Raw genomic sequence first — 56,532 nt, forward strand, 5'->3', positions numbered from 1 at the left:
CGCGATGATCTTGATCAGCGCAAACCAGAATTCCATCTCGCCGAACAGCTTCACCGTGACCAGGTTCAGGCTCAGCAGCAGCAACACGCACAGCACCGCGGGAATCCACGGCGCCAGGTCGGGAAACCAGAACTGCGTATAGGCGGCGATCGCGATCACGTCGGCGATCGCGGTGATGATCCAGCAGAACCAGTACGTCCAGCCGCAGAAGAAACCGGCCCACGGCCCCAGCAGGTCGGTGGAGAAGTCGATGAACGACTTGTACTCCAGGTTGGACAGCAGCAGCTCGCCCATCGCCCGCATCACGAAGAACAGCATCACGCCGATGATCAGGTAGACCAGCAGGATCGACGGCCCGGCCAGGCTGATCGTCTTGCCCGAGCCCATGAACAGACCGGTGCCGATCGCGCCGCCGATGGCGATCAGCTGCAGGTGCCGGTTGGAAAGGCTGCGCCGAAGATGGTCCGGGTGTTCCAGCGATGCGGTCATGCGGCGCGCCTTGGCGTTGGGAAGCCGCCAACATACAGAAAAGCGGGCGCGGCGGCCATGCGGTGTGCTTTCGTCACAAGGTGCGCGGGCGCACGTTACAAGTCCCTGGCGACCTTGTCCCTGACCTCAATGACATCGTGGACCGTGAGCACGTACTTCGAGGCACCCATGTTGCAGTAGTGACCCGGGGGGCCGAGTTCGCCACGAACCACCACGTAAGCCGAACCCCAGGGACCGCCGGGGCCCCTGGCCGGCAACTCCGCCTTGCGGAGATCCCCGCTCAGGCACCAGTTCTCGTTTGTGCCTTCGGGCGTAAACGAGGAAGACTCGAAATTGTAGAAGTACGTGCCGCGATAGATCTGGTCAGGGCGTGGCTTGACGCAGCTGCTGACGAGCAAGAGAAGCGCGATGCCCAATGTGGGGCGTAGGAAGAGTTTCATCGTGCGCTCTGACGAGGTTGTAGAAACCCATGCACCCAAGGCCATCCAGAATCTCCCAGGAAAATGTCAGCCCTCGAGCGCCACGCAAATTTTCTCCCACCGACTGGACAGCTTGCGGGTGATGAAAAAGGTGGCGGCGAACAGAAGAGGCGGCAACACAAGCCACCAGTAATGTTCCAGGAAGCGAATCACGGCGAGCACCGGCCTCCCAGCCGGATGGCCGAGTCGATCCAGTTGGGGTGCCACGAACATGGCATACATCTCGGCCAGGAAGAAAAGAGCAAACAGCAGGAAAGAAAAAATGCCGTACGACAAGCAGGCAACGACGACCACGAACAGGAAGCGACGCGGCATCAGGCGACCGCCCCGGTACGCAACCATGGCGGGCCACCAGACCGTCGCCCACGACATGAGGAAGTAAGTGAGCCCGACCGCAACGATCATCGCGGCCATATGAGGCGGGAAGCCAAGAATGTCTGTCATTGAAGGCTGGCGCCTGGTAGGCCACGCATGAGGGCATGTGCCATCGGATGGTCAGCCTTCAACATTGCCTGGTCAAGCGGCCCCATGCTTCGATCCAACAAGGGTTGCCGGATACAAGCGGCGCGACGACGTCGTCGAATCAGGACCACACCTTGACATCGCGCCGACGCGACCTCAGCCCGCTTGCACCCGCCGCGCATACCCCACCGGCGAACACCCCACCAGCGCCTTGAAGTCGCGGATGAAGTGGGCCTGGTCGAAGTAGCCCAAGTCCAGCGCCAGTTGCGTCCAGTCCATCGGCTTGCCCGCGTCGACGCGTTCGAGTGCTTCGTGCATGCGGTAGCGGTTGATCACCCACTTCGGGCCGATGCCCACGTACTGGTTGAACAGGCGTTGCAGGGTGCGCGGCGTGATGCTCCAGCGGGTCGCCAGGTCGTCGAGGGTGCGCAGGCTGCGGTCGATGGCGATGGCGTCCACCATCTCGCCCACGCGCAGCGCCTGCGCATCGGGTGGCGGCAGACGGGTGACCAGGAAGTCGCTGGCCAGCGACACCATGTGTTCGTCGTCCGGCGATGCCTGGATGATCGTGGCCAGTTCGGCGGCGACGGTGCCGAACACCTGTTCCGGCGCGATGGAGCGATTGCGCAGCACGGATACCGGTTGCCGCAGGAAGCCGTGGAAACCGCCGGGGCGGAACTTCACCCCGAACACGCCGCCGCAGCCTTCCAGCACGGTGCTGAAGCGGCCGGTGTGGATGCCATGGATGCGGTTGCCGGCAGCGTCGCATGCCAGGTGCACGTTCGGGTGCGGCAGCGTTTCGCGCAGCTGCGGCGGGCCGCCCTGCAGATCCCAGCGCACGATCCAGTAATGCTGCACCACGCCGGCCAGCGCCGGCGGTGGCGCGATGCGGGCGTGGTGGAACAGGCCCGTCGACGGCGCGCCTGGCGCCGGACGCAACACGCCACGGGCCTTGCCGACGCCGCCGTTCATCCGCGTCGTCCGCAAGGGGTGGCACGCGCCTGTCGCGTTTTTACAATCATCGCGTCCCCAACCGTGTTTTCATTGTCGGCATGACATCACGCGGGAGTCTCCCATGAAAGCCATCCCACGGCTCCTGCTCGTCATCGCCGTTTCGCTGCCTGCGGCAGCGCTTGCACAAGCCCCCACGGAGTCCACCACCATGCACGCCACCGGCCATTTCGACGTCAAGGTTTCCCCGCAGACGCCCGACAATCCCCAGGCCAAAGCTTCGGGCCTGGCGCGACTGTCGCTGGACAAGCAGTTCCACGGCGATCTGGACGCCACCAGCCAGGGCGAGATGCTGGCCGCCGGCGACGGCAGCACGTCCGGCGCCTACGTGGCGCTGGAGACAGTCAGCGGCAAGCTGCACGGCCGCAGCGGCAGTTTCGCGCTGGTGCACCGCGCCCTGATGGTCGCTGGCACGCCGCGGGAATGGACCGTGGTGGTGGTGCCCGGCTCCGGCACCGGCGAACTGGCGGGCCTCGACGGCGCCATGACGATCACCATCGTCGACGGTCGGCACGACTACGACTTCAGCTACACCTTGCCCACGCACTGAGCCACGCCGCCGCCGCGACAATCAGGGCGTCGCGCTCAACGCGCGCATGCAGACCACGGCGATGACGGCCAGCACGGCGGCGATCGCTGCCGCCCACCCGCTCCATGCCTGCAGCCGGCGCCGGAACCGGTCCTGACGCTGCGCATCGCCGCGGAACATCTTCTGTTCGATCGACCGCCCCAGCAGCAGCACGGTCAGCAGCACCACGATCACCGCCACAACGTGCATCGACTCTCTCCCGCGTCGCCCGCCGGCTCGACTACTCTATGCCTCGATGACGCCCACCGACTACACGCCGACCACGGCCCGCAACGCCTTCGACGCCACCACCTCCGCGCTCGGTCGTGCCGGAAGGGAGGCGGTCGTGACCATGCTGGCGATGCTGGCCACCCTGGGCTGCGCCATGGCGATCGATGCCGAGCCCGGCCCCGCGGTGCTGGCCGTGGTGTTGTGCCTGTCGTTCGCGCGCAGCCATCTGGATCGCGACCTGCGCGGCCGACTGGAAGCGGCGGTGGCACTGCCGATCGTCGGCCTGCTGGCGACTGCGGTGGGCATGTTGCTGCTGCATGCGCCGTGGCTGGGCGCCCTCGTCTTCGTGGCCGGCATGTTCGTGTCGATCTGGCTGCGCCGGTTTGGCCCGATGACGCGCCGCGCCGGCTCGCTGATCGCGCTGCCGTTCGTGGTGATCCTGACCACGCCGCATGTACCGAGCCAGCGACTGGGACCGCTGATGGCGGCACTGGTGCCGATCGTCGTGGCGCTGCTGGCGCTGGTCTGGGTGGCGGCCTTCCACGCGCTGGCGCGGCGGCTGCGCGTGCTGCCGCCCGCGCAGGCAGCGACCACCACCGGAATCGCCGTTGCGCCCGCGCACGAGAGCTCGCTGCGGCCGATCGCGAGCACGCGCATGGCCATCCAGATGGCCGTGGCGCTGGCGCTGTCGTTCGTCGTCGGCTACACCTTCTTCGCGCAGCGCTGGGCGTGGATCGTGCTGACCGCCTTCATCGTCAACAGCGGCAACCGCGGACGGCTGGATGTGGCGTACAAGAGCGTGCTGCGCGTGCTCGGCGCCGCGTTCGGCACAATGCTGGCGCTGGGCTTCAGCGTGCACCTGGGCAGCCACGATGGCGCCACCGTCGCGCTGATCCTCGCCGCGGTGTTCTTCGGCATCTGGCTGCGTCCGCTCGGCTACGCCTGGTGGGCGCTGTTCGTCACCCTGGCGCTGGCCTTGCTGCAGGGTTTCGAAGGCCGCTCGGCCAGCCATGACCTGGGGCTGCGCCTGCAGGAGATCGTGATCGGCGCGTTGATCGGCGTGGCCGCCGCCTGGCTGGTCTACCCGGTGCGTTCGCGCAACGTGCTGCGCCGGCGCATCGCCGATGCACTGGCCATGCTCGGCGATGCCTTCGATCCGGCCACGCCGGCGCGGACGCGAGGCGACGTGCTGGCGGCGTGGACGCAGGTCGCACAGATCGCCCCGGCGTTCAGGGCCAGCCGATGGGCCATGCGCCGAGGCGAGGCGGCGAAGCCCGCAGACTGGATCGATGCCCTGCACGCCTGCATCGACCCGGCCATCGCCCTGCTGGAACAAGGCGCAGCGCCGCCGGTCGAGGTGCGCCGAAGCATCGGCGCGGCGCGCAAGGCGCTGCGCGAACCCGATCAGTTGCTGCCTGCGTTGCGGCAATTGCGCGACTGCCTGGACCAGGCCGCGCGCAGCCGACCGGAGCACGCCGACACGGCCTGATGCCGCCTTTCGCCCGGCTTCCCCTGGCCGGCCGATCGGGCGCATCATGCCGCCACCTGCCACTGCCGGTGCCCGCCATGAATCGGATCGTCCGTGTCTTCATGTTCGCGCTCAGCCTTGCCCTGCCCCTGCTTGCGCTCGCCGGCGACGATATCGCCGGTTCGAAGGATCACCCCCTGCTCACCCGCTATCCGGGTTCGTACATCAGCGAATACAGCAAGGCCTACAACGCCACCGAGTTCAAGGTCGGCAAGGGCGACAACGCCACCACGCAAACCGTGGAAGGCGACACCACCAGCCTGCGCTATTTCTACGGCAGTCCCGAGACCCAGGCCAGCCCGCTGCAGATCATCCGCAACTACCAGAACGCGATCAGGCAGATCGGTGGCGAGGTGGTCTACGAACGCCTGCCCAGCGAGGGCGATGGCGGCGAGACCACGCTGAAGGTGCACACCGGCGGCAAGGACGTGTGGGTCAAGCTGGTGCCGGACATCTACGGCGCGCCCACCCAGGATTACCTGCTGGTGGTCGCCGAAGTGGCGGCGATGGCGCAGGCGGTGACCGCCAACCAGCTGCGCGACGAACTCGACAAGAACGGCTTCATCACCCTGCACGTGAACTTCGACACCGGCAAGGCAGTGCTGAAACCCGACGACCTGGCCACCATGCAGCAGGTCGCGATGATGATGAAGGCTTCGCCCGCGCTGAAGCTCCGTGTGGAAGGCCATACCGACAACGTGGGCGACGCCGCCTCCAACAAGGCGCTGTCCGAAGCCCGCGCGAACAGCGTGATGGACGCCATCGTGCAGGCCGGCGTGCCAGCCGAGCGACTCGGCGCCGCCGGCTTCGGCCAGGAGCGCCCCGTCGCCGACAACCGCAGCGAGGAAGGACGGGCGAAAAACCGCCGCGTGGAACTGGTCAAGGCGGACTGATCAGGGGGACAAGATCGCCGGGCCTGAACCGGCCCGGCGATCCCTGGCCGCCGCGAGTCCCCGGCGGCCGCACCGGCTCACCGCTGCGGTGCGCACTCCTCGTCGACCTGGCGCACCTCGCACTCGATTTCCCAGTCGCTGCCGTGCACGTCGAGGAAGCGCCGGGTCAGCGCCAGCGCCTGCTCCATCGAATCGGCCTGCAGCAGCGCGTAGCCGCCGATCACTTCCTTGGTTTCGGCGAACGGACCGTCCGTGGTGGTCTGCCGGCCCTGCGACAGGCGCACGCGCACGCCTTCCGCCGTGGGCCGCAGGCCTGCCGTATCCAGCAGGCTGCCGGCCGCGGTCATTTCCGCCATCAGCTTGCCCATGTCGGCCATCAGCTGCTCGCTGGGCCGCTGCCCGCTGTTCTCGTTGATCCGGATCATCGAAAGGAATCGCATCGTCATCTCCTGTGGGAAGGCTGCGGTCGCGCGGCAAACCGCGCTCCTGGCATGGCGACGAACGAAGCGCGGCCGGATCGACAGGACGGCCATGCCCCCGCGGCATCAGCCGCCGCAGGGCGAGGTTGCGGCGACGCCGAAGCCTGTGTGGAATTCGACCAGCAGCCCGAGATCCTCCCGCGTCGGTGCCAGAAAGGACGGCCCCAGCAAGCCGCGATAGCCGGCCAGCGGCTTTTCGTATCCGCGTTCGACCTGCCGCTTTGCGCTCGCGATGTCCGCCACGGCCACGCTGATCGCGAGCACCTGCGGCCCACCGCTGCGCAGCGCATCGGCAGCGATCCCCGCGCCATCCGGCTGCAACACCAGAACGCGCTTGCGATCGATCGGCACGCAATACCCGCGCGCGCCCACCTGGGCCACGCTCACCGGCGTGGCGTCGGCAAAACCCATCGCGGCCAGTTGCCGCTGGTCCGTCTCGGCGTTCGACGAAAGCAGCCAGATCGCGGACAGCTCGCGCGCGCCATTGGGATGCACGCGCGCGCTCCGCGCGTCGGCGACGCGGGTCGGCGTGGGTCTGCCCGCGGCGTAGTCGATGAAGAACAGGTTGCTCGAGAGCGGCTGGCGCTCGAACGCGAACAGCCGCCAGCGCGGTGGCGCCGCGGGGCCGTCGCCATCGGGATCATTCGGCGCTGCCGAGAAAATCTCCGTCGGGGCGAAGCCGCGCTGGCGCAGCGACAGGCGCTCCCGATCGAGCGTCGACGAACGCAGGCCGAAGGTGCGGGCGCCCGGGCCACCACGCAGCGCGAACTGATCCGCGCGCATGCCCGGGTCCATCCGCGCGTCCGGCCGGGTGATGCCCTCCAGCTCGACATAGCTTCCATCGGACATCCGCACATAGCGATTGGCCACGCCGTCGGGATTGCGCCCTGGCCGGACCTGGAAGCCCAGCTTGACGGTCATCACCGCGCTGACCTGGTCGATGCTGCGCCCCCACAACAGCACGTGGTCGATCCTGCTGGTGTCATCGGGTGACGGCGCGGCAGCGGCAGGCTGGCCCAGGCACAGGCCGGACATCAAGGCGGACAACAGGATGATCGATCGCACGCTACGCAGACTCCATCGGCTTGGGCGGGACGGGCAGCAGGCGGGAAGCCTTTCCATCAGCCGATGCCCCACAGGCGCCGCGCCTCTTCGGCGACGAGGTCGGGTAACTCTTCGGGAAAGAACAGCTTTGCGTCCGGCACGCGGCGCACGCCGCGCGACTGCGGGAAGGTGTGGTCCAGATACTCGGCATCCGCCAGCGCGAAGACCTGGTCGGCGGCGCCCCAGACGATGCGCACCGGTACCGCACTGCGCCTGAGCGCGGCCTCGATGCCGGCCAGCGGATTGGGCGCCAGCGCGATGTGGAACGCCTCGTACTGCGCCCGGCGCAGCGGCGAACTCACCAGCGGCGTGACGTAATACTCGATGGTCTCGTCGGCAAGGCGGGCCGGATCACGATAGACGGCCGCGCCGAACGTCGAGCGCGCCAGCGCCTTGTCGGTGAGCCATCGGGCCGTGGCCTCGGCCAGCGTGCCCGCGCGCGCCATCCCGATCGCCGGCATCACCCCGGCCGGCGGACTGTCCGGTTCGACATCGCAGTTCGTCAGCAGCAGGCTGCGCACGCGCTCGGGATGACGAACCAGGAACAGCTGGGCCACCGCGCCGCCGCTGTCGCTGGCCACGATGTCGACCTTGCCGACCGCCAGCGCATCGAGCAGCGCGGCGAGCATGCCGGCCTGGGCATCGGCCGCCAGCGACTGCCCCGCGGGAACCTGCGAATAGCCCAGCCCCATGAAGTCCGGCGCGATGCAGCGCCGATGGGCGGACAGCCGATCGAGCGCGCCGCGCCATTGAAAACCGTTCAACGGCGCGCCGTGCAGGAACAGCGCCGCCTCGCCCGCGCCACGCTCGACGTAGGCGATGCGGCCACAGGGCAGTTCGGCGAAACGCCGCGCCTTGCCGAACGCCGACGCGTCGGTCGGCGGCATCGCCACGGCCGTGGCGCGCCGGACGATGTCCGTTCGCGCCATGCACACACCGGCGACACCGCCGGCCAACGCCGCCCCGGTCAACTGCAGGAATTGCCTGCGCTTCATTTCGATCTCCTTGCCATGCGCCGCTGCGCCGGGGACATGCTGACGCCTCGCCGCGGACCGGGCGCGCACAAACGGCCGCTGGCGGACACGGAAGGATGATTTTCGGCACTTGTGCACTACCCCGCGCCGTCGCGAGGATGCGCCGATGAGCGATCGCCCCGCCTGCTATCCCGCGCCACCGGCACCGCTGCTGTCGGGCAGCGGCCCGAACCGCATGCCGCTGCTCGACGTGCTCACCTCGCCGGTGCCGTCGGGCCGGTTCGATTCGCCGCTGGACGATCGCCACGTGCTCTGCCTGCATCTGGGCGACCCGGTGCCGGTCAGCTACCGCATGGGGCGGCACGAACGGCGCGGCACGCGCATCCATGGCCAGTTCTGCGTCGTCCCCGCCGGTTCGAGCACGCGCTGGACGCTGACGCGGCCCGCGCGCTCGCTGCTGCTGCGGCTGACCCCGGCACTGCTGGGGGATACCGCCGACGCGATGGGGCTGGCATCGCAGGACGCCGGGCTGGCGCCGTCGATCCACATCCGCGATCCCCAGGTCGAACGGATCGGCTGGATGATGCAGGCCGAGGATCACGACGCCTATCCGGGTGGCCGCCTGTTCGCCGACAGCCTCGCCGCGGCGCTGGCGGCGCGTCTGCTCGCCCTGCAATCGCGCAGCCCGGTTCCATCCCCGGGCCGCGCACTGCCGGCGTGGCGGCTGCGCCACGTGATCGAGTACATCGAGGCGAATCTCGACCAGGACCTCACGCTCGCCGAGCTGGCCGGCGTGGCGGGCTTCAGCCTGTCGCACTTCAAGCCGCTGTTCCGCCAGGCGGTGGGCATGCCGGCCCATCGCTTCGTGATGGGACGGCGCGTGGAGCGCGCGCGAACGCGGCTGCTCGAAGGCGGCGCCAGCCTGACCGACATCGCGCTGGAAGCCGGCTTCGCCCATCCCGGCCACATGGCCCGCTGCATGCGCCGCCTGCTGGGCGTGAGTCCCTCGCAGATCGCTGCTTCGTCGCGCTGAGAGGCGGCTGTTTCGTGAGCGAGTCCGGGCGTGCTGCCGGCCGCGGCCTGTGCGGTTCGCGTGGTCGCCGTGTTCGCCACCGGGTTACGATGCCGCCCCTTCGCCCCGTTCCGCGCGCTGTCCTCGCCCAAGGAGATCGTCCATCGTGTCGCACTATTCCGGCCCCCTGCTCACGCGCCAGCTTGCCGAAGCCCTGCTGGCGGCACGCAACGCCGGCGCCGATGAATGGGCGGGCTCGCTGGACCTGGGCGTCAGCGGCGAGGCGGTCGCGCTGGAGCCCGAGGCCTGGCAACGCGGCGGCCTGCGTTATCCGTATCCGGCACGGCTGAAGGACCGCACGATTTATCACTGGGACGGCGACGAGTTCGCCCCGGTGGCGCGCTACGCCAACTCGCTGATCAAGCTGGTGCCCACCGAATGGGGTGCGCCCACGTTCGAGATCGACGGCATCAAGATGCTGCCGACGTCGAAGGAATCACCGTTCGACGACGCCCGCCGCAAGGTGGCCCTGGTCGAACCGCGCGGCAAGGTGGTGCTGGATACCTGCGGCGGGCTCGGCTATTTCGCGGCGTGCTGCCTGGCAGCGGGCGTGGCGCGCATCCACTCGTTCGAGAAGAACGCCGACGTGCTGTGGCTGCGCACGCTGAACCCGTGGTCGCCCGATCCGGAATCGCCCGCCAGCGGCGGCCGTCTGCAACTGACCCATGCCGACGTATCGCAGGCGATCACGCAGATCGCCGACGCCTCGGTGGACGCGCTGCTGCACGATCCGCCGCGCTTCGGCATCGCCGGCGAGCTGTATTCGCAGGCGTTCTACGACCAGCTGGCGCGCGTGCTGCGTCGTGGCGGTCGACTGTTCCATTACACCGGCAGCCCGAACCGGCTGACCAGCGGCCGCGACGTGCCCCGTGAAGTGCAGAAGCGGCTGGAAAAAGCCGGCTTCAGGGCCGAACTCGCGCTGGACGGCGTGCTGGCCACGCGGCGCTGACCGTGCTGATCCGCCCGAGCACCATGCCATCGCCTCGCACTGACCCGCGCAAGCATCACTGCGCGGCCACGGAGCCCTCATGCAGGCTCGCGCGGTACGGCGCGATCTCTTCGGCTGCCACGCCGTCGGCCTGCATTTCACGCACCGCCTGCTGCAGCTGGGCCAGGCCTTCCTCGCGTCGTCCCAGGCGCATCAGGATGCGTGCGCGCAACGCCTTGAGCACCGCGCCTCGACCGGCGTCGGAGGTACTGGCCTGGTAGGCCTTCGGGTCGACCTGCTCGACCAGCGCCAGTGCCTCGGCGTTGCGGCCAAGATCGCTGAGCACGTTGGCGCGGGCGACGCGGGCAGCCTGCACGGTCGGACTGCTGTCGCCGGTCAGCGCCAACAGGCCGCTCTCGGCCGACTGCAGATCCACCAGCGCCGTCTTCAGATCACCCATTTCCTGTTCCTGCGAACCGAGGTTGAGCTGTTCGACCAGGGTGTACTGGTTGCCGCTGCCCCAGCGCGCCAGCGAACGCCGATAGACATCGCGCTGCGTATCCAGCGCCTTCGCGGTATCGCCATGCAACGAATACAGGTAGCTCAGCGAGCTCAAGGTGCTGATCGTGCCCTGCCCGCTCGCGCCTTGCACCGCCTGGTAATCGGCCGCGGCCTGGCGGGTGACGGCGATCGCCTCGGCATAATGACCTTGCGCGCGCAGCGCATCCCCCAGCCGCGAACGCGCCAGCGCGACCACGCCCAGGCCTACCCTCTGCGCGGTGTAGGGCGCCCCGGCCAGTACCTGGCGGGCCAGCCGCTCGGCCACCGCCGCGTGATCCATGCGCAGCTCGCAACCGGCAATGCCGAGCAGCAGGTGTGCCGACATCACCGCATCGTCGGCATGCAGGATCTTCTGCATGGTCAGTGCCGTCTCGTAGTTGTCACGTGCTACCTGCACCTGCATCTGCTGATAGGCCAGGTCGCCACGCGCCAGGTGCGAGCGCAGGCCAATCTCGGATACCGATTGCCGGCGCACGCCGGCGATGGCATCGGCGCGGTCCAGCAGCGCGGTCGCCTGCTTGAACTGCGACAGGTGCGCCTTCATCACCGCCAGTTCGTACTCCGCCAGCAGGCTGCGTTCGTCGCCGCGATCCAGATGTGCCCGCAACAACTCGGCCGCGAGCTTCAACTGCGTTGCCGACCGGGCATAGTCGCCGGTACTGCGGTAGGCGCGTCCGAGGGTCTGGTGCAAGCCGGCAGCGAGCAGCGGTGCCTTCCGGTAGCGTTGATCGAGGCGGCCTGCTGCGGCATCGAGGATGTCGCGCAGACGCGGATTCTTCTCGTACCAAGCCGGCGAGTCGCCGCCGATGCCGGCGCCGAGCAGGTCCTCGTTGAGGAAGCGGTTGGTGGCGGTGGCGATCGCTGCCTGGCGCTGCGCCTCGTTGCGAGCCACGCGGGCGCGCTGGAACTGCCACAGGCTCGTGCCCAGGCCGACCAGCAACACCAGCAAGGCTGCTGCTACCCACGGCCGACGTGCGCGGCTGCGTTCGAGTCGCTGCTCGGCGCGTTGCGCACGCGCCTCGGCAGCGCGCAGCTGCTGCCGCCCGGTTCGCCGCGCCTCACGCGTGCGCAGCCGCTCACACAATTCCCCCACGCTGCCCAACCGCCGTGACGGAGCGCCATCGGTGGCCGCCGCAATGTCTTCACGCAGCAACTCGTCGTCGATGTCGGCCTCCCACCCCGGCGCCGGCAACCGGTGCAGATCGCCGACCAGCAGTTGGTACAGCATCAGGCCCAACGCGTAGACGTCGCTTTGCACGGTCGGGGCCTGCCGGGCCAGCAATTCCGGGGCGAGGTACAGCGGCGTGGCACTGGCATCGCCGGCGACCTGAGTCAGGGTCAGGCCCATTGCGGTGATGCCCAGTGCCTGCAAGCGCTCCGGGTGCAACAGCTGGCCGGAGCCAAAATCCGCCACTCGCGGTTGCCAGCCATCACCGCGGGGCTGCATCAGGACATTGGCCGGCTTGATGTCCTTGTGCAACACGCCGACGCCGTGCGCTGCGGCGATCGCATCGGCGATCTGCAGCAGCAAGTGCAGCCGTTGCGCCTGATCCAGGCTGGCCAGGCCCGACTCGCTCTCGGCCCAGCGGGCCAGATCCGGGCCGCCGTATTCACACTCGAGATAGAACGGCGCCACCGCGAAGTTCCAGTCGATCACCCGCACGAAGTCATCACGATCGCCCAGGCTTTCGTGCAGCAGGCGGTGGATCGTGGCCTCGCGCTTGAGCGCCGCCAGTCGCTCGCCATCGGCACTGAATTTGTACACGCGCAGCTCGCCGGTCTTGTCATGGCGCGCCAGCCACACCTCGTTGCCGCGCGAGGGGCCAAGCTGTTCGCACAGGCGAAAGTGTTCGCGCCCCGGCACAGGCTGACCGGCGAGCAGGTCGAGCCGACTGCGCAGGCGCCGACCCGACACCGTACGCTCGACCGGCCCGCACAGGCGATAGCCGACCCGTGGCAGGTTGATGATGCGATCGCGACCGGCGGCACCCAGCGCCTTGCGCAGCTTGGTCACGGCGTTGGCCAGCACGTTGTCCACGGTGGGGCGCCCGGCCCACACCGTATCGAACAGTTCCTCGCGTGGCACCACCTCGTCGGCATGATGCAGGAGGCAGGCAAGCACCTGAAGCGGACGCTGCTCGAGCTCCAGTGCCAGCCCGCCGACGCGCAGCTCGCCGCGCGCCTCGTCGAATTCGGCGTTGCCGAAGGCGTAGCGGTAAAGCGGCTGTCCCACATCATGCCCGACCGGTTCCATACCCACCCCCGACGTCGACTATGCCGCAGTCGCGGGCCTGCGGCGAGATCGCGTGTCCGCCGCGACGCGCTCCGTTAGCCATCCGTTAGAGCGCCGTGACGACTTCACCGGCCCCGGCGTGCGGCAATCCGCGGCAAGCCATCACGCCATCGCAGTGACCCGGAGCGAACCATGCCGCATGCCCATCGATCGAAGAGCCTGCCGACCCTGCTCGCGCTGTGCGGTCTGGCCGGCTGTGGCGGACGGATCAGCTGGGTCGACATCGACGCCAGTGGCTGCAACCTGGCCCGGGTCAGCGCGATGAACCGCGACGCCGAACTGGTGCACCAGATGGGCGCGGTCTGCGCGGTGAACGGCAAGGCCGCATCAGCCGACCAGTTGCGTTGCCACGGCAACACGCTGCAGGTGGCGTGCCGGGAATGAATGCCATGAACCGAGCCGATTCTTCCACCCCGAAACAAGGAACAGACCATGCGCGGAAAAATCATCCAGTACAACGGCGCCGACGGCACCGGCACCCTCGTGGTCGACGGCAGGCAGCATCGCTTCACCCTGGATGCCTGGCGCGCTTACAGCGCGCCAACCACCAACAAGGTGGTCGACGTCACGCTGGACAATGATCTCGTCACGGCGGTGGCGGCCGTTGGCGACGACGTGCTGCTGAGGGAGAAGGCCTCCGAACTCGGCAGCAAGTTCGGCACCTTGCTGCACAAGATTCCCACCACGCTGCCCTCGGACATGGCGACCCGCGCGACGGCGAGGGGCGCGGACACGCCCGCTGGCGCACCGGGCGACGCAGCCATCGGCGGCTCGATCATCGAACGCTACGGCAAGCCGATCCTGCTGGCGTACCTGCTGTTCCTGATCGGCACGCTCGCCCTCGATGCCGTCTCGGTGTCGGCTTTCGGACAGGGTATGGGCAAGTCGTTGTTCGACATCGCCAGCCTGATGAGCCAGCTTGGCGGTCATGGTGGCGGCAGCATCAAGATGCTTCTGCTGGTCGCCTACGCCAGCATCGCCATGCCGATGTTGTGGCGCAACCGCAGCGCATGGCTCGCCCTGGCCATGCCGTTGCTGGCCCTGCTGTGGGCAATCTTCTCCACGATCCATGCACTCGATTCGCTCGGCCGCGGCGTCGCCGATGGCATGTCCGACTTTTTCAGCATCGGTTTCGGTTTCTACCTGTCGCTCGTCGCGGCACTGGCGCTGGCCGCCCTGGGCATGAAGCGCGCGGTGAGGGTGGCCTGACCGGGGCATTCACGGAACGTCGCACGACGACGTCCATGTGTGCGGAGAAACGCCATGCCCGCCCTTCCGAAACGCCAAGCCACGTCATTCATCGACCGAGGAACCGCCCATGAGCCTGATCCAGTGCAAGGACTGCGGCAAGCAGATCTCCGACGCAGCCGCCACCTGCCCGTCCTGCGGTGCGCCGCTTCCGGTCGTCATCGGCGAAGGCCAGGAGCAGTGCCCGCACTGCATGACCGTGGTGCACAAGGACGCCACGGTCTGTCCCAGCTGTCACGCACAGAAAGGCTATGCCACGAACGCCTACGGCGTCATGGGCAAGACCTCGGTGATCATCTTCGGCGTCGCGTTGCCGGCGGTCATCGCCCTGGTTTTCCATCCGGCAGCCATCGTCTGTGTGCCGCTGGCGCTGTTCTGCCTGTGGCGCATATGGAATGGACCGTACTGGTATCACAGCAAGAACTGATGCCGGCGCGTGCCGTGTCGCTACCTGGCGGATACCGCCATGGCCGGCGGAACGTCGACGGCGCGCTTCACCGCATCGACGAAGTCGCGACGCGCGGCGACCAGCTCCTTCGAGGTCGCCTGCGGCCACGCGCCGACCTGCACGATGACCAGCTGGCGTGCCGGATCGACGTAGACCATCTGGCCGTAGATGCCGATCGCCGCGTAGCTGCCGTCGGTGTCGGTCCACCACAGGTAGCCGTAGCCATGGCCGGGACTGTCCACGTCCTGCTGCTTGCGCATGGCGCCATGCATCCATGCCTCGGCGATCACCGGCTGGCCGCCGATCCTGCCGCCGTCGAGCATGAACTGGCCGATCCGGGCGTAGTCGGCCAGCGTGGCGGACAAGCCGCTGCCGCCGGTGTCGCTGCCGTCGCATTCGTCCTTCAGCCAGTACGCGTCGGAGGCCATGCCGTAGGGCTTCCAGATCGCCTGCGACAGATAGGCCGCCAGCGACTGCTTGGTGGCACGCTGGACCAGGATGCCGAGCAGGTCGGTCTCGGCGGTGTTGTAGTTCCAGTGCGTGCCGGCCGGATACGCGCGCGGCAGTTTGGCCAGGTACGAGATCACGTGCGCCTGGCCGTTCTCGCAGGCGGCGCGATACATCTGCGCCACGTCGGAATGCGGGTCGGCGTAATCCTCGTTCCAGCGCACGCCGGAGGTCATCGTCAGCAGCTGCTCCACGGTGACCTTGGCATAGGCGCTGTCGCGCAGTTGGGGGATGTAGGTGTCCAGCGTGTCGTCCATGCCGTGGATGTCGCCCCGGCGCAAGGCGATGCCCAGCAGGGTCGAGGTGACCGACTTGGCCACCGAGAACGAGGTCCAGCGCGTGCTGTCATCGAAACCCGGCGCATGGCGCTGCAGGCGGATGCGGCCATGCTGCAGCACCAGCACGCCGGCCAGATGGTGCGTCGTCATGTAGCCGGCCAGTGTGGTCGAGCCGTCTTTCCACTGCGGCGTCAGTGCGGCGCCCTGCGGCAAGGCATGCACGTGCGCGCCGTGATCCACGCGGTCGGCGGGAAAGATTTCGTACATGCGCGAGAAGCGCGCCGTGTGTTCGGCCTGGCTCCAGAACAGCACGTCTTCGCGCTGCTGGCCGACCGAGGGCGTTTCGCTGGCCGGCAAGGGCCAGGCCACCGCCGAGCACGACACGAGGCACAGCAGACGCAGGCAGATGGTCGAACGCATGACACTCCCGATGGCCCGGCGAGCGATGCCCGCACCGGACGGAAAGATGAGGAAGGAACAGCATCGCGATGGTGCCGCGATGGGCGAAAGCCCGGCCATTCTAGAACCTTCGCGAATGGCAGCGACCGGCGCCGGGTAGTGGCGGACAGCATCGCGCAACTGGCCTATGATTCCGGGGCTGCCTGCAAAGGGGGGACAGCCCATGAACATGACCGACGCAACCCGGGCGGCGCGACCGTGCTGAGCGGAACGCGCGAACGCCATCTGGCCGGGCCCGGATCGCATGCGTGAATCACTCCGTGGACTGCGTCGGCTGGCCATGCTGGCCGCTGCGGCGACCTGCCTGCCCGGCCATCCCGTGCATGCGGCCATCCCGGACATATCGCGCATCGACCGGGTCGAAGCGCTGCGCACGAAGGACCACCCGCGCTTCGTGCAGAGGCTGCAGCAACTCCACCGGCAGGTCGACAGCCTGGGCGCCACGGAGCGGAGGCAGCTGCGCTACCTCGACGCCTGGCAGGCCGCCTACGACGGCGACTACGCCACCGCCGATGCCTCGTTGCAGGACATCATCGACCACGCCGGCGATCCGGCGCTGGTGGCCAAGGCCTCCGCGCGGCTGATGGATGACTTCAGCATCAACCGCCGCTACCAGGCCGCGTTCATGCTGGCCCACCGACTGGTGCTGGACTTGCCGCACATCCAGGACAAACTGGCGCGTTTCATCGTCCTGGCCAATCTCTCCCAGGTCTTCGGCGCGGCCGGCCAGTACGAACTGGCGCTGGACTATGCCCGCCAGATGGAGGACTCGCCGCCCGCCGGCGAAAGCCTGTGCGCCTCGCGCTCGATGCAGGTGACGGCGCTCTTCAACAGCCAGAAGCTCACCTCGACCAGCCCGCTGCTGCCCCAGGCGGCGGATACCTGCACCGCTGCCGGACAGCCGGTATTCGCCGAGACCATGTGGCTGGTGCTGGCCAACCTCCACCTGGACGAAGGCCAGCCCGGCAAGGCCCTGGCCCTGCTGCAACGGATCGCTCCGGGCATCACCGCCAATCAGTATCACCCGCACATGGAATCGGCCGGCGTCATGCTGGGTCGGGCCTATTGGAAACTGGGCGATGCCCGCCACGCCCATGACTACGCGGCCGCTGCCGTGGCCATGGCCAGCCCGGACGAAGTCAACGAGACGCTGCGGGACGGCTACGAGGTGCTCTACCGCGTGGCGAAGCAGCGCGGCGATGCGGCCACCGCGCTGGCCTACTACGAGCACTACGCCGCCCAGGACAAGGGCTATCTCGACGAGGTCAGCGCCCGCGCGCTGGCTTACCAGATGGTGCAGCAACGGGTATTGGCGGAGCAGCTCCGGACCGCCGAACTGGGCCGCCAGAACGATGCCTTGCGCATGCAGCAGGCACTCGACACCCGGGCGGTGGAAACCGGCCGGTTGTACATCGCCCTGCTGCTGTTGACGCTTGCCTTCATCATGCTTTGGCTGTTCCGGCTCAAGCGCTCGCAGCTGCGCTTCAAGTGGATGGCGCGCCGCGACAGCCTTACCGGCATCCTGAATCACCAGCATTTCATCAGCGAGGCCGAACGGCTGCTTTCCACGCTGCAGAGGAAACCCGGTGACGCCTGCCTGGTGTCCATCGACCTCGACCACTTCAAGCAGGTCAACGACACCCACGGGCACGCGACGGGCGACGCCGTGCTGAGGCACGCCGTGGCGATCTGCCAGCAACACCTTCGCCCCGGCGACCTGTTTGGCCGACTGGGCGGCGAGGAGTTCGGCATCCTGCTGCACGACTGTCCGCACGACCAAGGCGTGGCCATCGCCAACCGCATTCGCATCGCCATTGCCGCGGCGCCACTGGACAATGGCGATGCGACCGTGGCCATCTCCGCCAGCGTCGGACTGGCCTCCACCGACAACTCCGGCTACCAGTTGCTGCGCCTGTGCATGGAAGCGGACGCCGCGCTGTACCGCGCCAAACGCGCCGGTCGCAACCGGGTCCATGCCGACCACGGGGACGCCGGCGACGCTGGCATCCGGGGTGCGAAGCACGGCTGAATCCGCCGAGCGGACATCCACTCGCCGCGTTCCGGCGTATACAGGTACATTGGCGTCCCGCCCCCACCCCGGAGTCCCCCATGAAGCCAATGATGAAATTCGCCACGCTTGCCGTGCTTGGCGGTGCCACCGTCGCGATGCCGGCCTTCGCCGCCCTGAAAGCCGGCACGCAGGCACCGGAATTCAGCGCACCCGCCTACCTGGCCGGCCAGCCGTTCACCTTCGATCTGGCCGATGCACTGAAGAAGGGCCCGGTGGTGGTGTACTTCTTCCCCGCGCCGCACACCTCCGGCTGCAACGTCGAGGCGCATCTGTTTTCCGAGGCGATCGACAAGTTCAAGGCCGAGCACGCCACGGTGATCGGTGTCACCGCCGGCAACCTCGACCAGCTGGCCGCGTTCTCGAAGGAAACCGAACACTGCGGCGGCAAGTTCCCGGTCGCCGCCGATGCGGGCGCGAAGATCGCCAAGCAGTACGACGCCACCTTGCTGATGCGCCCGGGCTGGTCCGACCGCACCTCGTACGTGATCGCGCCGTCCGGCAAGATCACCTACGTCTACTCCGACCTCAGCCCCAACAAGCACGTCGAAGAGACGCTCAAGGCGGTGAAGGCGATCGAGAGTGCCGGCACCAGCGGCATGTGATGCCGGACTGATGACTGGCTGGCGCGGAACGAAGCAGGAACTTCGTCCCGCGCGAACCTGGCCTACTTCCGCGCCGCGATGATCTGGCTCAGGTAATCCGGCGTGCCCTCGATGCGCTGCAGGTGGGGGTACTGCATGCCGTCGTGGTAGTCCACCGGCACGGTGCGATAGCCGCCCTGGTATTTCAGCAGCAGCTGGATCGGCGCCTTGCTGCCTTTCGCCGCGGCGATCGCTTCCTTCAGCACCTCTTTCGAATAAGTCTGGCCGTTCACCGCTTCCAGCGTGGCGCCGGTGCTGACGCCGGCCTTGAACGCGGGGCCGTTCCAGCGCACGTCGTTGACCTCGCCCTTGTCGTTCATGGTCAGGCCGATCGACCAGGCGAAGTTGTACAGGTGGCGCGCGGGCTCGGGCCGCGAGTTGTACTGCTTTTCGAATGCCGTGGGCTGGTCGGTGTAGACCAGCTTCCAGCCGGTGGCTTCGAGGCCGCCGGCCAGCGGGGGGTTCAGCGTGCCGACGCGCGCGTGCAGGAAGCCGGCCCAGTCGTCCTTCGCCACGCCGTTCAACGTCGCCACCACGTCGTCGAAGGTGTAAGGCCTGGTCACGTAGCTGCCGTTGTCGACGCCGAAGAACGCACGGGCGAAATCGTCCAGCGACTTGCCGTCGTGGGTGAGCGAGCGAATCCGCGCATCCACCGCCAGCCACAGCATCTGGCCGCCGCTGTAGTAGTCCTCGCTCATCTGCCAGCTGCGATACGGCAGGCTGGAACGATGCGCCGCGGTGGCGTCGTTGGTGGTGTCTTCCAGCGTGCGCCACTGGAAGCCGGGGCGGTTGCGATCGTAGTTCGCGGCGACCATCGCCAGCCCGTCGCGGAACTGCTGCGCCGTCCACATGCCCGAGCGTGCGGTGAGCACGTAACCCCAGTATTGGGTCTGGCCTTCGTAGACCCACAGCAGCGAGTCGCCCATCGGCACGTTGAAGTTCGGCGTCCACAGATCGGCGGGGCGGCGGAACTTGCCGTTCCACGAATGAGCGTACTCGTGCGCCAGCAGGTCACGCTCCGGCGCGTTGCTGTCCCAGGCGGTGAAATAGTCCGCGCCCAGGCCGTTCTCGCTGGACTGGTGATGCTCGGTACCGTTGCCGCCGAGCACGTCGGACAGCGAGAACAGGAAGTCGTAGTGGTCGTAGTGATGCGAGCCGAACAGGCTCACCGCCTGGGCGACCAGGGCGCGATGCGCCCTGAGCTGCTCGGGCGACATTTCCAGGTACTTCGGCGCATCGGCGACGATGTCCAGGTGCACCGGTGCGGCGCCGCCCGGGTTGAGGTCGACCCGCTTGAAATACTGCCCGGCGTAGATCGGCGAATCGACCAGGTTGTTGAACGTCACCGGCTTGAAGGTGGTGGTGTCGCCCGACTGCGAGGCGGTCTCCAGCGCCGTGCCCATCTGCCAGCCATGGGCCAGCGTCACGCTGGGGGCGAAGGTGATGGCGCGCGAGAAGTGCCCGGCCGGATACAACGCCACCTTGCTCCAGGCCATGTCCATCATGCGGTCGGTGATCTCGAAGCCGCCGTCGCGTGGCGACATGTATTCGAACGCCACCTCCAGGCGGGTCACGCCGGCCGGCACGTCGAGATGGAATGCGAACACGTTGTACTTGTCGCGCTTCCACGGCACCGGCTTGCCGTCGGCGGTGATCCTGAGCCCGGCCAGCATGGCGATCGGGCCGCTCGGAGAATGGTCGCCGGGAATCCACTGCGGATACAGCAGGGTCAGCGGACCGGCCGCGACGGGAATCGTCTCGCGTACCCGGAAGATGCCCTGCACCGTGTCGCTGGCGTCGACATGCAGCGCGATGGTGCCCGGATACGGCGTGTCCTGCGGCGGCGGCACCTGGTCCGCGCCGATCGTTTGCGCCGGCGCGGCCGTGGCGGCCAGGGCCAGCATCACGGCGGTGGCGAGCGCGGTCAGCGTGCGCCGTGGACGTGACCAGGTGGAAGTGGGAACGGACATGGGGGAACTCCGGCAGGCAGGTGGATGGACAAAACTATCACCACTGTTCTGCCGGCGGCGCCGCGCACCTGCCACCCAGTGTCACAAATCGTCCCGACCTGCCCGCCGGCTGCCGCCGGGCCGCACGCCGCCGGCCCCGTCGCAGCAGATCCGGTGGCCTGCCGGCGCGGGCTTCGCCACTTGGCGCCAGATGGCACACATTCTGCTTCGCCACTCATGCAGGCACCGCCGCCGGCGGCAGCGGAAGGCGGTCGGAAGGAGCCGGGGTTTGGCGTCTTGCATCGTCCGGGGCTTGCTGATGACCCGGGGCGACAGGGTCGGGTGGAACGGCACCAGCGCAATCAAGCAGGGAGACCAGACCATGAATTTCTTCGGAAGAAAACAGCAGGGTGCAAGATCCGAGGTGTCGCTGGAAGATCAGCTCGCGGAACAGCAGGTCGCCCCCGGCACCCAGCTCCACTACGACAGTCGGCTCGTCGGGCGCCTGTGCGACCACGCGGTCAGCTTGCTGGATCTGCTGGCGCTCGGCGGCAGCGCGGCGCGGGAGTCGAAATTCGACGAGGCGGAAAGGTGTCTGCACCGGTTCCGCCTGCTGTTCAACGAGCATCTGCTGGACAAGAACCTGCGCCTGTATACCTATCTGGGCTGTTGCCTGAAGTCGAACCCGGAGGGCCTGGAATTCATGCGCAACATGCGCCGGGAGACCGGCGAGATCTCGCGCCAGACCACGCGCTTCCTCACCCGTTGCCAGGAAGTCGGCATCAGCGAGGAAAAACGGGACGAGTTTCTCGACGAACTGGCCCTGATCGAGGACCTGCTCCGGCATCGCTTCACCCGCGAGGAGCGCTCGCTGTATCCGATGTACCGACCGCCCCGCGCCTACCAGGCTGCACCGGCGCAGTCGTCTTCCATCGGCAAGCGCGCTCGGGTCTGCTACGGCCTGCCCTGCTGACGGCACGGGCGACGGGCGAGATGGCGGCCCTGTGACAAACGACAGGACCATCGTAAGGTATCGGCAGCGGGGGAATGCGGCATCGGCAATCAGGGCGGGGGACGCTGAAGTGCTCAAACCATTCGGCAAGCATGTGCCCTCGGCGCTGAGCCGGGCCGATTTCCCCAACGTCGCCAGCGCCGCCTTCGACAGCGGCCAGACCCTGCCGCAGATGCTTGTCGACGCATGCCGGCGTCACGCCGGGCGTCCGGCCTTCAGCAACCTCGGGCAGAGCCTCAGTTTCGGCGAGGTCGATCGCCTGAGCGGCCTGCTCGCCAGTCATCTGCGCGAAGGCCTGGGACTGGCCAGCGGCGAACGTGTGGCGATCATGCTGCCCAACCTGCTGCAGTTTCCGGTGGCCGTGCTGGGAGTCTTGCGCGCCGACCTGGTCGCGGTGCTGGTGAACCCGCTGTACACCGCGCGCGAACTGCATCACCAGCTGGTCGATTCGGCCGCGGCCGCGCTGATCGTGCTGGACAACTTCGGCGCCGTGGCAGCCGAGGCGCTGGAAGGCACCACGGTCCGGCACGTCGTCACCACCCGCGTGGGCGACATGCTGCCGTGGCCGAAATCACTGCTGGTCGACGCGGTGCTCAAGCATGTCCGGAAGATGATCCCGCCGTTCCATATCGATGGCGCCATCCGCTGGCCCCGCGCGCTGTCCGCAGGGCAGCGGCTGCCGGCCGTGCAGTCACGCGCCAGCACGACCGACACCGCGCAACTGCAATACACCGGCGGCACCACCGGCCTGTCCAAGGGCGCCGTGCTGCCCCACTCGGCCCTGATCGCCAACGTGGCATCCGCCGAACAATGGCTGGGACACCGGCTCGACCCGGCCACCGACGCGGTGATCGTCTGCCTGCCGATGTATCACATCGCGGCCTACAGCAACGCGCTGTACAACATGGCGCACGGATTCCATTCGGTGCTGGTCACCAACCCGCGCGACATTCCCGGCCTGGTGGCCACGTTTGCCAGGGTCCGGCCGGCCGCCTTTGCCGGCGTCAACACGCTGTACGACGCCCTGCTCAACTCGCCCGACTTCGCCAGGCTCGACCTGTCCGGGCTCAAGCTGTGCCTGCAGGGCGGCACGGCGCTGCGCAGCGGCACCGCCGAACGCTGGAAGGCGCTGACCGGAATGGCGGTGGTCGAGGGTTATGGGCTGTCCGAAACCAGCGCCGCGATCACCTTCAATCGCTGGGACGCGGACAACCCGGTCGGCTCGATCGGCCTGCCGCTGGCCGAGGTGGAAATCACCCTGCGCGACAGCGACGGTCGCGTGGTGGCCGAGGCGGAAGCCGGAGAACTGTGCGTGCGTGGCCCGCAGGTCACCACCGGCTACTGGCAGCAGCCGGGCGAAACGCGCGAGGCCTTTTTCGAGGGCGGCTGGTTCCGTACCGGGGACATCGCCCGCGTCGACGAGAACGGCTATTACTTCCTGCTCGATCGGCGCAAGGACATGATCCTGGTGTCGGGCTTCAACGTGTTTCCCAACGAAGTGGAAGACGTGGTCGGCATGCATCCGGGCGTGCTCGAGGCCGGCGTGGTCGGCATGCCGGACGAGAAGACCGGCGAAGCCGTGCGGCTGGTGGTGGTGCGCAGGGACCCGGCGCTCAGCGAGGAAGACCTGCGCGCCCATTGCCGCCGGCATCTCGCCGCCTACAAGCAACCGAAGCAGGTCGAATTTCGCGACAGCCTGCCCAAGACCGCGGTAGGCAAGGTGCTGCGACGCGAACTGCGGTCATGACGACCGCGGCGCCGCCGCGCCGAACTGTTCCACCAGGAAGTCGCTGAACGCGCGCACCAGCAGCGAGGACTGGCGATGCTGCGGATACACCGCGTGCACGGTGAACCCGTCGGGCCGGAACGCCTCCAGCACGGCGCGCAGGCGTCCATCGGCCAACGCGTCGACCACGATGAAGTCCGGCAGGCTGGTGATGCCCAGCCCGGCGATTGCGGCGTCACGCAGCATCTCGCCATTGTTGGCGCGCATCGGCCCGCTTACCGACACCTTGCGCAGCCGCTCGCCCACGCGATACGCCCATTCCGTCCGCGACGCATGACCGTAGATCAGGCAGGCATGCGCCGCCAGTTCATCGGGGGCGGACGGCGTGCCGCGCCGTGCCAGATAGTCGGGGCTGGCGCAGGTGATCAGCTGCACCGTGGTGATCGCCCGCGCGATCAGGCTGGAGTCGGCCAGCGTGCCGATGCGCACCGCCATGTCATAGCCCTCGCCGATCAGGTCGACGGTGCGGTCGTTGAGTTCCAGCTCGACCGTGACCTCGGGATGGCGCTGCATGAAGGCGGGAATCAGCGCACCCAGATGCAGGGTGGCGAACGACATCGGCGCGCTGAGCCGCAACAGGCCGCGGGGCGCGGCGGTCTGGCTGGTGATCAGCTGCTCGGCGGCATCGACCTCCTCCAGGATGCGCCGGACGCGCTCGTGGTAGGCCAGGCCCAGGTCGGTGGCGCGCAGCTGCCGGGTCGAGCGCAGCAGCAGCCGGGCGCCCAGCCGTTTCTCCAGCGCGGCGATGCGCTTGCTGACGAACTGCTTGGACAGCCCCAGCCGCTCGGCCGCCGCGGTAAAGCTTTGCGCCTCCACCGCTTCGGCAAAGATGCGCATGTCCTCCAGCTGGCTCATTGTCGCTCTCCGGTTGACAGTATTAAGCAACTCACCGTCTTTATTGAAGCACGTGGCGACTCTAACATTCCGCTTCAGATGCAGCAGGAGCTGCGCCCCCTCAACGAGGAGAGAACACCATGATGCAAGTACGCAAGGCTGCCGAACGCGGCGTCGCCGACCACGGCTGGCTGAATTCCCGCCACACCTTCTCCTTCGCCAGCTACATGGACCCCGGCCAGATCGGCTTCTCCGACCTGCGCGTGATCAACGAGGACCGGGTGGCCCCGGGCCAGGGCTTCGGCAAGCACCCGCATCGCGACATGGAGATCTTTTCCTACGTGCTGGAAGGCGCCCTGGCGCACAGCGACAGCATGGGCACCGGCTCGGCGATCAAGCCGGGCGACGTGCAGCTGATGAGCGCCGGCAGCGGCGTGACACACAGCGAGTTCAACGGCTCCGACGAGGCGCCGGTGCACTTCCTGCAGATCTGGATCGTGCCGGAGAAGGCTGGTGGCGCGCCGGTCTACCAGCAGCGTCATTTCTCCGACGCGGACAAGCGTGGCCGCCTGCGCCTGATCATCTCGCCCGATGGGCGCGACGAGTCGCTGCGCATCCAGCAGGACGCCTCGGTGTACGCCGGCCTGTTCGATGGCGACGAAAGCGCCACGCTGACCCTGGACGGCGACCGCCATGCCTACGTGCACGTGGCCCGCGGCAGCATCGAGCTGGACGGCGTGAAGCTTGAGGCCGGTGACGGCGTGCGCCTGCGCCATGCGCGCAGCTTGCGGCTGGACGCCGGCGACAACGCCGAGGTACTGGTGTTCGACCTGCGCCCGCAGGAACTGCCGCAGATGCCGTGAGGCAAGGCAGCCCGGCGGACGGATCGATGCGTTCGATCCGTCCGCCGGCGCTGGCGCGATCGCGTGGCGGCTTCAACGCCGCAGAATGCTCGAAGCACGCAGGGATGCGTTGCCTTTACTGCACGTCGGAAACGCGGCCACCGATGAAGGTCACCTTCATCGTCGGGAAATAGTCGATCTCCTTGCCGCCGCCGAGCTGCACCACCGTGGTCGGCTGGCCGAGGATGGCCAGCACCTGCGTCCTGCTCTGCCCGATGGCCAGCGTGCGCGAGGACGACGCGGCCACCGGCTCCTCATGGCTGGCCGGCTGCACCGACAGCACCTGCGCCAGGGTCTGCATCACTTCGTCGGCCGCCGGGGTGCTGCCCTTGGCGAACGGCAGCACCAGGAAAGCCTTGTAGTGATGGCCGTTGATCATTTCGCTGAGCAGCGAAAGCTGCACGCCATCGTCCTTCATTTCCACGCCCGTCAGCAGCACCTTCTCGCCAGCCACGAACATGCGCGTGGGCACGGTCGGCTGGTTGCCGCTGGCGGTGAAGAACTTCATCTTGTTGAGGAAGCTCTGGCGGATCTTGCCGCCCTTGTAGGTGTTGTAGGACGGGATCGCCGAACTGATCGCGCACATGAACAGGTCGTCCTTGTTCAGCACCAGCACGGCGCCGGGCTTGACGATCTCGGTGAGGTCGGCGGTGGGCTTGGTCAGCGCGTAGGTGGCCTCGATCCGATCGGGGATCGAACCGGCCTGGGCGTGCGCCGCCGGTGCGGCGATCGACAGCGCGGCAGCGAGCGCGAAGACGGAAACGGCGACGGAAGCCGAAGAACGGAGAGTGCGCATGGGCAATCCTTTGCATGTGGTGGCTCCCTCTGCGGGAGCAGGTGGTATCGGCGCGCGTGGGCGCCGAAAAAAAGGCTAGCATCCTTCAACCGGTGGCACAAACCGATCAGCCGTCCCGGCGCTCCAGCACGGCCACGTTGACCTCGCAGCGCAGCGTGAAGCCCAGCGTCCGGTACAGCGAGATCGCCGCCACGTTGTTCTTCCACGCATGCAGGAAGGCTGTTTCGCCACGCGCCGCGATGGCTGCGGCGACATGCCGGGACAATCGCCCGGCAAAACCGTGGCCGCGAAAATCGGGATGCGTGCACACGCCGCTGAGCTCGGTGCAACCGGCGAAACGGAAACGCTCGCCCGCCATCGCCACCAGCCGGCCATCGACGCGGATGCCGAAGAAACTGCCCATGCGGTGGGTCTGGCGCAGGAACGGACCGGGCTCGGTCAGGGTCGCCAGCGCCAGCATCTCGTCGGCATCCTCGTCATGCAGCGCGAGGATGTCCTCGCCTGGCGGTGGCGGCGCCACCGGCGACGGCGCCACCATCTGCACGCCGCGGGCCAGCTTGACCGGCACCAGCCCGGCGGGAATCGCGATCTCCGGCACCTGCAGGATGAACACCTGCTCCGCGGGCTGCAGCAGTGCCGCCAGCGCCGCCAGCGCGGCCGGGCTGTCGTCACGGGCGGAGGCGAAACGATTGACCTGCGGCTGGTAACGGCGCGCCAGTTCATCGCCGATCGACAGCGGCGCGTGGACCGAGGTCAGGCTGGACCATGCCGGTCGGTCAAGCAGGTTCGTCATCATCAGGCTGGCCTCGCCGGGCTTCGCGAGCGGAAATGCGGGCAGCCGATGATGCCGCAAGCGCCGCCCCGCGTCGAAAAATCCGCCTGTCCGCGCCGCCCCGACCGGCTGCCTTGGCAGGACGCGCACCCGTGCTAATCTTCCGCGGAACAGCCGCCAGTACCCACCGCAGGGAGGCGAGATGCGTCCACGGCCTGATCCCTCGAAGATCGACTCCACCCATCGCCCGCAGGCGATGACGTCACCGCCTGCGTCGGCACGGGCAGTGCCCGGGCGAAGCTGGCGAACCCTGGGCAAGGTGCTGGTCGTCTGCCTGCTGGTCACAGGCTGCCAACCCGACATGGCCGGCGACGGCGGGAGTACAGGAATGTTCGGACTCTTCAAGAAGAAAGCCGAGGCGCTGCCCTCGACGGTGGCGCCCGAGCTGCACGCGACGCTCAAGCGGGAGACGACATTCCCGCACAAGACCGAGGTCGCGAATGGCAACGGCTGCACCGAGGCGCGCGTGGACGGCACGCCGCCGGATGCACGGTTCGTATCCCCTGATTTCACCGGTTCGGTCCATGACGCGTTCCGCGTCGCGAGCCGGCCGGGCTTGCCGGCGCTGGCTGTCGTCAATGGCGCCAGCGAGGTACGGCTGCCGCAGTTCTGGGAACTGGCCTCCGACACCACGCCGACCTTCGTGCGCAACATTCCCGTCCAGCTCGATCCTGCGCAGGGCAGCTGGATCACCGCCAGCGCGGTCAATGTGGGCTGTCTGCCCGGCCCGCTACTGGCACTGGGGCTGGCCTATGCGGATTCCAAAGGCCGTGCGCTCCAATCGATCGTCGTCTACGACCGGCAAACCCATCAGGCCCGCAAAGTTTCCGACGCCACCTATGACGGTTTGTCGGGCACCGTCGACAACCTGTTGGCTACCCGTGATGTCGGGCCAGACCATGCGTTGCTGCTCTACTGCACGGATCAGCTGCGCCTGCGCGCCGAGGTCTACGTGCGCAAATACGATCACATCCTCGTGTTCTCGCCGCGCCATCCGCAAGGCCTGGAAGTCGTCAAGCTCGGCCTCGACGATGGCAATGTGGTCGACTGGATCGTCATCGACAAGACCCTGTGGCTGCACACCTACGATCGGCGCAACGACAAGCAACCGGATGGCATGATCTGGTCACTGGATCTTTCTTCCGTGCTCTGATCGCATCACTTTCCACGCAACGAATCACCAGACTCAAGGAGGGGGAACATGGCGGATTTTGCACTGGCACCGAAAGAGGCAGCCAACATTGCCCTCAATGCCTATTTCGCGCTGAAGGACTGGTCACTGAAGCAACCCACGGCCGGCGTGGAATCACGCGGCAAGGTGCAGGATCTGGTACTCGGCTCGGGTGACACCAAGGGTGTCTTCAAGACCAACAGTTCGGTCGGCAAGAGTTTCCCCGGCGCGCAACTGGGCCAGATCTTCAGCGGCACCACCGGCTGGAACACGGCCTCGGGTTTCGGCTATGTGCTGCATTTCGAGCGTGGCGGGCAGCGCCACGCAGTCATCGCCGTTCGCGGCACCCGTCCCGAACTGGGCTGGTATGACATCGGCACGGATTTCCGCTTCGCACATACCGGTTTCGGCGACTTCGGCCGGGTACACAAGGGTTTTGCCAACGCATTCGGCAGCATCCTGCCGCAGCTGCAGCGCGAACAGGGCGCGATCCTGGCAGCCGACGTCATCCATTGCATCGGCCACAGCCTGGGCGGCGCCATCGCGACCCTGATCGCCGGTCACTACGCCGCGCTGAACCGTCCCGTGCGGCTGTACACGTTTGGCAGTCCACGCGTAGGCTATCGCGACGCGCACCAGGCGTTCGAGCGGCGCATCGGCAAGGAAAACATCTTCCGCACCGCACACAACCGCGATCCGATCACGATGATCGCCACCTACCCCTACAAGCATGTGCTGGCGCCGTATACCGATCCGAACAACTTCACGCTGAACTCGCCGAACGCCAGCATCTCGATGGACAACCACGACATGGAGGCGTATGCGAGAAGCCTGCGCCTCGCTGACAACTGGAGCGCAGTGCGTGGCCTGGCCGCCGCCTGCGACCACTCCAACAGCAAGCTGGCGCAGGCGCTGATGGCTGATTCCAGCATGAGCTGGTTCAAGAAGCTCACCCTCAGCACGCTGGCCGCCCTGCTGACCCTGTTCGAGGACGTGCTGCGCGCGGCGGCACGCGGTTTCTACGACGCGGTGACCGGCGTCGACGTGCTCGCTGCCGTCATCTGCGACGGCGTGAAGTTGCTGGGCGAAGTGGGCGAGCGCCTGAAGTACCTACTGCGTCTGGCCGCCCGCTGGGCCGAGATCCACGTGGCCAACGAGGCGGCACTCACCGACACGGTGATCCGCGCGATCCTGCAGGCGATGACGTCCCGCATCAACCAGGTCGGCATCGCGGCCCTGCAGCGCGCCGCCTCGCTGCTGCGGCCGGCGCCGCTGCTGATTGCCGGCAGCCTGCTGATTTCGGCCTCGGCGCTGTGACCGCGATGGATCGCCGCGAGTTTTCCTGGTTGCTGCTGCATGCCAACGCCCTTCCGATGCTGGCGATGCAGCAGATGATGGACGAGATTCGCGACAGCATGGCGCATGCCCCGCCACCCGCGGACGACGGGCTGACCGAGGAACAACGCGAGGAGCAGTCGCGCATCGCGATGAACGAGCTGGCCGACCGCATCGAGGCCGATCCGGAACTGGCGGCGCTGACCGTCTTCAACTTCGCCGCACCGGCGATGTCGGACGAGGAGATCGACCGGCTGGAGCGGCAATCTCGCGAAGAGGACGCCGCCGCGAAGCAGGCCATGGCCGAGCTGGACGAGCTGCCCGACGGCCCGCTGGACATCGGCAGCTTCCTCGCGCGCGCCTATGCGAAGCCGCTGCCAGCCGCCCGCGTCGATGCCGCCTTCGCCCGTGCCGACGTGCCGTCGCTGCTCGCGGCGATCGCGCAGTTGCCCGGCGACCTGCCGCCGCTGACCGCACCCATGGACGGCGCCGGCATGGCACGCTGGCTGGCATTCTTCCGCACGGAAGACCCGCAGTGCGAGGCGCTGGTGTTCGCGGTCAGCCGTCTCGACGAAGGCGACTGACGCTCGCCTCGATTCCGTCCGTCCGCCCTTCCCCGTGCGTGTCGATTTCCCGACGCGCCATTCGTCGTCATCCCGAAACGCCCACGGGCATCATCGGGAGACACGCATGAAGTTGTACTGGTCGGATGTGCTGGCGCCGCGCAAGGCTTGCGCCGTGGCGAAATACCTGCAATCGCCGCTGGACTATGTCTACCTCGACCTCGGTCGCAGCGAGCACAAGACGGCGGAATATCTCGCGCTCAACCCGAACGGCAAGGTGCCGACCCTGGTCGACGGCTCGCGCGTGCTGTGGGAGGCCGACGCGATCATCTGCCACCTCGCGGCCCGCAGCGATTCGGAACTGTGGCCCCAGGACGCCCGCCAGATCGACGTGATCCGCTGGTTCAGCTGGAGCGCCCAGCACTTCACCACGCACGCCGGTGCACTGTATTTCGAGTACATCATCAAGCCGCGCTTCGGCATCGGCGAGCCCGATCCGGTCGAGACGAGGCGCGCCACCGAAGCGTGGCGCCAGCACGCCGCCGTGCTCGACGGCCACCTGCGCGATCGCCGCTGGCTGGTCGGCGACACGCTGACCCTGGCCGACTTCGCCGTGGCCGTCGCCCTGCCCCACGCGGAGGACGCGCACATCCCGCTGCAGGACTTCCCCGCGATCCGGCGCTGGCACGACCGCATGAACGAACTCGACGCCTGGCGCGAACCCTTCCCCGAGCCCGCGATGAGCGGATGAGCCCGGGCCGTGCTTCGCGCATCCGTCACTTGATCTCGGTGACCAAGGTGGGGAGTTCCCAGGCGCCGCCGGGCGCCATCAGCTTGCACATGCCTGAGCCGGACAGCGCCGTCTGCATGAATTGCCGACCATCCCACGTCCATCGCTCGGAGGACAGGCAATCGCCCAGGCCACGCCCCTTCTGGCTGGACGCGATGCCGCCATCGGCATAGCCGGAGCCGTCCGTGGTGACCAGCACCGGATCGAAGGGCGGTTGGGGGTGGATGACCCAGAAGGCATAGCCCTCGTTGTAGGCGGCCTGCCAGCACGTGACCGAAACCAGCCAGTGTCCATCGTCGAGTCGCGCCGCCTCGAAGGAAAGCTCGTCCGGCCTGGCCTCGAACAGGTTCGCGCAGTCGTCCGCGCTGGTGGTGGCGGCGAGCTGCTTCTGCAGCGTGGCCGCCTGCCGCTGGAGGACGGGCGAAGGCGTGGTGGCGTGGTCCAGAACGTTCGCCGCATGCACCAGCGGCATCGGCTGCGCCGCCGGCACCTGCTGCTCGTCGTGCGGACCCTTCCTGACCAGTGCGCCCCGGGTGCCGATGCGCCCCTGCACGTCATCCATCTTCAGCAACACCGCGCTGGCACCGTCGCCGGAAAGACGCCATGTATCGTCGGCGGCAAGGAACTCGATCCGGCTCTGCCGGGACAGCGACGCGATCAGCGCCACCACCTGTTCGGCGGAAAGCTGGCCGATCGCGGTCTCGTGACTGACCGACACGGTGCCCAGGGCCTTGCCGTCAATGCGCATCTGCAAGATCGCCGGATCGGGCAGCCGCTCGAGCATCGCCACATCGTCATCGCCGTACTGGCCAAGCATCAGTTGGCCGGCCACCGTCGTGCCAGGCCCGGCCTTGCGCGTCAACAGCACCGAAACGGCATGGGCGTCATCGTCGGCCTGGTAGCCGGCAGCGCGACAGGTTCCGGTGTTGTCGCAGGCGATCTCCCAATCGCCGTGCTGGAACTGGATTCCCGGCCGGCTCGGGCCGGTGGCGCCGGCGTGTGCCGTCATCACAAAGAGGGCCACTGCGAGAAATCCGTATCGCCTCATGATGCATTCCTGTCGGGGGTTGATGGGTTGATCCGCGACTGCCGCGATCTTTCCATCTGCTGCTTGTCAGTCAGGTTACCCGCTCGCCCGCGGCCACACGAATCGCGGTCACGTCGGCCGGTGCGGGATGGATGGCCAGGCGCAGCCGGCCTCCGGTCCGCAGCAATCGCAGGTTCCGGTGCCTGACCAGGTAGGCCAGCGCCACGGCCGCCGCGGCCACGCCCGCCAGCGCGCCCACTCCCAGCGCCCAGCGAGCGCCGAAACGGTCGACCACCCAGCCGACCAGCGGCGCGCCGATCGGCGTACCGCCCATCACCACCGCAATCCGCAGCGCCAGCACCCGGCCACGCATGCCGCGTTCGGTGGTGAGCTGCATCATGGAATTGCTGGCGGTCATGAAGGTGAGCGCGGCCACGCCCACGAAGAACAGCACGCCGGCAAACAGGAGCGGACCCGGCATCACCGCCGCCAGCGCCAGGGTGACGCCGAACGCGGCCGCAGCGCAGCCCATCAGCACCATGCCGGGCAGTTCGCGGCGGGCCGAGAGCAGCGCCCCGCACATGGTGCCCGCCGCCATCGACGAGGTCAGCAGGCCGTACTGGCTGGCGTCGCCGTGGAACACCGTCACCGACATGGTCGAAATGAAGATGGCGAAGTTGAAGCCGAACGTGCCGAGCAGGAACAGCATCACCAGCACGGCCATCAGGTCCGGTCGCTGCCCCACGTAGCTAAACCCCGCGAGCAGGCTGCCGCGCGTACTGGCCGGCCGCGGCTCGGCATGCAGCTCGTTCACCCGCAGCATCCACAGCGACACCATCACCGCGGCGTACGAACCCGCGTTGATCAGGAACAGCCAGCCTTCGCCGACCGCAGCGATCAGCACGCCGGCCACCGCCGGCCCCAGCATGCGGGCGGCGTTGAATGAGGCGGAGTTCAGCGCCACCGCGTTGGCCAGGTCGTCGTCGGTGACCAGGTCCGAGACGAAGGCCTGCCGTGCCGGCGCGTCGAAGGCGGTGACGATGCCCAGCAGCAGGGCAAAGCCGTACACCTGCCACAACTGCACCACGCCGGCGAGGGTGACCAGGCCCAGCCCCAGCGCCAGCAGGCCCGAAACTGCCTGGGTGAACAGCAGCAGCCGGCGCCGGTCGAAGTGATCGGCGGCCAGCCCGGTCAGCGGCAGCAACAGCAGCGGCGGCCCGAACTGCAGCGCCATCACCGTGCCTACCGCAGTGGCGTTGTGCCGGGTCAGCACGGTGAGCACCAGCCAGTCCTGGCCCACGCGTTGCATCCACGTGCCCACGTTGGACACCAGGGCGCCGGTGGCCCACAGCCGATAGTTATGACTGCGCAGCGAATGGAACATGCTGCTCATGGGTCAACGCCCGGACTGGGGGAAGCGGCGGCGGTCGGCGCGGCGAGCGTCGCGGCGGTTGGCGCAGCCGTGCCATCGCGTGCCCAGACAAACGTCGCCACGCTGCTGCCGGGCAGGTCGTACTCGAAGCGCAGCGCGCCCTGCCGTACCGACAGGCGGTTGGTCTGCGCGTTGCCGTTGACCGCCACCAGCACCACCGAGCCGTCATCCGGATTCTGGAAGGCCACTTCGTGCACGCCTGCGTTGGTGTTGCCGGACTTCACCCGCACCGCGCCCGGCAGCACGAACCGGCTGAAATGGGCGAACGCGTAATACTCGTCGTTGCGGCTGATCGCGCCCGTGGTGGAATCGATGGTGACCACGCCCTTGCACTCGTCGCAGCCGCCCGCGTGGGGTCCATGGTTTTCGTCCAGCGCCAGGTTCCAGTACACCACGCCCCGCGCCCAGTTCTTCACTCCCATCATCACGATGTTGCGCGCAAACAGCAGCAGCTCGCCGTTGCGGGCGGACGGCCAGTCACCACCCGAGCACTCGGTGAGGTAGGCATCCTTGTGGGGAAACGCGCGGTGCACGGTGGTCTGCGCACTCGGGTCGCCGCTGTAGCAATGCCAGGCGATGCCCGCGAGATAGCGCCGCGCATCGGGATCGGCCAGCACGCTCAGCGGCTGGTCCGGCGCGTCCCAGTTGTGGTCCCAGCCCAGGATCACCGTTCCCGGCTTGCGCCCCGCCAGGGCGGGGCCGAGATACTTGCCGATGATGCGGGCGCGCGCGTCGGCGGGCAGAGTCATGCCCGGGTACGTCAGCGGTTCGAACGCGGGCTCGTTCTGCACGGTCAGCGCGAAGATCGGAATGCCGGCACCCTGGAACGCATCCACGAAGCGCACCAGGTAGGCCGCATAGGTCGCCTCCCAGGATTCCAGCAAGGTGCCACTGACCAGGTTGGCGCTGCTCTTCATCCACGCCGGCGCACTCCACGGCGAGGCGATGATCATCGCACCGGGCTGGATGGCCAGGATGTCGTGCAGCACCGGGATCACATTGCGCTGGTCCACGACGACGTTGAAATGCTGCAGGTCGGGATCGACCTGGCCGGCGGGCATGTCATCCGGGCTGTAATGCTGCAGCGAGAAATCCGAGGCGCCGATGGTGATGCGCAGCATGTTGAAGTTGAGCCCCGGCGGCGGACCGAACAGCTCCTGCAGCAAGGCGCTGCGCTGCGCAGGGCTGAGCCGGTTCTGGATCAGCCACGCCGACGAATCGCTGAGCGCCGCCCCGAAGCCGGCCATGGTCTGGTACTTCCGGTCGAGGTCGATGACGACGTCGGCCTCGCCGGCACCGGCGACCTGCCGCTGCGCGAAGGTATCGGGTTGCGCCGCCAGCTGCAGTCGTCGATCCGCCGTGCTCAGCCACACGTGGACCCGCGGGCCGGTGAGCGCAAGCACCTTGCCCGAGGTTCCCGCGAACAGGCCCGGGCGCGGCCAGTCCATCGCCGCCAGCGCCACCAGGGTCAGCAGCACCACCGACAGCAGGGGCGTCCAGCGACCCACCCCCGTCGCTTCATCCATGGCGCGACCGCTTGCCCCGCAAGGATCGGTGCATGCCCGGTTCCACGCTCATCGCGCCACCGTCCCGGGGCAGGTCGCCGCCGCGGCACCGGCGCTGTCCGCCGCGATCCGCACATTCGCGAACGCGGCCGAGAACGGCGCTGCGGCAAGCACGCCGAACGGCACGTCGACACGGGCAAGGTCTTCGCCGGGCCGGATGAAGCACTGCAACGGGATGGACACCGCATGCCGCCGACCCGTCTTGTACGCGGCGAACATCGCGCCGACGTTCACCGTCCGAGTGCAGCCCTCGCCGCAGCCCATGTAGATCGTGACCGGAGCATGCGCCGGCGTGCCGATCACCAGGTCGAATTGCAACGCGGCATGGGTGGCCAGCAGCGGCATCAGGTCGGTCGGCTGCGGACTCTTCGCGAAGAACCGGCCGGGCCCGTGCCAGGTGATCGACTTCGCATCCTGCTGCGTGTTGACCTGCACCGTACGCAGGCTGAAAACAGGCTGCTCCGCAGGCCACTCGATCATCGCATTCAGGTCCGCACCCACCGCCTGCACCTTCCCGCCGTCACGACCTGCACCCAGGTACAGCGAAAACGGCGACTGCGCCAGGGTGTGGAAGATCGGCAGCGTCGAGCTGCCGGCGCAAGTGACGACCTCGGCATGCAGCGGCAGCGCCGGCAGCTCGTGGTGGGCGGCGTAATGAAGGCCGTAGCCACGCGCGAACAGCCAGTTCGCCGCCGGGTCACCACCGGCGTGCGGGCACGGCACTCTCGGCCACGGCATCGACAGGGTGCCGGTGAAATCGAACGCGGGCTTGGCTTGCCCGTCGGCGAACAGCAGGTCGGCGATGCCCTCGCCTTCCGAGCCGGGCAGCCAGCCGGCCACGAACGCGTCGGAATGGTTGAGCAGCGCGTTGACGAAAAGCGGACGTCCGGACAGGAACACCGTCACCACCGGCTTGCCCGACGCCGCCGCCGCTTTCAGCACGGCCAGGTCCTCGGGGTGACGATCGCCGTGGCGCAGCGTGGCCGAGGGAAGGATGTCGCCCATGGTTTCCGCGTACGGGGTTTCGCCGATCACCGCGATGATCGCGTCGAACGTCCCGGTATCCACGCCGTCGGGCGTGGCGCGGTAGCTGACGTTGGTCGCGCCGTCGGCCGCGCGGATGCCGGCCAGCACGCTGGTCGCGTGGGGGAAGTCGGCGTTGCCGTTGTCGGTGCCCTGCCAGGTCAGCGACCAGCCGCCGACCTGGTTGGCGATGCTGTCGGCGCTCTTGCCGACCACCAGCACCCTGCTGCCGCGCCTGAGCGGCAGCATGTCGCGATTGTTCTTCAGCAGCACCAGCGACTCGCGCACCGCGCGGCGCGCCAGCGCGCGATCCTGCAGGCGGCTCGCGTCGCCGGCCCCCGCGCGCTGCGACGGACGCTTGTCGAACGCACCCATCACCAGCTTGGCGCGCACGATGCGGCTCACCGCATCATCGATGCGCGCCATCGGGATCTCGCCGTCCTGCACCTGGCGCGTGGTGTTGGCGATGAAGGCGCGCCAGTCGTCAGGCACCATCACCATGTCGATGCCGGCCTTGATCGCCTGGGGACAACTGGCATTGCTGCAGCCGGGCAGCTGGCCGATCGCGTTCCAGTCGGACACGATGAAACCGGGGAAGCCCATCTTATCCTTCAGCGCGCCGGTCAGCAGTGCACGGGCGCCGCTCATCTTGCCGTAGTTGGTCCCGTCGACCGCGTCGTCCCAGCTGTTGTACGACGCCATCACGCTGAGCACGCCCGCTTCCAGCGCGCCCACATAGCCCGCGCCGTGCACGTTGATCATGTCGCGTCGGCTCACTTTCGCCACGCCCTGGTCGGTGCCGTTGACGGTCGCGCCATCACCGATGAAGTGCTTGGCGGTGGCCAGCACGTTGGCGTCGCCGAAATGCCCCTGCAAGCCGTCGACGTAGGCGCGTGCGTAGGCATGCACCAGCGGACCGTCGCTGGAAAAACTCTCGTAGGTGCGGCCCCAGCGCGCGTTCTGCGCCACCGCCAGCGTGGGTGCGAAGGCCCAGTCGACCCCGGTGGCACGCACGGCCCGCGCGGTGGCCGCGCCGATCTGCCGGATCAGCTCCGGGTCATGCGCCGCGCCCAGGCCGATGTTGTGGGGAAACAGCGTGGCGCCGAACACGTTGCTGTGGCCGTGCACCGCGTCCGTGCCCCAGATGACCGGCACCTTCACCGGCGCATCGACCGCCATCGACGCGTCGTAGTAGCGATCCGCCAGCGCCAGCCAGTCCGCCGTGCCGGCGTGCTTGTTGCCCTGCGGCCACGAGCCGCCGCCGTTGAGCACCGAGCCGATGTAGAACTGGCGCACCTGGTCGGGCGTGATCGACTTGATCTCCGCCTGGGTCATCTGGCCGATCTTCTGCGCCAGGCTCATCTGCGCCACGATGTCGTGCACCCGGGCATCGAGCTGCGGGTCGACCTTCCGGGGCGAGGCGATGTGCGGCCAGTCGGTGTAGTGCGTGGGCTTGCCCGTTCCGGGCGATGCCGTCTGCGCTGCCACCGCACCACGGCCTGCCATCAACATCACCACGCTGGCGCAAGCCAGACCCGCCCACCGGCTACCAATCATCGGAACTCTCACTCGAATCATCAAATCTGCGCGCGAGGCCAGGCCCGTGCGCCACGTACTCATGCGAACCGCGAACCACCACCGCTTCCGATCGTCATCCCCGCCTATGCGGGAATGACGTCGGGGAGAGCCGTCCGGTTTTGCCGGTCCAGCCTACAACTTGTAGTTGATGCCAAACAGGACCGTGCGCCCCCAGGTGTCGTATTCCAGCGGCCGGGTCATCGGCACGTTGTTCGGCAAGGTGGCGACCTGCACCGAGGAATCCGACGAGTTGGTGAGGTTGTTGACCTGCAGCAGCAGCGACAGTCCATCCCAGCGTCCACCACTGAACGCGTAGCCCAGCTGCAGGTCGGTCTGCCGGTTGGCCAGGATCTTCGTGTAGCCCAGTTGGTCGAACAGGGCCACCGCCTCACCGGTGAACGACGAGCGATAACGTTCGGCCACGCGCACCGAGAAGCCGTAGCGCTCGTAGAACAGCGCCAGGTTCGCCACCTTGCGCGACAGGCCGGGCAGGGTTTTCGGGCCGCCCGGAACGGACGAAATCGACGACAGCGGAATCGAGCTGTTGGTCAGCGAGAAGTTCGCCTGCGCGCCAAACCCTTCCAGCGCATGCGCCAGCAGGCCGCCTTCCAGCGCGCCGGAAAGTTCCAGGCCATCCATCTTGCCGCCGGTACCGTTTTCCGGCGTGGTGAACGAACCGATGTTGCTTGTCGGCACCAGGGTCGGCGTGTCGTTGGTGTAGTTGGAGAAGTCGTAGTCCAGCACGGTCTGGTTGTAGATGTAGTTGAGCAGGTTCTTGTGGAACACCGCCGCGGCCACGTAGCTGGCGTTGCCGAAATACTTCTCCCACGACAGATCGGTGCCGACCGCCACGTACGGGCGCAGCTGCGGGTTGCCGCCGCTGCCCGACCACAGCACCTGGCCCGCGCCGGGACCGTCGGTGATCTTCGACACGCCGGCCGAGGTGGATACCTTCTCGTCGTCGATGCGACCGCGCGCCATGGTCTTGGCCAGGCCGAAACGCAGATACTGCCGTTCTCCGACCTCGGCCACCAGGTTCAGGCTGGGCAACACGTTGTTGTACGTCGCCCCATCCCGGATGCTGCCGACCAGGGTGTCGCCATTGGTCTGCAGCGCCTGCGACGACTGGTCGGTATGCACGAACTGCACGCCCACGTTGCCGCGCAGCGGGACGTCGCCCAGGCGCGTGTCGATGTTGAACTTCACGTAGGCCAGCGGCACCTTCTCCTCGACGGAGTAGTTGCGGCTCCAGTCACCCTGCCCGTTCTTGGGCACCCGGTAGAACTGGTTGCCATACAGCGCGCCCAGCACGTTGTAGTTGAGGATGCCGGGGATGCCGCCGTAGCCCAGCGAGGTGGGGTTGTACAGCAGCGAGGGATCGACCGGCGCGCTGAAGTGGTTCTGGTAGGTGTCCTGGGTGGAACCGTTGCCGTCGAGGTAGGCGAACAGCACGTCGGCGTGCTTGGTCTTGGTGCGGTCGGAATACGCCACGCCGAAATCCATGTCGCTGAAGATCCAGCCGACCGCATGGCTGGCCTGCAGGCGCAGCGCGTGGATGGTGTCGTCCTGGCGGTCCAGCTCCTCGCGACCGTTGTAGCCGTAGTTGTCCGGATCGGTGAACACCATCGTGCCGGGGTCGGCCAGATCGGCCACCGGGCGGAAGTCCGGATAGCCGAAGCCGCTGGACGTGTTGAACGCGACGTCGGTGAGCGCGCCGTTCGCCAATCCGCTGAACAGGTAGGCATCGTGCAGCTTCACCCGGGCGCTGGACGAGGACAGGTCGGCCATCAGCGTCCAGTCGCCCAGGTACAGCTTGTTGTTCCAGCCGATCGAGTAGAGCTTGTCGTGCTCCTTGGTGTATTCGTTCTGCAGGATCGGCGCGACGCCGAGGATGGTGCCGCCGGTGACGATCGGCAGCGGTTGGCCGGGCACGGTCTGCACGTTGTCGTAGCCCACGTTGTCGTAGGGGCTGCTCGACCACTGCGCGCCGTTGGTGAACTTGCGCTTGGTGAAAGTCGAGTAGTACATGTCCAGTTTCGAGTAGTAGACGTCGTTCGGCGCCCACTCCAGCACGGTCATCAGGCCGTTGCGCTTCTGGCCCTGCGACTGCGCGCGCAGCTGCATGCCTTCCTGCGAGATCACGTTGTCCGGCATGCCCGGCGTGTGCGGACCGCCCCAGTTCTGGTCGATGCCGGCGCTGCCGTTGTCGGCGCTCCACCACCACGCCTGGTACTGCTTCTCCTGGATCGGCTGGTCGACCGTGGCGACACCGATGGCGAGACCCAGCGTGTGGTTGAAGAACTGGTCGACGTACGAAAAGCTGGCGCGATGGCCGTTGGTATCGGTGCCGGTGCCCGGGTTCAGCGAGCCGTTGCCGTTGTGTTCGCCGCGCAGGTTGAACACCAAGGTGCGCCTGGACAGATCCAGCGGATTGATCGTGTGCAAGTCCACCGTGCCGGACAGGCCCTGCCCGACCAGGCTGGCGTCGGGTGTCTTGTAGATGGTCACGCCATTGATCAGCTCGGCCGGGTACTGGTCGTATTCCACGCCACGGTTCTCGCCCACCGTGGCCTGTTCGCGCCCGTCCAGCGTGGTGCCGGCAAAATCCGGCGACAGGCCGCGAATGGCGATCGCGTTGGCATGGCCATCGGCGCGCTGGGTGGCCAGGCCCGACACGCGCGACAGGCTGTCGGCGATGCTGACGTCGGGCAGCTTGCCGATGTCCTCGGCGGAGATCGCCTCGACGATGTTGTTGGCATCCTCCTTTGTCTTCATCGAACTGGCGATGCTGCTGGCGATGCCGGTCACCACCACGCCGCTCATGTCCGTCACCGGCTGCTGCGGCTTCTTGGCGGCCTTGTCGCCGGGCTTCGCCTTGCCATCCTGCGCTGTCGCAGGCGTGCTGACGGGCGCCGCCTGCGGCCGGTTCGTGGTGTCCTGCGCGGCGGCAGGCCCGGCGCCGGCGAAGGCAAGCAACGCGACTGCACACGCGGCAGCCAGCGGACGCGGATGGAAACGGACTGGCGCGGACACGCCACGCAATGCACGACGATGGTTCATGAAGGCCTCCCTTTTGCCCCTGATGTTGATTTGAAGTCGCCCTGGCAGCATGACGCCGATGTTGCGCCAGGCAGCCACCACGAAACGGCGACGCGGTCACTTTGCGATGTGTCGGCGGCCGAGCCTACTCCGTTTGGATCAAATGCCGGAGCACGGGCACGCCAACCGTTCAAGGCGGAGTCCACTCGCAAAAATTTGCGCCACATTCGCGAAGCCGTCGTTCGGCGTGGCGTTACCCGCCGAGTTCGGCCATCACCGGAAAATGATCGGAGGGATAGCGTGCGCCGTCGTGGGTGGTGATCGTGTGGACGGCGATCGCCTTGAAACCGCGGCTCAGTATCCAGTCGATGCGCTGGTCGGGATTGCCGGTGAAATTGTGGAACGTCTTCGCCGGGCCGGAGCGCGACGCCGCCGTCATCCACGCATCCTGCAGGTCATGCGTCAACGCGGCGTGCACCGTCGTGTCGGGCGCGCAGTTGAAATCCCCGGCCAGGATCACCCGCGTGTCCACGGGCAGCTTGCCGATCCACTGCACGATCTCCTTCGCGCTCAACATGCGCGGACGCACATCCTCGTCGCGATACGGGAAGTGCGTGTTGAGATAGACAAAGCTGCCACCGCCATCGCGCCGGCGGAACCGGGCCCAGGTGACCATGCGGGGAAAGGGCTGACCCCAGGTCCGGCTGCCGACCACGTCCGGCGTGTCGGAGAGCCAGAAGTCGCCGGAGCGCTCCACCGCCAGGCGGTCCGTGCGGTAGAACACGCCCATGTGCTCGCCCTTGGTGCCGCCGTCGCGTCCCTGCCCGAACCACGCGTAGCCCGGCAGGTGCGCGGCAAGATATTCGCCCTGCTCCTCGGTCAGTTCCTGGGTGCCGAGCAGGTCCGGATGCTGCTCCTTGATCACCTGCACCATCAGGTCGCGGCGGTTCTCCCAGGCATTCATGCCGGTGTCCGCCGGCACCCGCACGTTGAACGTCATCACCCGCAGCGGCGCTTCGGCCGCGCGTCCCGGAAAGCACAAGCCAAACATCAGCACGCAGGCAAACACCGAAGACCAGTGGCGCAGGTTCATCAGCCATCTCCAGAACGGAAGTGATGTGGGGACGTCGAGTCTAGCGGGATTGCCCGCCGCTGCAGCTCATGCAAAAACCTGCGGGCAGCACCACCGTCGCGGTCGACGATGACGGTCCACGCACCGCCCCGGGCAGCCGAAGGCACGCCCCCTGACCGACAGCCCCGCCGGGAGTCGACGCGAGGTGTCCAAATCGCCGAAGCTCGCGCGTCATGGAAATGGCGGCGCACACTGTCCGTCGATCACTCACTCTGGAGAACTCCGATGCAATATCTGTTGATGCTGTATGCCAACGAGAACGGCTGGTCGCAGATGACACCGGCCGAGCAGGCCCAGGGCGTCGCCGCCTATGCGGCCTATACGCAGGCACTGAAGGCCGGCGGCGCGTTGGTCGGCTCCAATCGCCTGCAGAACAGCACGACCGCCACCACCGTGCACGTCGCCGACGGCAAGTCGCAGGTGCTGGATGGACCGTACGTGGACTCCAAGGAGCAACTGGGCGGCTATTACCTGATCGACGTGCCGGACCTGGATGCGGCGCTGGCGTGGGCCGCCCGCTGCCCCGGGGCCAGCCACGGCACGATCGAAGTGCGACCGGTCTGGAGCATGTAGTTGGACGCCGCGGCACAGGCGCGCCGTACCGCAGACACCGTGGCACGTCGCAGCTACGGCAAGCTGATCGCCTTCCTGGCCGCCGCCATGCGCGACGTGGCGGCGGCCGAGGATGCGCTGTCCGAAGCATTCGCGTCCGCGCTGGCGGACTGGCCGCGCAACGGCTGTCCCGCCAACCCGGAGGCATGGCTGCTCACCGTGGCCCGGCGCAAGGGCATCGATGGCCTTCGCCGCCGTCGCAGTGGCGAAGCGGCCGCGGCACAGCTGCAGCTCCTGGCGGAGATCGACGACACCGCTCCGGCGATCGTGGATGACGAGGCCATCCCCGACCAGCGCCTTGCGCTGCTGTTCGCCTGCGCCCATCCGGCGATCGACGCGGGCATCCGCGCACCGCTGATGTTGCAGGCCGTGCTGGGACTGGATGCGAAGACGATCGCCTCGGCGTTCCTCGCCTCGCCCGAGGCCATGGGCAAACGCCTGGGGCGGGCGAAACAGAAGATCCGCGAAGCGGGCATTCCGTTCGCCATCCCCGCGCGCGACGAGCTGGCCGAACGGCTGGATGGCGTGCTGGATGCCATCTACGCCGCCTACGCGGAGGGCTGGAGCGATCCCGGCGGCACCGACCTGATCCGTCGCGATCTCACGGCCGAAGCGCTGTTCCTCGCCGACCTGGTGGCCCGGCTGCTGCCGCAGGAACCCGAGGCGCTGGGTCTGCTGGCCTGCCTGCTGCATGCGCAGGCCAGGTGTGGTGCACGCCGCAATGCGGCGGGCGACTACGTGCCGCTGGCCGAGCAGGACGTCGCGCTGTGGGACAGCGCGATGATCGACGAGGCGGAAGCCCTGCTGCTGCGCGCCAGCACGCTGGGCCGCATCGGTCGGCATCAACTCGAAGCGGCGCTGCAATCCGCTCACGTCGAGCGCCGCCGCAGCGGGCGCACCGACTGGACGCCCGAGGTGCAGATCTACGATGCGCTGCTTGCGCTTTCCGGCTCACCGGTGGTCGCGCTCAACCGCGCGCTGGCCGTTGCCGAATGGCAAGGTCCGCGCGCCGCGCTGGATATTCTGGAGACACTCGCCGCGGGTGGACGGCTCGTGCAATACCAGCCTTACTGGGCCGCACGCGCGGCCTTGCTGGCCCGAACCCATGCCTATCCCGAAGCCCGTGACGCCTTCGACATGGCGATCGGCCTGGCCAGCGACCCCGCCGTCCGCCGTTTCCTGCAGGGACGCCAGGCCGCGCTGCCACGCTGAATTCAGCGCGAGGCAACCATCGAGCCCGCGGCCTTCCCGCACATGCGGGCGGGTCTTCCTGATACGTCACTGCATCAAGGCTATCCGCAACCCGTGCCGCGCCAACGCCTCATTCGGCCGCTTCCGGCGCACTGAAAGCCTTGCTGTAGATGCCCGAGCGATCGAAGCAACAGGCGCGGCGCTTGCCGCTGGCAAGCATGTCGCAGGCCGTGCGGATGCGTCGTTCGCGCGTCTCCGCCTTCTTGCCCGAGCTGATCCAGTGAATCCAGTCCCGCCGTGCCACCGGCGTGATGTCGTCCCACGACGCGAGCGCCGCGGGCTGGGCGGCGAGTGCCTTGCGCAGGTCGGCGGGCAGCTTCGGCTCCGGCTCCACCTCGACCGGTGCGAACGCCAGCGGAATCGTGTCGCCCACGGCGACCCCGGCGGCTTCCCGCAGAGCCTGGTCCACCTTGAGCCAGTGGCTGCCCTGTCCGTCCGGCTCCAGCGTGGCCTGGAACGGTTGGCCGTCGAACAGTCCGTGCACCGTCACCATGCTGCGTGTCGGCAGCTTCGCGCTCGCGGCCGTCGGCAACACCAGGAACGTCCAGCTCGCGTCTTTCGGAATCGCGGGGCGCAGCAGCGTCGCCTCGCATCGGATCGTGTCGGCGGAAGGGTTCATGGCCAGAAATGGTACCCGAGCGTCACGGGCCATGCCGAACCAAGACCAGCCGCGCACCCATCCGACCGGGTGATGCAGCCTCGACCGGCACACCGATCGGCACCGCATCGAGCACCACGTCTTCGAAGGAGGACGACCAGGGCTTTTCGTTTTCCAACGAACGTCGCCGGTGCAACGCCTCAGCGCTTCTTCCCGCCGAAACCGGGAATGGCCGTGGCCTGTTGCATCCACGCGGCGATCTGGCGTTCGTCGAGTTCCTCCACCGACGCGAGATCCACGCCGCGCGAGTCCTTGCCCATCCCGATCGGCTTGACCGGCGGCACGGGCTGCAGCGAGGTGCCGCGGCCGAAGGTGAGCTTGACGTGGCCGATGAAACCACCGCACGAGAAGCACCAGCCGTCGCCAACGCCGTACCACGCCATGCCCCACTTCACCGAGCGCTTCAGGCCCGGCAAGGTCCTGGCCGCCAGGGCATCGACGGATTCGGCGATGCCGCGTTGCGGTTGCGGCAGGCTGCGGATATAGGCAAAAACCGGCTCGTCTCCGTCTCTGGCCTTCGCCGAGCTCGCGCGGCCAGTCATGGCTGCCAGCAGCTTCGTGGCGACCACGGGCTCCGCCCTGGCGACCCGGCTGGCCCCGACCTTTGCCACCTTCTCACTTGTCTTCCCGGCGTCGACTGCGCGTGTCATTTCATGCCTCCCACAACAAGAAAGAACCGGGGCGTGGTGGTCCCGTCCGTCGTGCTTCATCCGGGCTACGACTTGAACCGGCGAACTTCCTGGGGCCAGCCGCAGGCTTCGGCCAGCTTGCCGGCCCATCGCCTCGCCGCGGCCTCGTCGGCCACGTCGATCGCGGCGAATCCGCCCAGAAATTGCGGATTCCGCACGTAGGGCCCGTCGCTGAATCTCAGCGTGCCGCCGGTCGCATCCGCGGTGAAGGCCGCGTCCGGATCCTCCTCCAGCCCCCCCGCATACAGGTAGACTCCGGCCGCCTTCATTTCCTCCACCACCGCCCTGGCCAACGGACCGCGCGTCGCGAACCACGCTTCGGAATGCTCGCCGACCCACGCCTGGTTGAAGTAGATCAGGTATTCGCTCATGCCATGCCTTCCGGTTGCGCAGCCGCGGCTGCCTTCCTGTTCACGACGAACAGGAGCTGGCCATTTCGACAACGCGGCGACACGTTGTCAGCGGTCGCCTGGGCCACTTCCCTTCCTCGCCATCCGGCCCAGGTGCAGCTGCGCCTGCTCCATCACGGCTTGCCGCAACCGGGTCAGCGCTGCCGACGGCGCGCCGGGAGCGGTGTGCAGGCACAGCTCCACGCCCGGCAGCGGCGGCAGGCCATGCTGCTGGCCCAGGCGCATCAGCGTGGACGGAAGATCGGCGGCCGTGCGCACGGTGATGCCCAGCCCCGCGGCCACGCCCGCCCACAGGCTGTGCAGGCTGGCGGTGACGAAGGCCGGCCGCCAAGCAATGCCAGCCCGATCCAGCGCAGCCGTGCCGGCCTGGCGGAAGAAGCACGGCGGCTGATAGAGCGCCAGGTCCAGCACGCGGTCGGGCCGCACGAGCTTGCCCGTGCCTTTCGGCCCGATCCAGCTCATCGGCAGCATGGCCAGGTGTTCGGCGTCCGCGCGAGCGCCCTGGTTCATGGCCAGCACCAGGTCGAGCTCGCCGTGATCGAGTCGTTCGAGCAGCCGCCGGTTGGGTTCGACCAGCACGTCCACGCGCACCGCCGGATAGGCCTTGCGGAACTGGCCCAGCGCCGCCGGCAACCATGACTCGGCAAAATCGCCCGGCAGGCCGAAACGCACCGTGCCCTCGATCGCCGCACCGCGGACTGCATGCACGGCCTCGTCGTTGAGCTCCAGGATGCGCCGCGCGTAGGCGTGCACCCGGTCGCCCGCCTCGGTCAGCGCCACGCGGCGGCCCTGCTTGCGGAACAGCGGTTCGCCCAACTGCGCCTCCAGCTTCCGCATCTGCTGACTGATCGCCGAGGGCGAGCGGCCAACCCGCTCCGCGGCACGCGCCAGACCGCCCAGGCGTTGAATCGCCACCAGGCTGCGCAGCGCATCCATGTCGAGGTTGGGGAGCGACATCGGTAAGCAATTCGAAAGTGTCGACCTCGAATTATTCGCTTTTTCCACGGACTTTCAAATCCTACGATCGGTGCGGCCTCCCCCCGATTCGACAGAGGAAAACCCCATGAACCCGCACCGCAGCCTCTCCCGTCTTGCCGCCATCGCCTGCCTGCTGCCCGGCCTGGCCTGCTCCGCCGGCACGCCGGCAATCGACACCCATGACGAAATCTCGCTGGCCGGAACCTGGACCCTGGTGGCGGCCGACGTGCTGCATCCGGATGGCTCGCGCTCGCGCGACTACGGCGATGCGCCGAAAGGCCTGCTGCTGATCGACCACGCGGGGCATTACTCGCTGCAGCTCTACCGCAGCGACCGCCCCCGCTTTGCCGACCCGAGCAAGGCCAGGGCGACCGCGCAGGAATACCAGGCAGCCGTGATGGGCTCGAGCACGCACTACGGCACGGTCGCGGTCGAACCGGACCATCACCTGGTCTTCCACATCGAAGGCGCCTCCTTTCCCAACTGGGAGGGACAGCAGCAGAGCCGCAGCTTCGAGTTGCGCGGCGACACGCTCAGCTACCGGGTGCCGCCGCGTCCGGACGGCGACGTGCCCATCTCGGTCTGGCGACGCATCGGCGACTGAGCCGCACGACAACACCAGTCACCGGCAGCTACGGAGTTGTTCCCGGCGGCATGCTGTTCCGTCTTGTCATGCGGACTTTCACACCGCCAGGCCCGGATCGCCCTCCACCACCGTCTGCCGCATCCGCGGACGCTCGCCGGCCTGCCACAACGGCACTTCGTGGCGGATGCGATAGCGCAGCGGCCCGCCGTCCGGGTTCGGGTTGCGCTCGATCGGGCGCGGGATGCAGACGAAGTCGGTGGCCATCGTGCTGGCGTCGACGCGGATGGTCGCGTAGCCGTGGCCGCCCATGTCGACGAAGGCGAGGTGCGGGGCCAGCTCGGGATTGCTGACGGCGTGCGCCTTCTTGAGGTCGCCGCTCCTGGCGAACTCCAGCGCCGAGCGCACGCCGTGATGCATCAGCAGGTTGACGGTGGCCTGCGTGGGTCCGTTGCCCGGATTGGCGACATACAACGGACGCAGCGGATCGTCCTTTTTCAGGTTGTGCTCGGAGGCTTCGAGCATCCCCGGTGAAATCAGCGAACCGCCCACGAAGGTGACGCCCACCGGCTCGAACGCGGCGGGCGGCAGGGCCTTGGCCGCGTAGCCGGCCCAGAAGCTGTGGCGGTCGCCGGAGACGATGGCGAAGCCAGTGATGCCGGAGTCGCGCACGGCATCGAAGATCTCCGCGCGTTCGTGGTACGCGCCGCCCCAGTCGCTGGTGGCCATCACGGCATAACCTTCGCCGGACCACGCGCCGAGTGCGGGCGGAAGGTGCTGCGGGTCCACGCGCCAGTCGGGCGTGCCCAGCGAATTGCCCCAGATCTTCCAGGTGGCTTGCGCGCCGCGCAGGCGATCGAGGAACCAGGCCTTCTGCTTCGCGCCCAACAGGGTTTGCGCGGACTCATGGACGCGGTAGTTGGCCACGCGCTTGCCGCGGAAGGACAGCTCCGCGGGCGGATGGCCGTCGGCGTAGTCGCGGCCGCCGTCGAGCTGCATCGCCAGTTCCTCCGGCACCCAGCCCAGCTGGTCGCCTTCGAACAGCGGGTTGATTTCGTCGCGCGACCCCGGGTCGCGCGAGCGGAAGCTGTGCTGGTCGGTGAGGATCAGGTCGATGTGCCGGCCCCAGCGCAGGGCGCGGTATACGATCAGGCTGTTGATGGCAGCGAGGTTGTTGGCTTCGCGCCCCAGTCCGTCGTCGTCGAACTCGGTAACCAGGGTATCGACGACGTGCGGCGCGGCGAAGCTGTCCAGGCTGGCGCCGGGCGCCGCAACGCGCGCGGGCTGGTATTCGAACCAGGCCTGGTTGGCGGCGACCTTGAGCGTCTGCGCAGGCACCCAGCCTTCCGTGCCGGGGAACTCCTGGATCGACTGCCAACCCTGCCAGGAGAATTCGTGGTTGTCCCACACCGCCACGAACGGCCAGCGCGCACGCGCATCCTGCAGGTCCGGGTCCTGCAGGTAGCCGTGGTAGAGGGCGCGGTAATCCTCCAGCGAGGCCGGCACCCAGTAACGGTTGTTGGCGACCGTCTTGCCTGTCGGGTAGTGCACCGGGAACGTGATGCGGCGGTCGTAGCGATGGCCGTTCCTGACCTGGTCGGGGTATTGCACGACCTCGTAGACGAAGTCGCCCAGGTGCAGCACGAAACCGATGCGGTCCTCGGGCGCGGCGCGCTCGTCTTCGAAGATCATGCGCCGGTAGGCATTCAGCGCGCCCTCGCAGACGTCCTGGCAACTGACGAAGGCGAAGCGCGCCGGCCGTGCATCGTCGGGCGCGGGGGCCGTGATCGTGCGGCCGATGCGGCTGCCGTTGCCCTCCTCGTCCACGAAGCGATACCAGTATTCGCGGGCCGACGGCAGCTGGCCAACCAGCACCCGGCAGGTCCAGTCGGATGCGGCCGACACCCGCGCCGCCGTGGTCGCGATCACCTTCGTGAAGTCCGTGTCTTGCGCCACCTCGACCCGCAACGTGGCGCTGGTGCGCCCATCCGCATACGGGCGCCGCGTCCACAGCAGGACGCTGTTGTCATCCGGATCGCCGGAGGCGACGCCTTGCGGATACACCTCCCGCCGCTCGCGCCAGCCGCTCGACGAAGGACGCAACGGCGTGCAACCCAGGGCCAGCGCCGCGCCCAGCGTGGCGGAAAGCTTCAGGAACTGTCGGCGGTCCATGGTCGGCATGACGTCTCTCCCCCGCAGAGGATCGTGGTGGTCGGTGCGCGGAATGCTGGACCTGACGGCGGGCCGAGGGAGTGTGCCGGAAGTACCGGGAGCCACTGGAGCTCGCCACCACGAACAGGCGGTGGCGAGCAACTTTCATTGGCCATGTCCCTTCAGGTCGGCGTCGCTATTGAAGCCCGCGAGCACTACGCCGGAAAGTATCGATCGACATCCAGCGCCTTGATCCCCGAGGGATGCGCCTGCGCCTGGTAATTCTCGATCGCGGGGTCGTCGTGGGCGCGGCAATTGAGGTAGCGATAAGACGACGCGACTTTCGGGATCGCCTTGTCGAACACGCTTTTGCAAACGCTGCATTGCCGCTTGCAACCATACAGCGCCAATGTGCCGCGCACACTGTCGGGTACCCGACTCAAGGCCGCGAGCAGCTTCTGCTCAGCATGCTCGTTATCCCCCGAACCCACAGTACCTTCGTAGTTGCCAGTGACAAAAACGATGCCCGAGACAGCTGGCGCTGTACCCGTGCCCGGTGGCTGCAACGCGTAACCGACGGGCTTCTTGCCGGCAACTGGCAAGGCGCCGAGGGCAAGCGGATAGGCCAGGTCACGCTTGCCCCCGGCATCGTCGAGGCCGGCAAGTTCGGCGAGCAGAATTTCCGCGGGTGAACCCGGCGGCACGAAAATCTCCTTCGTGCCGAGCTTCATGCGTTTGAAGACGCGTGTCTGGCAGGCCTCGACATGCTCGACGAGTGCTTCCGGCGTCCCGATCAGCAGCTTTTCGAGTATGGCTTTCTGCAACACGGTATCGGCATCGTCGTTGTTGGCGACCCACAGCGCATCGCGCACGAAGAGTATCTGCGTCTCCTGCAGATTGCCGCCGCCACTGATCTTCGGTGCCCCCGGCCCCATCAGATAACGCAGGTCGCCATCCGCCTTGACCCGTGCGGCAGCGAGGTTGAGGTACAGGGCCACCTGGTTCATTGAGTAAGCCATGGAAATCCTTTCGATGGTCGAAAATCACGAAACGGCGGTACAGCCCGTGCAGGAGTATCGAGCAAAAGGCTCGCCGCGGTCGATCAGGATCAACGACAAGGATCCGAACCCGTCACACGACGCAAAACGTCAGGGACCGCGTTACTGCAGAACCCAACGGGCCAGATGCAGATGCTCCGACTTGCCCACGTTGCTGGCAACGAGATCGACCGCTTCGACATGGAAGCTGACGGGTTCGATCGACCGGCGTTCGGCCGGCAAGCCGTCGCCATAGCCCAGGGTGAGGTGCGGGACGATGGTTCCCCGGCTGGCGGAAAGACCGAACGGCTTTTGTGCATCGGCCAGCGCGACGCGCAAGCCGTTTACGCTGTTCGTGCTGGATGCATCCGCCAGCGCCACGAGTGCACGGCCGTCGCGCCCAAAGCCGCCCACCAGCACATCAAGGGTGAGCTCGAATGGCCGGTACGAAAAGCCCTCCGCGGCCAGACCCAGGGCCACTTCCAGCGGCTCTCGCAGCCGCCGGGGCACGCCGGCCTCCGCAACACTGACGTGCAATATATCGTCCGGGCGCAACGTGACCGGTGGAACACCGTGCTGGCGGCATGCCTTCTGCCGCCACGCAAGCACTCGTGGCAAATCGTCGGCGGATGGATAGAGCGCGAAGAACACGGGCGCGACGTCACGAATGGCGCCAAAGCCGATGGCTTCCGGCTGCAGTGATTCTGGAAAAAGATCGTTCATCCTCACTCCCTTTCGCAGCGATCGAGATCCCCTGCCGGGGCTGGCGAGGCGGCACGATCGCTCCGCCGCAGCACGACCAGTCTCGTCGATCGTACTCTCATCAATGGCCGTCCAAACCATCGCGCAGCGCCTCGGCGAACGCCTGCGGCTGGTCGATCCAGGCGCAGTGCCCGGCATCACGGATGACGCGAAGGCGGATCTGTCCCGCCTTGGCCAGAGCGGACCACAAGTGGGCCGACGGATCGAGACAGTCGCTGTCGCCCTGGATGACGGTGATCGGCACCGGGTGCGCAGCGATCGACGGACGCACGTCCCAGCCGGTTCGTCGGCGCGGCCGACCGATGTCGTCGCCCCCTGCCGCTGCGCGGGAGCCGTTGCCGTCCAGGCGCGTATCGGTAGACTGGGCCCATGCGTGCAAAAGATGCCGGGTTCCTGCTGGCCTTCTCCACCGCCCTGCTGCCGTGGAGTGCGGTCGCGCTCGTGCGCGGGGGCGTGTCGCCGGAACTGGCGGCGTGGTTCCCGCTGTTCTTCATCTTCGGAGTGGTGCCGGTGATCGACGCGCTGTGTGGCGACGACTACCGCAACTGGGTCACCGCGGACGAGGCCACGCAACTGGAGCACCGCCGCTACTTCCGTATCCTCACCATGCTTGTGCTGCCGCTTTGGCTGGGCACCCTGACGTGGTGCACCTGGCAGTTCCTGCATCTGCCCATGGGCATCGGCGGCCGGCTCGGCTGGGTGGTCTCCACCGGCGTGATCGGCGGCGTGCTGGCGATCAACCCGGCGCACGAGCTGATCCACAAACCCGGACGCCTGGAGCCGTTGCTCGGCGGCATCCTGCTGACCAGCGTGGGCTACCAGGGTTTCAAGGTGGAGCATGTCCGCGGCCATCACGTGCACGTGGCGACACCGCTCGATTCCTCCTCGGCGCGGCTGGGCGAATCGGTGTATGCGTTCGTGCCGCGGGCGCTGTGGCTGAACGTGCGCAATGCCTGGCGCCTCGAGGCCACGCGGTTGCGCGGACGCGGCCAGTCGCCATGGTCGGCGCACAACGAGATGGCCCGCTGGAGCCTGCTGTGGCTGGTGTTGCTGGCGGCTTCCGCCGCGTGGGGCGGCTGGGCCGCCGTGGGGTTCTTCCTGGCCCAGGGCGTGATCGCTGCAGCCACGCTGGAGGTGATCAACTACGTCGAGCACTACGGCTTGTCGCGACGCGAGCTTGCGCCGGGCCGCTACGAACGCGTGACCCACCGCCATTCGTGGAATGCGCCGCAACGCTATACCAACTGGCTGTTGTTCAACCTGCAGCGGCACTCCGACCACCACGCCCAGGCCCGGCGGCGCTACCAGGCGCTGCTGCACCATCCGGACAGCCCCCAGCTGCCAGCCGGTTACGCCAGCATGTTCGTGCTGGCGCTACTGCCGCCGTTGTGGCGCAGGGTGATGGACCATCGCGCCCTGGCGTGCCGGGGCTGACAGCCTGCGGCCCCATCCGCAGCCGCGCGACAAGAAGAACGGGCCACAGGAATGGAAGGAACGAATCGGTCTTGACCCGCCGTGCGCCCTCGCCGGTCGACAAGGCACTGTTGGAAGAGCTGCACGCTCCGCCGCTGGCTGGTATCGCGCGCGGAGCCTGGGCGCTACCGCGCGGGTGATCGGCCAATATGTCCACGCCGGATCGCCCATGCAGGCGACCGTCGGTCAAATCGATACCGCACCGGACCAGGGCACGGGGTCAGCCCGACGGGCTGATGCACCATCGCCCTCTCCGCGACAATGCCGGCGGAGGCAAGTGAAGCCGAACCGTTTTTGGTGGCACGCACCGGCGAACTTTGCCGGCAGTCAATCATCGGGAGATGGACATGAAATTTTCGCGCCGGGTATTCATGCTGGCCGCCGTTTACGGCGTGCTGGCGCTGTTGCCGATGTACTTCCAGGAATCGATGGTGGCGCGCATGCAGCCGCCGGCGATCACGCATGCGGAGTACTACTACGGCTTCATCGGCGTCGCGCTCGCCTGGCAGTGGGCGTTCGTGTTGATCGCGCGTGACCCGCTGCGCCATCGGACCATGATGTTGCCGGCGACGCTGGAGAAGCTGGCTTTCGGCATCGCCGCTCTGGCGCTGTATCTGCAGCACAGGTTGTCGTTGCTGATGCTGGGCGCCGGCGGCATCGACCTGCTGTTCGCCGCCCTGTTCATCGGCTCGTACTGGCGCACCCGCGAGGGTGCCCGCGTGCAGCGCTGAGCGACGCCCTGGCGTGCGTTTCGGTCGAGCGGAAAAATCGCTGCCGGCGCGGGCCCGGCGGCGGCTTCGTCCCGCTGGCGAAGCGCTGGCAGGATGGGTCGCCCGGCACAGGCATCCGATGGCCTAAGATCGACCATGCCGTCGGCGCCGCGCCGACGATCTTCCAGGACCACGCCCATGCCTCGCTGGTTGCGAAACATCCTGCTGTTGCTGGCGCCGGTCGCGCTGGCCGCCTGCTCCGCGCGGGGCGATGCCACCCGCCCGGTGCCCACCACACGGGTTGAGGCTGCGCGGCAAGTCCTGCCTGCGCACGACCGGCGCGTGGTGGTGATGCTGCCCGGCCGCGGCGACGACCTTGCCGGCCTGCAACGAAGGGGCGCGGCGCAGATCATCCAGAGCGAATGGCCCGACGCCGATGTCATCCTCACCGGCCTCACCCTGCCCTACTACACCAGCGGCGTGGCCGCGCGCCGCCTGCACGACGAAGTGATCGCGCCACTGAAGTTGCAGGGCTACCGCCAGGTCTGGGTGGCCGGCATCTCGCTGGGCGGCCTGGGTGCGCTGCTGTACGACCAGGCCTATCCCGGCCAGCTCGACGGCATGCTGCTGCTGTCGCCGTACCTGGGAGACCACGCGATCCAGCAGGAGATCCGCGCCGCCGGGGGGCTGTCCGCATGGAACCCGGGGCCGGTGCAGCCGATGGGGCCGCGCACGTTCCAGCGCGAACTATGGCGCCATCTCAAGCAATGGGCACGAGTTCCCGCCCGCACGCAGACGGTGTGGCTGGCCTACGGCGCGAACGAACGCTTCCGTGGGGGCATCGAACTGATGAGTCCGCAGTTGCCGGCCGACCACGTGCGCATGCTGCCCGGGCATCACAACTGGGCACTGTGGAATCCGGCACTACACCAGCTGCTGCGGGCCGTGCCGCCGGACTCGCACTGACGCGGTCCGGGCAGTCCAGCGGGCCGCGCCCTTCACCGGCGTTTTTCCCCGACGCCATTTCCGGGTACATTTTCCCGCGACTCCGGCTTCGAGCAGCTCCTGCTGTCGACAGCCGGCGTCGCTGCGGGCGCGCGAATGTCCCCGGCACGTTGGGGGTTCGGTCCCTGCAACCTGCAGCCTGTCTGCGCAACGGTTGACGATGCCCATGCAGTTGACTGAATTCATTCCGGACCAGATCTGGCTGCTCGATTATCCCGTCAACTACGCCGGGTGCCGTTTCAATGCTCGTATGAGCGTCCTCCGCCTGACAGGCGGCGCCCTGATGCTGCACTCGCCCTGCGACATGGATGACGCGACCGCGAACGCGATTGCACGGCTGGGCCCGGTCAGCAGCATCGTTGCCCCGGGATCGTTTCACCACATGTACGTGGCGAAGGCGCAGGCCCGTTTTCCTGCGGCCCGGACCTATCTTTGCCCCGGTGTCGAACGGAAGGTTCCAGGCCTGCGTTTCGACTGGATGCTGGGGGACCGACCGCCGACGGAATGGGGCGGCACGATGGACCAGGTGCTCATCCGCGGCTGCCGCTTCATGTGGGAAGTGGCCATGCTGCACAGGCCAAGCAAGACCCTGCTGCTGGTGGACGCCATCGAAAACTTCACGGACAGGACCGCCGACGTCAGCTGGCAGGTAAAGGCCTGGTTCAAGCTCTTTGGCATGTGGAACAAGCCCCGACCGGCGCCCGAGTACCGGCTCGGCTGGAGCGACAAGGTGGCGGCACGTTCTTCGCTGGAAAAAATCCTGGCCTGGGATTTCGACAGCATCGTGCTGTCGCATGGCGACAACATCACCGAGAACGCCAAAGAGCAGGCGCGCCGTGCATGGACGCCGCCGCTCAGGTAGAGCCCGAAGGCAGGCCGGAGTGCGACAGGCCGCTCGTCGTGAGTTCGCGTCAGACCCCGTGCACGATCAGGTGAACCCGGTGCCTTTCCCCGGGTCGCCTTCTTCCGAAAAGACGCACACGCCCAATCCATGGCTCTTGGCCTGGTACATGGCGGCGTCCGCCGCGCGCAGGTAGCCATCGGTGGTGGCGAAGCCGGCCTGGCTGCTGACCACCCCGATGCTTGCACTGCAGGTCACGGCGTGCGGGCCGATCCGATAGGGCGCCGCGAGGGCGGCGGCCATCTGTCGGGCCCGCTCGGCTGCCCCGGCATGATCGACAGACTCAAGCAGTACGTTGAACTCATCGCCACTCATGCGGGCGACCAGATCAACCGCACGCACGCAGGACTCGAGCCGGCGTGCCACCTGCTGCAGCAGTTGGTCACCCACATGGTGTCCCAGCGTGTCGTTGACTGCCTTGAACTGATCGAGGTCCAGCAGCAGCACGGCAAACATGGTGGTGTCGCCCCGGGGCAGTGCGTCAGCAGCCTTCGAAACACTGTCCTGATGCAGCGCGATGGCGTGCTCGAGGCGATCGCGGAACAACGGCCGGCCAGGCAGGTTGGTCAGGGCGTCGTACGAGCTGCCCCGTTCCGCCAGATCGCTCAGTGACCCGGCCATCCGCACGGCCATGCCGTCCTCGAATTGGGCGACCCCGCGCCAATTGAGCCACACCAATCGCCCCGATCCGTGCCGCGCGCGAAAGTCCACTGAAAAGTTCGGGCGGTGGCCGGACAGGTGCCGGCGGTACGCCGTCTGCACGCGCTCATGGTCATCGGGATCAATCAGCTGTTGCAGAAAGTGCCAGCCGTCGTCATGCAGGCTGCCGGTGTCGCTCAGCCCGACGATCTCGCGGAAGCGCTGGGACACATGCAGCACGCCCGTCTGCAGGTTCCAATCCCAGATGCCGTCATTGGAGCCGCGGGTGGCGAGGGCATAGCGGTTGTCCGATTGCACCAGCTCCAGCTCGGTACTTTTTTGCCGGGTCACGTCGATCATCAGGCCGATCATGCGCGTCGGGCGATCGGGGTCGACATCCACGCGGCACAGGTCGCGTACCCAGATGACCTCGCCGGACTTGGCCATCAGCCGGTAACTCATCTCATACGCATAACTGTGCGTCGCGTGGTACGCGGCATCGTCAATGGCCAGTGCTGCCGGCAAGTCATCAGGATGCACATGCGCCCGCCAGAAACCCGGGTCGGACCGCCACTCTTCCACCGAGTAGCCAAAAAGGCGCTCGACCTGCGGGCTCAGGAACGTGTTGCCCACGCCGAGCTCGGCCTCCCAGACGACACCGTCGATGGTTTCCAGCAACCGCAGGAAGCGCTGGCGCACCTCCATCAACACCTGCTCGGTGAGCTCGGTGAGCTCGATCAGAACACCTTGGCGGCTGATCACCCGGCTCGCTGCGTCCGTCTTCGGCTGGAGCTGCAGACGCATCCAGCGATAGTCCGCGTCGGCCCGACGCAGCCGGAACACCGGCATGCCCGACCTCAAGGTTCCGATGTCGTCCGGATGCACGAACTCGAGCAGAGACCGGCCGAGCGCCCCCTCCACCGCATGGCCCGTGAGCTTGTGCCAGGCGGGATTCAAGTACGTGATGTTCCACAGGGCGTCCGTCTGCACCACCGCGTCGGGCAGCAGCTGCAGAAGCTCTTCGGAAGGCGTGGGATGGGCAGGCATGTGCTGTTCATGCTCACCGATGCGCCATCTTCCAGTCCAGCCCCTTGGCGGGATGCCGGGGCGGCACGAGGCTGACGGCCCACCCTCCCCACCTTCGGGTGGCACCGACAGGCGCCGGTGTGGTTTCGCATACGAT

52 protein-coding genes and 1 pseudogene (1 of these 53 cut by a window edge) are annotated in these 56,532 nt (G+C 67.6%); 24 read left to right on the top strand and 29 right to left on the bottom strand.

The window, feature by feature from the left end; translation table 11 throughout:
• The 4 genes from cycA to UU7_RS04920 all read right to left on the bottom strand — a co-directional run.
• Window positions 1–489, bottom strand: partial view of a D-serine/D-alanine/glycine transporter gene (cycA, locus tag UU7_RS04905; RefSeq protein ID WP_007805930.1) — the 5' end (the start) only. The gene continues 891 nt to the left of window position 1, outside the view; only the first 489 of its 1,380 coding nucleotides appear in the window; its start codon is at window positions 487–489; the stop codon falls past the left edge of the window.
• Between the two features lie 95 nt (window positions 490–584).
• Entirely contained in the window at window positions 585–929 is a 345-nt protein-coding gene (locus tag UU7_RS04910; RefSeq protein WP_040672858.1) for a hypothetical protein, read from the bottom strand.
• A 66-nt stretch (window positions 930–995) separates the two neighbouring features.
• Window positions 996–1,412, bottom strand: coding sequence for a hypothetical protein (locus UU7_RS04915; RefSeq protein WP_007805933.1), 417 nt, complete (start codon window positions 1,410–1,412; stop codon window positions 996–998).
• Between the two features lie 174 nt (window positions 1,413–1,586).
• On the bottom strand, window positions 1,587–2,402 hold the full coding sequence (locus UU7_RS04920; protein ID WP_007805934.1) for a helix-turn-helix domain-containing protein: 816 nt from the start codon (window positions 2,400–2,402) through the stop codon (window positions 1,587–1,589).
• A 103-nt stretch (window positions 2,403–2,505) separates the two neighbouring features.
• Here UU7_RS04920 and UU7_RS04925 point away from each other — a divergent pair, with 103 nt between their 5' ends.
• Window positions 2,506–2,991, top strand: a complete 486-nt coding sequence (locus UU7_RS04925) for a DUF3224 domain-containing protein (RefSeq protein ID WP_238530889.1) — start codon at window positions 2,506–2,508, stop codon at window positions 2,989–2,991.
• A gap of 21 nt (window positions 2,992–3,012) precedes the next feature.
• On the opposite strand, the gene UU7_RS04930 is transcribed toward UU7_RS04925, so the two are convergent.
• Window positions 3,013–3,219, bottom strand: a complete 207-nt coding sequence (locus UU7_RS04930) for a hypothetical protein (RefSeq protein ID WP_007805938.1) — start codon at window positions 3,217–3,219, stop codon at window positions 3,013–3,015.
• A 46-nt stretch (window positions 3,220–3,265) separates the two neighbouring features.
• On the opposite strand from UU7_RS04930, the gene UU7_RS04935 reads away from it, so the two are divergent.
• Window positions 3,266–4,729 carry an FUSC family protein gene (locus UU7_RS04935; protein WP_007805940.1) on the top strand — a complete coding sequence of 488 codons (1,464 nt, stop codon included), beginning with the start codon at window positions 3,266–3,268 and terminating at the stop codon, window positions 4,727–4,729.
• 77 nt (window positions 4,730–4,806) lie between these two features.
• Window positions 4,807–5,661, top strand: a complete 855-nt coding sequence (locus UU7_RS04940; RefSeq protein WP_050981415.1) for an OmpA family protein — start codon at window positions 4,807–4,809, stop codon at window positions 5,659–5,661.
• A gap of 77 nt (window positions 5,662–5,738) precedes the next feature.
• Here UU7_RS04940 and UU7_RS04945 read toward each other — a convergent pair whose 3' ends face one another.
• The 3 genes from UU7_RS04945 to UU7_RS04955 form a co-directional block, all read right to left on the bottom strand.
• Window positions 5,739–6,101: a YciI family protein gene (locus UU7_RS04945; protein ID WP_007805944.1), complete on the bottom strand. Its 363-nt coding sequence runs from the start codon at window positions 6,099–6,101 to the stop codon at window positions 5,739–5,741.
• 105 nt (window positions 6,102–6,206) lie between these two features.
• Window positions 6,207–7,205, bottom strand: a complete 999-nt coding sequence (locus tag UU7_RS04950) for a VOC family protein (protein WP_007805946.1) — start codon at window positions 7,203–7,205, stop codon at window positions 6,207–6,209.
• Between the two features lie 56 nt (window positions 7,206–7,261).
• Window positions 7,262–8,239, bottom strand: a complete 978-nt coding sequence (locus UU7_RS04955) for an alpha/beta fold hydrolase (RefSeq protein ID WP_007805948.1) — start codon at window positions 8,237–8,239, stop codon at window positions 7,262–7,264.
• Between the two features lie 145 nt (window positions 8,240–8,384).
• Here UU7_RS04955 and UU7_RS04960 point away from each other — a divergent pair, with 145 nt between their 5' ends.
• Together UU7_RS04960 and UU7_RS04965 are read left to right on the top strand one after the other, a co-directional pair.
• Window positions 8,385–9,251 carry a helix-turn-helix domain-containing protein gene (locus UU7_RS04960; protein WP_007805949.1) on the top strand — a complete coding sequence of 289 codons (867 nt, stop codon included), beginning with the start codon at window positions 8,385–8,387 and terminating at the stop codon, window positions 9,249–9,251.
• 145 nt (window positions 9,252–9,396) lie between these two features.
• Entirely contained in the window at window positions 9,397–10,239 is an 843-nt protein-coding gene (locus tag UU7_RS04965; protein WP_007805951.1) for a class I SAM-dependent methyltransferase, read from the top strand.
• Between the two features lie 55 nt (window positions 10,240–10,294).
• Here the strand turns inward: UU7_RS04965 and UU7_RS04970 are convergent, their stop codons facing one another.
• Window positions 10,295–13,012: a protein kinase domain-containing protein gene (locus UU7_RS04970; protein ID WP_238530890.1), complete on the bottom strand. Its 2,718-nt coding sequence runs from the start codon at window positions 13,010–13,012 to the stop codon at window positions 10,295–10,297.
• 192 nt (window positions 13,013–13,204) lie between these two features.
• On the opposite strand from UU7_RS04970, the gene UU7_RS04975 reads away from it, so the two are divergent.
• From UU7_RS04975 to UU7_RS04985, 3 genes are all read left to right on the top strand, one after another.
• Window positions 13,205–13,456: a hypothetical protein gene (locus tag UU7_RS04975; RefSeq protein WP_007805957.1), complete on the top strand. Its 252-nt coding sequence runs from the start codon at window positions 13,205–13,207 to the stop codon at window positions 13,454–13,456.
• A gap of 48 nt (window positions 13,457–13,504) precedes the next feature.
• On the top strand, window positions 13,505–14,281 hold the full coding sequence (locus tag UU7_RS17340; RefSeq protein WP_007805959.1) for a hypothetical protein: 777 nt from the start codon (window positions 13,505–13,507) through the stop codon (window positions 14,279–14,281).
• Window positions 14,282–14,390: 109 nt separating this feature from the next.
• Window positions 14,391–14,747: a zinc ribbon domain-containing protein gene (locus tag UU7_RS04985; RefSeq protein WP_007805961.1), complete on the top strand. Its 357-nt coding sequence runs from the start codon at window positions 14,391–14,393 to the stop codon at window positions 14,745–14,747.
• 20 nt (window positions 14,748–14,767) lie between these two features.
• Here UU7_RS04985 and UU7_RS04990 read toward each other — a convergent pair whose 3' ends face one another.
• Entirely contained in the window at window positions 14,768–15,973 is a 1,206-nt protein-coding gene (locus tag UU7_RS04990) for a serine hydrolase domain-containing protein (RefSeq protein WP_007805963.1), read from the bottom strand.
• 283 nt (window positions 15,974–16,256) lie between these two features.
• Between UU7_RS04990 and UU7_RS04995 the strand changes: the two genes are divergently transcribed.
• Both UU7_RS04995 and UU7_RS05000 read left to right on the top strand, forming a co-directional pair.
• Window positions 16,257–18,041 carry a tetratricopeptide repeat-containing diguanylate cyclase gene (locus tag UU7_RS04995; protein ID WP_007805966.1) on the top strand — a complete coding sequence of 595 codons (1,785 nt, stop codon included), beginning with the start codon at window positions 16,257–16,259 and terminating at the stop codon, window positions 18,039–18,041.
• An 80-nt stretch (window positions 18,042–18,121) separates the two neighbouring features.
• Window positions 18,122–18,685 carry a peroxiredoxin gene (locus UU7_RS05000; RefSeq protein WP_007805969.1) on the top strand — a complete coding sequence of 188 codons (564 nt, stop codon included), beginning with the start codon at window positions 18,122–18,124 and terminating at the stop codon, window positions 18,683–18,685.
• Between the two features lie 62 nt (window positions 18,686–18,747).
• Here UU7_RS05000 and UU7_RS05005 read toward each other — a convergent pair whose 3' ends face one another.
• Window positions 18,748–20,694 carry a M61 family metallopeptidase gene (locus UU7_RS05005; protein WP_007805971.1) on the bottom strand — a complete coding sequence of 649 codons (1,947 nt, stop codon included), beginning with the start codon at window positions 20,692–20,694 and terminating at the stop codon, window positions 18,748–18,750.
• A gap of 361 nt (window positions 20,695–21,055) precedes the next feature.
• On the opposite strand from UU7_RS05005, the gene UU7_RS18625 reads away from it, so the two are divergent.
• Together UU7_RS18625 and UU7_RS05015 are read left to right on the top strand one after the other, a co-directional pair.
• On the top strand, window positions 21,056–21,646 hold the full coding sequence (locus tag UU7_RS18625; RefSeq protein WP_162098635.1) for a hemerythrin domain-containing protein: 591 nt from the start codon (window positions 21,056–21,058) through the stop codon (window positions 21,644–21,646).
• Window positions 21,647–21,755: 109 nt separating this feature from the next.
• The gene (locus tag UU7_RS05015) at window positions 21,756–23,432 is read left to right on the top strand and encodes an AMP-binding protein (RefSeq protein WP_007805975.1); all 1,677 of its coding nucleotides are present in this window, start codon (window positions 21,756–21,758) and stop codon (window positions 23,430–23,432) included.
• On the opposite strand, the gene UU7_RS05020 is transcribed toward UU7_RS05015, so the two are convergent.
• A complete protein-coding gene (locus UU7_RS05020; RefSeq protein WP_007805977.1) occupies window positions 23,427–24,326 on the bottom strand; it encodes a LysR family transcriptional regulator in 900 nt (299 codons plus the stop codon). The two genes, UU7_RS05015 and UU7_RS05020, sit on opposite strands and share 6 nt — an antisense overlap.
• A gap of 119 nt (window positions 24,327–24,445) precedes the next feature.
• Here UU7_RS05020 and UU7_RS05025 point away from each other — a divergent pair, with 119 nt between their 5' ends.
• Window positions 24,446–25,168 carry a pirin family protein gene (locus UU7_RS05025; protein ID WP_007805979.1) on the top strand — a complete coding sequence of 241 codons (723 nt, stop codon included), beginning with the start codon at window positions 24,446–24,448 and terminating at the stop codon, window positions 25,166–25,168.
• Window positions 25,169–25,283: 115 nt separating this feature from the next.
• Here the strand turns inward: UU7_RS05025 and UU7_RS05030 are convergent, their stop codons facing one another.
• A complete protein-coding gene (locus UU7_RS05030) occupies window positions 25,284–26,003 on the bottom strand; it encodes a hypothetical protein (protein WP_007805981.1) in 720 nt (239 codons plus the stop codon).
• Between the two features lie 106 nt (window positions 26,004–26,109).
• Complete coding sequence (locus UU7_RS05035; RefSeq protein WP_238530891.1) at window positions 26,110–26,799, bottom strand: GNAT family N-acetyltransferase; 690 nt, start codon at window positions 26,797–26,799, stop codon at window positions 26,110–26,112.
• Between the two features lie 364 nt (window positions 26,800–27,163).
• Between UU7_RS05035 and UU7_RS05040 the strand changes: the two genes are divergently transcribed.
• From UU7_RS05040 to UU7_RS05055, 4 genes are all read left to right on the top strand, one after another.
• Window positions 27,164–27,988, top strand: a complete 825-nt coding sequence (locus UU7_RS05040) for a hypothetical protein (protein WP_007805984.1) — start codon at window positions 27,164–27,166, stop codon at window positions 27,986–27,988.
• A gap of 48 nt (window positions 27,989–28,036) precedes the next feature.
• Entirely contained in the window at window positions 28,037–29,323 is a 1,287-nt protein-coding gene (locus tag UU7_RS17345) for a lipase family protein (protein WP_007805986.1), read from the top strand.
• A gap of 5 nt (window positions 29,324–29,328) precedes the next feature.
• The gene (locus UU7_RS05050) at window positions 29,329–29,925 is read left to right on the top strand and encodes a hypothetical protein (protein ID WP_157581883.1); all 597 of its coding nucleotides are present in this window, start codon (window positions 29,329–29,331) and stop codon (window positions 29,923–29,925) included.
• A gap of 106 nt (window positions 29,926–30,031) precedes the next feature.
• The gene (locus tag UU7_RS05055) at window positions 30,032–30,655 is read left to right on the top strand and encodes a glutathione S-transferase family protein (RefSeq protein ID WP_007805989.1); all 624 of its coding nucleotides are present in this window, start codon (window positions 30,032–30,034) and stop codon (window positions 30,653–30,655) included.
• A 25-nt stretch (window positions 30,656–30,680) separates the two neighbouring features.
• On the opposite strand, the gene UU7_RS05060 is transcribed toward UU7_RS05055, so the two are convergent.
• The 6 genes from UU7_RS05060 to UU7_RS05085 all read right to left on the bottom strand — a co-directional run bounded on the left by UU7_RS05060 (window position 30,681) and on the right by UU7_RS05085 (window position 41,451).
• Window positions 30,681–31,718 (bottom strand): DUF1176 domain-containing protein, encoded by a 1,038-nt coding sequence (locus UU7_RS05060; RefSeq protein ID WP_007805991.1) that lies wholly within the window; start codon window positions 31,716–31,718, stop codon window positions 30,681–30,683.
• Between the two features lie 94 nt (window positions 31,719–31,812).
• Window positions 31,813–33,114 (bottom strand): MFS transporter, encoded by a 1,302-nt coding sequence (locus UU7_RS05065; RefSeq protein WP_007805992.1) that lies wholly within the window; start codon window positions 33,112–33,114, stop codon window positions 31,813–31,815.
• Window positions 33,111–34,679 carry a glycoside hydrolase family 30 protein gene (locus tag UU7_RS05070; protein WP_040672863.1) on the bottom strand — a complete coding sequence of 523 codons (1,569 nt, stop codon included), beginning with the start codon at window positions 34,677–34,679 and terminating at the stop codon, window positions 33,111–33,113. Before UU7_RS05070 ends, UU7_RS05065 begins: the two co-directional genes overlap by 4 nt.
• Window positions 34,680–34,727: 48 nt before the next feature.
• Window positions 34,728–37,247 carry a glycoside hydrolase family 3 protein gene (locus UU7_RS05075; protein WP_238530892.1) on the bottom strand — a complete coding sequence of 840 codons (2,520 nt, stop codon included), beginning with the start codon at window positions 37,245–37,247 and terminating at the stop codon, window positions 34,728–34,730.
• 204 nt (window positions 37,248–37,451) lie between these two features.
• Complete coding sequence (locus tag UU7_RS05080) at window positions 37,452–40,379, bottom strand: TonB-dependent receptor (protein WP_007805997.1); 2,928 nt, start codon at window positions 40,377–40,379, stop codon at window positions 37,452–37,454.
• 232 nt (window positions 40,380–40,611) lie between these two features.
• The gene (locus tag UU7_RS05085) at window positions 40,612–41,451 is read right to left on the bottom strand and encodes an endonuclease/exonuclease/phosphatase family protein (RefSeq protein WP_007806000.1); all 840 of its coding nucleotides are present in this window, start codon (window positions 41,449–41,451) and stop codon (window positions 40,612–40,614) included.
• Between the two features lie 264 nt (window positions 41,452–41,715).
• On the opposite strand from UU7_RS05085, the gene UU7_RS05090 reads away from it, so the two are divergent.
• Together UU7_RS05090 and UU7_RS05095 are read left to right on the top strand one after the other, a co-directional pair.
• Window positions 41,716–42,063: a YciI family protein gene (locus UU7_RS05090; protein ID WP_007806002.1), complete on the top strand. Its 348-nt coding sequence runs from the start codon at window positions 41,716–41,718 to the stop codon at window positions 42,061–42,063.
• A gap of 39 nt (window positions 42,064–42,102) precedes the next feature.
• On the top strand, window positions 42,103–43,314 hold the full coding sequence (locus UU7_RS05095) for an RNA polymerase sigma factor (RefSeq protein ID WP_238530893.1): 1,212 nt from the start codon (window positions 42,103–42,105) through the stop codon (window positions 43,312–43,314).
• Between the two features lie 109 nt (window positions 43,315–43,423).
• Here the strand turns inward: UU7_RS05095 and UU7_RS05100 are convergent, their stop codons facing one another.
• The 4 genes from UU7_RS05100 to UU7_RS05115 all read right to left on the bottom strand — a co-directional run bounded on the left by UU7_RS05100 (window position 43,424) and on the right by UU7_RS05115 (window position 46,067).
• Entirely contained in the window at window positions 43,424–43,972 is a 549-nt protein-coding gene (locus tag UU7_RS05100) for a YdeI/OmpD-associated family protein (protein WP_007806007.1), read from the bottom strand.
• Between the two features lie 179 nt (window positions 43,973–44,151).
• A complete protein-coding gene (locus UU7_RS17605; RefSeq protein WP_083845937.1) occupies window positions 44,152–44,721 on the bottom strand; it encodes a DUF1801 domain-containing protein in 570 nt (189 codons plus the stop codon).
• Window positions 44,722–44,726: 5 nt separating this feature from the next.
• Window positions 44,727–45,071 carry a YciI family protein gene (locus UU7_RS05110; protein WP_007806013.1) on the bottom strand — a complete coding sequence of 115 codons (345 nt, stop codon included), beginning with the start codon at window positions 45,069–45,071 and terminating at the stop codon, window positions 44,727–44,729.
• Between the two features lie 87 nt (window positions 45,072–45,158).
• On the bottom strand, window positions 45,159–46,067 hold the full coding sequence (locus tag UU7_RS05115; protein WP_007806015.1) for a LysR substrate-binding domain-containing protein: 909 nt from the start codon (window positions 46,065–46,067) through the stop codon (window positions 45,159–45,161).
• A gap of 106 nt (window positions 46,068–46,173) precedes the next feature.
• Between UU7_RS05115 and UU7_RS05120 the strand changes: the two genes are divergently transcribed.
• Complete coding sequence (locus tag UU7_RS05120; protein WP_007806018.1) at window positions 46,174–46,692, top strand: lipocalin-like domain-containing protein; 519 nt, start codon at window positions 46,174–46,176, stop codon at window positions 46,690–46,692.
• 78 nt (window positions 46,693–46,770) lie between these two features.
• Here UU7_RS05120 and UU7_RS05125 read toward each other — a convergent pair whose 3' ends face one another.
• From UU7_RS05125 to UU7_RS18925, 4 genes and pseudogenes are all read right to left on the bottom strand, one after another.
• On the bottom strand, window positions 46,771–48,852 hold the full coding sequence (locus UU7_RS05125; protein ID WP_007806020.1) for an alkaline phosphatase D family protein: 2,082 nt from the start codon (window positions 48,850–48,852) through the stop codon (window positions 46,771–46,773).
• 185 nt (window positions 48,853–49,037) lie between these two features.
• Window positions 49,038–49,841, bottom strand: a complete 804-nt coding sequence (locus tag UU7_RS05130; protein ID WP_157581885.1) for a hypothetical protein — start codon at window positions 49,839–49,841, stop codon at window positions 49,038–49,040.
• A 141-nt stretch (window positions 49,842–49,982) separates the two neighbouring features.
• Complete coding sequence (locus UU7_RS05135; RefSeq protein WP_007806023.1) at window positions 49,983–50,582, bottom strand: 2'-5' RNA ligase family protein; 600 nt, start codon at window positions 50,580–50,582, stop codon at window positions 49,983–49,985.
• A 100-nt stretch (window positions 50,583–50,682) separates the two neighbouring features.
• Window positions 50,683–51,015, bottom strand: a pseudogene (locus UU7_RS18925) (alpha/beta fold hydrolase); the annotation flags it as partial.
• Here UU7_RS18925 and UU7_RS05145 point away from each other — a divergent pair.
• From UU7_RS05145 to UU7_RS05160, 4 genes are all read left to right on the top strand, one after another.
• Window positions 50,991–52,055: an alkane 1-monooxygenase gene (locus UU7_RS05145; RefSeq protein ID WP_007806027.1), complete on the top strand. Its 1,065-nt coding sequence runs from the start codon at window positions 50,991–50,993 to the stop codon at window positions 52,053–52,055. The pseudogene UU7_RS18925 and the gene UU7_RS05145 sit on opposite strands and share 25 nt — an antisense overlap.
• Window positions 52,056–52,441: 386 nt before the next feature.
• Window positions 52,442–52,825 (top strand): hypothetical protein, encoded by a 384-nt coding sequence (locus UU7_RS05150; protein ID WP_007806029.1) that lies wholly within the window; start codon window positions 52,442–52,444, stop codon window positions 52,823–52,825.
• 177 nt (window positions 52,826–53,002) lie between these two features.
• Window positions 53,003–53,770: an alpha/beta hydrolase-fold protein gene (locus UU7_RS05155; protein ID WP_007806031.1), complete on the top strand. Its 768-nt coding sequence runs from the start codon at window positions 53,003–53,005 to the stop codon at window positions 53,768–53,770.
• Between the two features lie 205 nt (window positions 53,771–53,975).
• Complete coding sequence (locus tag UU7_RS05160) at window positions 53,976–54,671, top strand: DUF4336 domain-containing protein (RefSeq protein ID WP_007806033.1); 696 nt, start codon at window positions 53,976–53,978, stop codon at window positions 54,669–54,671.
• A 66-nt stretch (window positions 54,672–54,737) separates the two neighbouring features.
• Here UU7_RS05160 and UU7_RS05165 read toward each other — a convergent pair whose 3' ends face one another.
• The gene (locus UU7_RS05165) at window positions 54,738–56,396 is read right to left on the bottom strand and encodes a sensor domain-containing diguanylate cyclase (RefSeq protein ID WP_007806035.1); all 1,659 of its coding nucleotides are present in this window, start codon (window positions 56,394–56,396) and stop codon (window positions 54,738–54,740) included.
• Window positions 56,397–56,532 lie beyond the last annotated feature (136 nt).

Origin of the sequence: Rhodanobacter spathiphylli B39 (assembly GCF_000264295.1) — a bacterium.
Taxonomy (GTDB): Bacteria; Pseudomonadota; Gammaproteobacteria; order Xanthomonadales; family Rhodanobacteraceae; genus Rhodanobacter; species Rhodanobacter spathiphylli.

Coding starts and splice junctions, on each gene's coding strand:
- UU7_RS05115 (WP_007806015.1), bottom strand. CDS start 46,067: ATGTCGCTCCCCAACCTCGACATGGATGCGCTGCGCAGCCTGGTGGCG.
- UU7_RS04935 (WP_007805940.1), top strand. CDS start 3,266: ATGACGCCCACCGACTACACGCCGACCACGGCCCGCAACGCCTTCGAC.
- UU7_RS05040 (WP_007805984.1), top strand. CDS start 27,164: ATGTTCGGACTCTTCAAGAAGAAAGCCGAGGCGCTGCCCTCGACGGTG.
- UU7_RS05055 (WP_007805989.1), top strand. CDS start 30,032: ATGAAGTTGTACTGGTCGGATGTGCTGGCGCCGCGCAAGGCTTGCGCC.
- UU7_RS04960 (WP_007805949.1), top strand. CDS start 8,385: ATGAGCGATCGCCCCGCCTGCTATCCCGCGCCACCGGCACCGCTGCTG.
- UU7_RS04940 (WP_050981415.1), top strand. CDS start 4,807: ATGAATCGGATCGTCCGTGTCTTCATGTTCGCGCTCAGCCTTGCCCTG.
- UU7_RS05030 (WP_007805981.1), bottom strand. CDS start 26,003: ATGCGCACTCTCCGTTCTTCGGCTTCCGTCGCCGTTTCCGTCTTCGCG.
- UU7_RS04945 (WP_007805944.1), bottom strand. CDS start 6,101: ATGCGATTCCTTTCGATGATCCGGATCAACGAGAACAGCGGGCAGCGG.
- UU7_RS05080 (WP_007805997.1), bottom strand. CDS start 40,379: ATGAACCATCGTCGTGCATTGCGTGGCGTGTCCGCGCCAGTCCGTTTC.
- UU7_RS17605 (WP_083845937.1), bottom strand. CDS start 44,721: ATGAAGCACGACGGACGGGACCACCACGCCCCGGTTCTTTCTTGTTGT.
- UU7_RS04920 (WP_007805934.1), bottom strand. CDS start 2,402: ATGAACGGCGGCGTCGGCAAGGCCCGTGGCGTGTTGCGTCCGGCGCCA.
- UU7_RS05120 (WP_007806018.1), top strand. CDS start 46,174: ATGAACCCGCACCGCAGCCTCTCCCGTCTTGCCGCCATCGCCTGCCTG.
- UU7_RS05050 (WP_157581883.1), top strand. CDS start 29,329: ATGGATCGCCGCGAGTTTTCCTGGTTGCTGCTGCATGCCAACGCCCTT.
- UU7_RS04925 (WP_238530889.1), top strand. CDS start 2,506: ATGAAAGCCATCCCACGGCTCCTGCTCGTCATCGCCGTTTCGCTGCCT.
- UU7_RS05130 (WP_157581885.1), bottom strand. CDS start 49,841: ATGGCTTACTCAATGAACCAGGTGGCCCTGTACCTCAACCTCGCTGCC.
- UU7_RS05025 (WP_007805979.1), top strand. CDS start 24,446: ATGATGCAAGTACGCAAGGCTGCCGAACGCGGCGTCGCCGACCACGGC.
- UU7_RS05125 (WP_007806020.1), bottom strand. CDS start 48,852: ATGCCGACCATGGACCGCCGACAGTTCCTGAAGCTTTCCGCCACGCTG.
- UU7_RS05065 (WP_007805992.1), bottom strand. CDS start 33,114: ATGAGCAGCATGTTCCATTCGCTGCGCAGTCATAACTATCGGCTGTGG.
- UU7_RS05070 (WP_040672863.1), bottom strand. CDS start 34,679: ATGGATGAAGCGACGGGGGTGGGTCGCTGGACGCCCCTGCTGTCGGTG.
- UU7_RS05090 (WP_007806002.1), top strand. CDS start 41,716: ATGCAATATCTGTTGATGCTGTATGCCAACGAGAACGGCTGGTCGCAG.
- UU7_RS05165 (WP_007806035.1), bottom strand. CDS start 56,396: ATGCCTGCCCATCCCACGCCTTCCGAAGAGCTTCTGCAGCTGCTGCCC.
- UU7_RS04975 (WP_007805957.1), top strand. CDS start 13,205: ATGCCGCATGCCCATCGATCGAAGAGCCTGCCGACCCTGCTCGCGCTG.
- UU7_RS17345 (WP_007805986.1), top strand. CDS start 28,037: ATGGCGGATTTTGCACTGGCACCGAAAGAGGCAGCCAACATTGCCCTC.
- UU7_RS17340 (WP_007805959.1), top strand. CDS start 13,505: ATGCGCGGAAAAATCATCCAGTACAACGGCGCCGACGGCACCGGCACC.
- UU7_RS04915 (WP_007805933.1), bottom strand. CDS start 1,412: ATGACAGACATTCTTGGCTTCCCGCCTCATATGGCCGCGATGATCGTT.
- UU7_RS04930 (WP_007805938.1), bottom strand. CDS start 3,219: ATGCACGTTGTGGCGGTGATCGTGGTGCTGCTGACCGTGCTGCTGCTG.
- UU7_RS05005 (WP_007805971.1), bottom strand. CDS start 20,694: ATGTCCGTTCCCACTTCCACCTGGTCACGTCCACGGCGCACGCTGACC.
- UU7_RS05135 (WP_007806023.1), bottom strand. CDS start 50,582: ATGAACGATCTTTTTCCAGAATCACTGCAGCCGGAAGCCATCGGCTTT.
- UU7_RS04995 (WP_007805966.1), top strand. CDS start 16,257: ATGCGTGAATCACTCCGTGGACTGCGTCGGCTGGCCATGCTGGCCGCT.
- UU7_RS04985 (WP_007805961.1), top strand. CDS start 14,391: ATGAGCCTGATCCAGTGCAAGGACTGCGGCAAGCAGATCTCCGACGCA.
- UU7_RS05155 (WP_007806031.1), top strand. CDS start 53,003: ATGCCTCGCTGGTTGCGAAACATCCTGCTGTTGCTGGCGCCGGTCGCG.
- UU7_RS05110 (WP_007806013.1), bottom strand. CDS start 45,071: ATGAGCGAATACCTGATCTACTTCAACCAGGCGTGGGTCGGCGAGCAT.
- UU7_RS05145 (WP_007806027.1), top strand. CDS start 50,991: ATGCGTGCAAAAGATGCCGGGTTCCTGCTGGCCTTCTCCACCGCCCTG.
- UU7_RS05020 (WP_007805977.1), bottom strand. CDS start 24,326: ATGAGCCAGCTGGAGGACATGCGCATCTTTGCCGAAGCGGTGGAGGCG.
- UU7_RS04990 (WP_007805963.1), bottom strand. CDS start 15,973: ATGCGTTCGACCATCTGCCTGCGTCTGCTGTGCCTCGTGTCGTGCTCG.
- UU7_RS05150 (WP_007806029.1), top strand. CDS start 52,442: ATGAAATTTTCGCGCCGGGTATTCATGCTGGCCGCCGTTTACGGCGTG.
- UU7_RS05085 (WP_007806000.1), bottom strand. CDS start 41,451: ATGAACCTGCGCCACTGGTCTTCGGTGTTTGCCTGCGTGCTGATGTTT.
- UU7_RS05075 (WP_238530892.1), bottom strand. CDS start 37,247: ATGGCAGGCCGTGGTGCGGTGGCAGCGCAGACGGCATCGCCCGGAACG.
- UU7_RS05100 (WP_007806007.1), bottom strand. CDS start 43,972: ATGAACCCTTCCGCCGACACGATCCGATGCGAGGCGACGCTGCTGCGC.
- UU7_RS18625 (WP_162098635.1), top strand. CDS start 21,056: ATGAATTTCTTCGGAAGAAAACAGCAGGGTGCAAGATCCGAGGTGTCG.
- UU7_RS04910 (WP_040672858.1), bottom strand. CDS start 929: ATGAAACTCTTCCTACGCCCCACATTGGGCATCGCGCTTCTCTTGCTC.
- UU7_RS05160 (WP_007806033.1), top strand. CDS start 53,976: ATGCAGTTGACTGAATTCATTCCGGACCAGATCTGGCTGCTCGATTAT.
- UU7_RS05035 (WP_238530891.1), bottom strand. CDS start 26,799: ATGATGACGAACCTGCTTGACCGACCGGCATGGTCCAGCCTGACCTCG.
- UU7_RS05000 (WP_007805969.1), top strand. CDS start 18,122: ATGAAGCCAATGATGAAATTCGCCACGCTTGCCGTGCTTGGCGGTGCC.
- UU7_RS04955 (WP_007805948.1), bottom strand. CDS start 8,239: ATGAAGCGCAGGCAATTCCTGCAGTTGACCGGGGCGGCGTTGGCCGGC.